Origin of the sequence: Falsiroseomonas oleicola, from assembly GCF_019029495.1 — a bacterium.
GTDB lineage: Bacteria > Pseudomonadota > Alphaproteobacteria > Acetobacterales > Acetobacteraceae > Falsiroseomonas > Falsiroseomonas oleicola.
The window spans coordinates 1-56,599 of record NZ_JAERQM010000004.1 but is presented as its reverse complement, the minus strand read 5'-3'; the positions used below and the strand labels follow the sequence as shown (position 1 = coordinate 56,599).

52 protein-coding genes (1 of these 52 cut by a window edge) are annotated in these 56,599 nt (G+C 69.6%); 28 read left to right on the top strand and 24 right to left on the bottom strand.

Annotation, left to right across the window (positions count from 1 at the left end; translation table 11 throughout):
* The 3 genes from JJQ90_RS14055 to JJQ90_RS14045 all read left to right on the top strand — a co-directional run.
* Positions 1-137: the 3' end of an ABC transporter substrate-binding protein gene (locus JJQ90_RS14055; RefSeq protein ID WP_230410683.1), read on the top strand. Its footprint begins 1,456 nt before the window's first position; the window shows 137 of its 1,593 coding nt (coding positions 1,457-1,593); the start codon falls outside the window, past its left edge; its stop codon occupies positions 135-137.
* A complete protein-coding gene (locus JJQ90_RS14050; RefSeq protein ID WP_216876443.1) occupies positions 134-1,192 on the top strand; it encodes a serine hydrolase domain-containing protein in 1,059 nt (352 codons plus the stop codon). Before JJQ90_RS14055 ends, JJQ90_RS14050 begins: the two co-directional genes overlap by 4 nt.
* Before the next feature lie 130 nt (positions 1,193-1,322).
* Positions 1,323-1,871 carry a GNAT family N-acetyltransferase gene (locus tag JJQ90_RS14045; protein WP_216876441.1) on the top strand — a complete coding sequence of 183 codons (549 nt, stop codon included), beginning with the start codon at positions 1,323-1,325 and terminating at the stop codon, positions 1,869-1,871.
* 72 nt (positions 1,872-1,943) lie between these two features.
* On the opposite strand, the gene JJQ90_RS14040 is transcribed toward JJQ90_RS14045, so the two are convergent.
* Entirely contained in the window at positions 1,944-2,879 is a 936-nt protein-coding gene (locus JJQ90_RS14040; RefSeq protein ID WP_216876439.1) for a GntR family transcriptional regulator, read from the bottom strand.
* An 86-nt stretch (positions 2,880-2,965) separates the two neighbouring features.
* Between JJQ90_RS14040 and acnA the strand changes: the two genes are divergently transcribed.
* Genes acnA through JJQ90_RS14020 form a run of 4 tightly spaced genes read left to right on the top strand, consistent with a single transcriptional unit; the run spans position 2,966 to position 8,341 of the window.
* Positions 2,966-5,581, top strand: a complete 2,616-nt coding sequence (gene acnA / locus JJQ90_RS14035) for an aconitate hydratase AcnA (RefSeq protein WP_329959443.1) — start codon at positions 2,966-2,968, stop codon at positions 5,579-5,581.
* Positions 5,575-6,555, top strand: a complete 981-nt coding sequence (locus JJQ90_RS14030; protein WP_216876435.1) for a tripartite tricarboxylate transporter substrate-binding protein — start codon at positions 5,575-5,577, stop codon at positions 6,553-6,555. The genes acnA and JJQ90_RS14030 overlap by 7 nt, the downstream gene beginning before the upstream one ends.
* A gap of 5 nt (positions 6,556-6,560) precedes the next feature.
* Complete coding sequence (locus JJQ90_RS14025) at positions 6,561-7,316, top strand: MBL fold metallo-hydrolase (protein WP_216876433.1); 756 nt, start codon at positions 6,561-6,563, stop codon at positions 7,314-7,316.
* A complete protein-coding gene (locus tag JJQ90_RS14020) occupies positions 7,313-8,341 on the top strand; it encodes an Ldh family oxidoreductase (protein ID WP_216876431.1) in 1,029 nt (342 codons plus the stop codon). The genes JJQ90_RS14025 and JJQ90_RS14020 overlap by 4 nt, the downstream gene beginning before the upstream one ends.
* A gap of 254 nt (positions 8,342-8,595) precedes the next feature.
* Here the strand turns inward: JJQ90_RS14020 and JJQ90_RS14015 are convergent, their stop codons facing one another.
* Positions 8,596-9,057 carry a DUF6525 family protein gene (locus JJQ90_RS14015; RefSeq protein ID WP_216876429.1) on the bottom strand — a complete coding sequence of 154 codons (462 nt, stop codon included), beginning with the start codon at positions 9,055-9,057 and terminating at the stop codon, positions 8,596-8,598.
* A 333-nt stretch (positions 9,058-9,390) separates the two neighbouring features.
* Here JJQ90_RS14015 and JJQ90_RS14010 point away from each other — a divergent pair, with 333 nt between their 5' ends.
* Both JJQ90_RS14010 and JJQ90_RS14005 read left to right on the top strand, forming a co-directional pair.
* A complete protein-coding gene (locus JJQ90_RS14010) occupies positions 9,391-10,587 on the top strand; it encodes a M20 aminoacylase family protein (protein ID WP_216876427.1) in 1,197 nt (398 codons plus the stop codon).
* 118 nt (positions 10,588-10,705) lie between these two features.
* Positions 10,706-11,683, top strand: a complete 978-nt coding sequence (locus JJQ90_RS14005; RefSeq protein ID WP_216876425.1) for a Bug family tripartite tricarboxylate transporter substrate binding protein — start codon at positions 10,706-10,708, stop codon at positions 11,681-11,683.
* An 81-nt stretch (positions 11,684-11,764) separates the two neighbouring features.
* Here the strand turns inward: JJQ90_RS14005 and JJQ90_RS14000 are convergent, their stop codons facing one another.
* From JJQ90_RS14000 to JJQ90_RS13960, 9 genes are all read right to left on the bottom strand, one after another.
* Complete coding sequence (locus JJQ90_RS14000; protein ID WP_216876423.1) at positions 11,765-13,009, bottom strand: NAD(P)/FAD-dependent oxidoreductase; 1,245 nt, start codon at positions 13,007-13,009, stop codon at positions 11,765-11,767.
* An 82-nt stretch (positions 13,010-13,091) separates the two neighbouring features.
* Positions 13,092-13,322: a hypothetical protein gene (locus JJQ90_RS13995; protein WP_216876421.1), complete on the bottom strand. Its 231-nt coding sequence runs from the start codon at positions 13,320-13,322 to the stop codon at positions 13,092-13,094.
* Positions 13,322-14,305 carry a tripartite tricarboxylate transporter substrate binding protein gene (locus JJQ90_RS13990; RefSeq protein WP_216876419.1) on the bottom strand — a complete coding sequence of 328 codons (984 nt, stop codon included), beginning with the start codon at positions 14,303-14,305 and terminating at the stop codon, positions 13,322-13,324. The genes JJQ90_RS13995 and JJQ90_RS13990 overlap by 1 nt, the downstream gene beginning before the upstream one ends.
* A 20-nt stretch (positions 14,306-14,325) precedes the next feature.
* Positions 14,326-15,222 (bottom strand): MBL fold metallo-hydrolase, encoded by an 897-nt coding sequence (locus JJQ90_RS13985; protein WP_216876417.1) that lies wholly within the window; start codon positions 15,220-15,222, stop codon positions 14,326-14,328.
* Positions 15,223-15,236: 14 nt separating this feature from the next.
* Positions 15,237-16,160: a BKACE family enzyme gene (locus JJQ90_RS13980; protein ID WP_216876415.1), complete on the bottom strand. Its 924-nt coding sequence runs from the start codon at positions 16,158-16,160 to the stop codon at positions 15,237-15,239.
* A 24-nt stretch (positions 16,161-16,184) separates the two neighbouring features.
* A complete protein-coding gene (locus tag JJQ90_RS13975; RefSeq protein ID WP_216876413.1) occupies positions 16,185-16,796 on the bottom strand; it encodes a glutathione S-transferase family protein in 612 nt (203 codons plus the stop codon).
* Between the two features lie 13 nt (positions 16,797-16,809).
* The gene (locus tag JJQ90_RS13970; RefSeq protein WP_216876411.1) at positions 16,810-17,781 is read right to left on the bottom strand and encodes a Bug family tripartite tricarboxylate transporter substrate binding protein; all 972 of its coding nucleotides are present in this window, start codon (positions 17,779-17,781) and stop codon (positions 16,810-16,812) included.
* Positions 17,782-17,788: 7 nt separating this feature from the next.
* Complete coding sequence (locus JJQ90_RS13965; protein WP_216876409.1) at positions 17,789-18,757, bottom strand: Bug family tripartite tricarboxylate transporter substrate binding protein; 969 nt, start codon at positions 18,755-18,757, stop codon at positions 17,789-17,791.
* Positions 18,758-18,881: 124 nt separating this feature from the next.
* A complete protein-coding gene (locus tag JJQ90_RS13960) occupies positions 18,882-19,739 on the bottom strand; it encodes an IclR family transcriptional regulator (protein ID WP_216876407.1) in 858 nt (285 codons plus the stop codon).
* Between the two features lie 148 nt (positions 19,740-19,887).
* Here JJQ90_RS13960 and JJQ90_RS13955 point away from each other — a divergent pair, with 148 nt between their 5' ends.
* Positions 19,888-20,820, top strand: a complete 933-nt coding sequence (locus JJQ90_RS13955) for a BKACE family enzyme (RefSeq protein ID WP_216876405.1) — start codon at positions 19,888-19,890, stop codon at positions 20,818-20,820.
* A gap of 105 nt (positions 20,821-20,925) precedes the next feature.
* Here JJQ90_RS13955 and JJQ90_RS13950 read toward each other — a convergent pair whose 3' ends face one another.
* Complete coding sequence (locus tag JJQ90_RS13950; protein ID WP_216876404.1) at positions 20,926-21,225, bottom strand: hypothetical protein; 300 nt, start codon at positions 21,223-21,225, stop codon at positions 20,926-20,928.
* Between JJQ90_RS13950 and JJQ90_RS13945 the strand changes: the two genes are divergently transcribed.
* On the top strand, positions 21,209-22,045 hold the full coding sequence (locus JJQ90_RS13945; RefSeq protein WP_216876403.1) for an alpha/beta fold hydrolase: 837 nt from the start codon (positions 21,209-21,211) through the stop codon (positions 22,043-22,045). The two genes, JJQ90_RS13950 and JJQ90_RS13945, sit on opposite strands and share 17 nt — an antisense overlap.
* A 126-nt stretch (positions 22,046-22,171) precedes the next feature.
* Complete coding sequence (locus JJQ90_RS13940) at positions 22,172-22,321, top strand: SDR family oxidoreductase (protein WP_230410682.1); 150 nt, start codon at positions 22,172-22,174, stop codon at positions 22,319-22,321.
* 30 nt (positions 22,322-22,351) lie between these two features.
* On the opposite strand, the gene JJQ90_RS13935 is transcribed toward JJQ90_RS13940, so the two are convergent.
* A complete protein-coding gene (locus JJQ90_RS13935; RefSeq protein WP_216876402.1) occupies positions 22,352-22,942 on the bottom strand; it encodes an AAA family ATPase in 591 nt (196 codons plus the stop codon).
* A gap of 18 nt (positions 22,943-22,960) precedes the next feature.
* On the opposite strand from JJQ90_RS13935, the gene JJQ90_RS13930 reads away from it, so the two are divergent.
* Complete coding sequence (locus tag JJQ90_RS13930; RefSeq protein ID WP_216876401.1) at positions 22,961-23,626, top strand: hypothetical protein; 666 nt, start codon at positions 22,961-22,963, stop codon at positions 23,624-23,626.
* 401 nt (positions 23,627-24,027) lie between these two features.
* On the opposite strand, the gene JJQ90_RS13925 is transcribed toward JJQ90_RS13930, so the two are convergent.
* The 9 genes from JJQ90_RS13925 to hisD all read right to left on the bottom strand — a co-directional run bounded on the left by JJQ90_RS13925 (position 24,028) and on the right by hisD (position 33,540).
* Complete coding sequence (locus JJQ90_RS13925; RefSeq protein ID WP_216876400.1) at positions 24,028-25,155, bottom strand: cobalamin-independent methionine synthase II family protein; 1,128 nt, start codon at positions 25,153-25,155, stop codon at positions 24,028-24,030.
* An 11-nt stretch (positions 25,156-25,166) separates the two neighbouring features.
* Entirely contained in the window at positions 25,167-26,165 is a 999-nt protein-coding gene (locus tag JJQ90_RS13920; protein ID WP_216876399.1) for a cupin domain-containing protein, read from the bottom strand.
* 5 nt (positions 26,166-26,170) lie between these two features.
* Positions 26,171-27,232: an ABC transporter ATP-binding protein gene (locus tag JJQ90_RS13915; RefSeq protein ID WP_216876398.1), complete on the bottom strand. Its 1,062-nt coding sequence runs from the start codon at positions 27,230-27,232 to the stop codon at positions 26,171-26,173.
* A gap of 6 nt (positions 27,233-27,238) precedes the next feature.
* A complete protein-coding gene (locus JJQ90_RS13910) occupies positions 27,239-28,084 on the bottom strand; it encodes a carbohydrate ABC transporter permease (RefSeq protein ID WP_216876397.1) in 846 nt (281 codons plus the stop codon).
* A complete protein-coding gene (locus JJQ90_RS13905) occupies positions 28,081-28,962 on the bottom strand; it encodes a carbohydrate ABC transporter permease (protein ID WP_216876395.1) in 882 nt (293 codons plus the stop codon). The genes JJQ90_RS13910 and JJQ90_RS13905 overlap by 4 nt, the downstream gene beginning before the upstream one ends.
* Positions 28,963-28,968: 6 nt before the next feature.
* Entirely contained in the window at positions 28,969-30,282 is a 1,314-nt protein-coding gene (locus JJQ90_RS13900) for an ABC transporter substrate-binding protein (protein ID WP_216876393.1), read from the bottom strand.
* Positions 30,283-30,396: 114 nt separating this feature from the next.
* Entirely contained in the window at positions 30,397-31,470 is a 1,074-nt protein-coding gene (locus JJQ90_RS13895) for a LacI family DNA-binding transcriptional regulator (protein ID WP_216876391.1), read from the bottom strand.
* On the bottom strand, positions 31,467-32,231 hold the full coding sequence (locus JJQ90_RS13890) for an SDR family NAD(P)-dependent oxidoreductase (protein WP_230410681.1): 765 nt from the start codon (positions 32,229-32,231) through the stop codon (positions 31,467-31,469). The genes JJQ90_RS13895 and JJQ90_RS13890 overlap by 4 nt, the downstream gene beginning before the upstream one ends.
* A 1-nt stretch (position 32,232) precedes the next feature.
* Positions 32,233-33,540 (bottom strand): histidinol dehydrogenase, encoded by a 1,308-nt coding sequence (hisD, locus tag JJQ90_RS13885; RefSeq protein ID WP_216876387.1) that lies wholly within the window; start codon positions 33,538-33,540, stop codon positions 32,233-32,235.
* A gap of 335 nt (positions 33,541-33,875) precedes the next feature.
* Between hisD and JJQ90_RS13880 the strand changes: the two genes are divergently transcribed.
* The 12 genes from JJQ90_RS13880 to JJQ90_RS13825 all read left to right on the top strand — a co-directional run bounded on the left by JJQ90_RS13880 (position 33,876) and on the right by JJQ90_RS13825 (position 50,807).
* On the top strand, positions 33,876-34,904 hold the full coding sequence (locus JJQ90_RS13880) for an ABC transporter substrate-binding protein (protein ID WP_216876385.1): 1,029 nt from the start codon (positions 33,876-33,878) through the stop codon (positions 34,902-34,904).
* Between the two features lie 61 nt (positions 34,905-34,965).
* On the top strand, positions 34,966-35,991 hold the full coding sequence (locus JJQ90_RS13875; RefSeq protein ID WP_216876383.1) for an ABC transporter substrate-binding protein: 1,026 nt from the start codon (positions 34,966-34,968) through the stop codon (positions 35,989-35,991).
* Between the two features lie 37 nt (positions 35,992-36,028).
* Positions 36,029-37,051: an ABC transporter substrate-binding protein gene (locus tag JJQ90_RS13870; protein ID WP_216876381.1), complete on the top strand. Its 1,023-nt coding sequence runs from the start codon at positions 36,029-36,031 to the stop codon at positions 37,049-37,051.
* A gap of 10 nt (positions 37,052-37,061) precedes the next feature.
* Complete coding sequence (locus JJQ90_RS13865; RefSeq protein ID WP_216876379.1) at positions 37,062-39,275, top strand: ABC transporter permease; 2,214 nt, start codon at positions 37,062-37,064, stop codon at positions 39,273-39,275.
* Positions 39,272-40,345 carry an ABC transporter ATP-binding protein gene (locus JJQ90_RS13860; protein WP_216876377.1) on the top strand — a complete coding sequence of 358 codons (1,074 nt, stop codon included), beginning with the start codon at positions 39,272-39,274 and terminating at the stop codon, positions 40,343-40,345. Before JJQ90_RS13865 ends, JJQ90_RS13860 begins: the two co-directional genes overlap by 4 nt.
* Positions 40,346-40,637: 292 nt before the next feature.
* Positions 40,638-41,597, top strand: coding sequence for an AroM family protein (locus JJQ90_RS27030; protein WP_230410680.1), 960 nt, complete (start codon positions 40,638-40,640; stop codon positions 41,595-41,597).
* Between the two features lie 159 nt (positions 41,598-41,756).
* Positions 41,757-45,560 (top strand): hydantoinase B/oxoprolinase family protein, encoded by a 3,804-nt coding sequence (locus JJQ90_RS13850; RefSeq protein ID WP_216876375.1) that lies wholly within the window; start codon positions 41,757-41,759, stop codon positions 45,558-45,560.
* Between the two features lie 10 nt (positions 45,561-45,570).
* Positions 45,571-47,154 (top strand): ABC transporter substrate-binding protein, encoded by a 1,584-nt coding sequence (locus JJQ90_RS13845; RefSeq protein WP_216876373.1) that lies wholly within the window; start codon positions 45,571-45,573, stop codon positions 47,152-47,154.
* Between the two features lie 2 nt (positions 47,155-47,156).
* On the top strand, positions 47,157-48,164 hold the full coding sequence (locus JJQ90_RS13840; RefSeq protein ID WP_216876371.1) for an ABC transporter permease: 1,008 nt from the start codon (positions 47,157-47,159) through the stop codon (positions 48,162-48,164).
* Positions 48,161-49,075 carry an ABC transporter permease gene (locus JJQ90_RS13835; protein ID WP_230410679.1) on the top strand — a complete coding sequence of 305 codons (915 nt, stop codon included), beginning with the start codon at positions 48,161-48,163 and terminating at the stop codon, positions 49,073-49,075. Before JJQ90_RS13840 ends, JJQ90_RS13835 begins: the two co-directional genes overlap by 4 nt.
* A complete protein-coding gene (locus tag JJQ90_RS13830) occupies positions 49,072-50,034 on the top strand; it encodes an ABC transporter ATP-binding protein (RefSeq protein WP_216876369.1) in 963 nt (320 codons plus the stop codon). Before JJQ90_RS13835 ends, JJQ90_RS13830 begins: the two co-directional genes overlap by 4 nt.
* Entirely contained in the window at positions 50,031-50,807 is a 777-nt protein-coding gene (locus tag JJQ90_RS13825; protein ID WP_216876367.1) for an ABC transporter ATP-binding protein, read from the top strand. The genes JJQ90_RS13830 and JJQ90_RS13825 overlap by 4 nt, the downstream gene beginning before the upstream one ends.
* 152 nt (positions 50,808-50,959) lie before the next feature.
* Here the strand turns inward: JJQ90_RS13825 and JJQ90_RS13815 are convergent, their stop codons facing one another.
* Positions 50,960-52,219: a CaiB/BaiF CoA transferase family protein gene (locus JJQ90_RS13815; protein WP_230410678.1), complete on the bottom strand. Its 1,260-nt coding sequence runs from the start codon at positions 52,217-52,219 to the stop codon at positions 50,960-50,962.
* Between the two features lie 11 nt (positions 52,220-52,230).
* The gene (locus JJQ90_RS13810) at positions 52,231-53,223 is read right to left on the bottom strand and encodes a Bug family tripartite tricarboxylate transporter substrate binding protein (RefSeq protein WP_216876365.1); all 993 of its coding nucleotides are present in this window, start codon (positions 53,221-53,223) and stop codon (positions 52,231-52,233) included.
* A gap of 126 nt (positions 53,224-53,349) precedes the next feature.
* On the opposite strand from JJQ90_RS13810, the gene JJQ90_RS13805 reads away from it, so the two are divergent.
* Genes JJQ90_RS13805 through leuD form a run of 3 tightly spaced genes read left to right on the top strand, consistent with a single transcriptional unit; the run spans position 53,350 to position 56,156 of the window.
* The gene (locus JJQ90_RS13805) at positions 53,350-54,072 is read left to right on the top strand and encodes an IclR family transcriptional regulator (RefSeq protein WP_216876363.1); all 723 of its coding nucleotides are present in this window, start codon (positions 53,350-53,352) and stop codon (positions 54,070-54,072) included.
* 39 nt (positions 54,073-54,111) lie between these two features.
* Entirely contained in the window at positions 54,112-55,500 is a 1,389-nt protein-coding gene (locus JJQ90_RS13800; protein ID WP_216876361.1) for a 3-isopropylmalate dehydratase large subunit, read from the top strand.
* A gap of 41 nt (positions 55,501-55,541) precedes the next feature.
* A complete protein-coding gene (gene leuD / locus JJQ90_RS13795; protein WP_216876359.1) occupies positions 55,542-56,156 on the top strand; it encodes a 3-isopropylmalate dehydratase small subunit in 615 nt (204 codons plus the stop codon).
* The last annotated feature ends 443 nt before the right edge of the window (positions 56,157-56,599 follow it).

The following is a 56,599-nucleotide window of genomic DNA, read 5'->3' as shown; positions in this document are numbered from 1 at the left end:
GCCTGGCCATCGCCGATGGCGCCATCATCCCGCTCTACCACCAGACCAATATCTGGGCGCTGCGCCGCGGCCTGGCCTATGAGCCGCGCCTGGACGAGCGGACGCTCGCCAAGGAAGTCAGGCGGACGGGGCAGTGAGCACCATCCAGGAAACGGGCGGAAGCACGATGGAACTGGCCTTTCCCAGCAACGGCTGGACGGATGTGGACCCGCGCGCAGCGGGATTCGACCCTGCCGCATTGGCGCGGTTCACGGAATCACTGGAGGCGCTGACGACGACGTCCTTCATGATCGTCGCGCGCGGCCGCGTGGCCTATCGCTACGGCGACGTGTCGGAAGTCAGCTACCTCGCCTCGACGCGCAAGAGCATCCTGGCGCTGCTCTACGGCCCGCATGTGGCCGCCGGCCGCATCGACCTCTCGCTGACGCTGGAACAGCTCGGCGTCGACGATGTGAAGGGTCTGTTGCCGCAGGAAAGGCAGGCGACGATCCGCGACATCCTGACCAGCCGCTCGGGCGTCTACTATCCGGCGGGCAGCCCAGGCGGCGACGATGCGGGCACGCCGCAACGCGGCAGTCACTTGCCCGGCACGCGCTTCCATTACAACAATTGGGATTTCAATGTCGCTGGCGCGATCTTCGAGCAGCTCACCGGCCTTGCCGTGCATGATGCGCTGCGCGACCAGCTCGCCGTCCCGCTCGGCTTCGAGGATTTCGACCGCGGTCGCCAACGCATGCTGGGCTATCCTGACCGCTCGCGCTTCCTTGCCTACCACATGTTTCTCTCCGGCCGCGACATGGCGCGGGTCGGGCTGCTGACGTTGCGTGGCGGGCGCTGGAACGGCAAGCAGGTCGTGCCGGAATCCTGGGTGCGGGAGAGCGTCACACCGCATGTCCGGCCAGAGGACATGCAGGGACGTTTCGCCGATCGCGGGCTGGGCTACGGCTATTATTGGTGGTTGCCGATGCAGTCCCGGGCGCCGGAATGGGAAGGCGCCTTCCTCGCTTCGGGCCACTACGGCCAGTTCATCCTGGGCCTGCCGCGGCTTGACCTGCTGCTGGTGCATCGCAGGGCGATCAGCGACGATCGCGCGATGCGGCGCAATGCCGGCATCGATCTCGGCGACCTGCCTTCCGTCTCCAGCACGCAGATGGTGGAACTCGGCCAGGCCGTGCTGGACGCCAGGGTGTGAAGCCGCGGATCGCCAGGTGTGAGCACCATGGCGGTGGGCTTCGGCATCCTGATCGTGCTTCTGATACTGGCCGCGCGCGGCCAGGACGCGACCGGCGTACCAGCACCCCCTGCATGCGCGAAAGCGATTGATGGACACCATTCAGACGGACCGTTTAATCCTGAGGAATTTCAGGACGACGGATGCCGCCGGTCTGCTGGCGTATCTCCACGAGCCAAGGGCGGGCTGCTTTCTGTCCGAGAAGCTTGAGGATCTGGCAGCCGCGGAAGCGGAAGCGGAGCGGCGGGCCGCAAGCGATCAGCATGTCGCCGTGTGCCTGAAAGGTACCGAGATTCCGGTCGGCGACATGTTCTGTTTCCTCGAGGAGCCCGATACCTTCAGCGTCGGCTGGCATTTCAATGCGGATTTCGGAGGCAGGGGATTTGCCGTCGAGGCCGCGCGTGCACTTTTCACGCATCTCTTCGACACGAGGGGGGCTCGGCGCCTGTATGCCTATGTGGAAGAGAGCAACGCACGGTCATGGCGGTTGTGCGAGAAGCTGGGCATGAGAAGGGAAGGCCTCTTCGTCGAGTTCATATCGTTCCGAACCGACGAGATGGGCGAGCCTGTCTACGAGAACACCTTACAATACGCGATCCTGCGCAAGGAGTGGCGTCGGCCACGGCCCGCCACCCGATGAGGGGATGCCGCGCGCTGAGCGGGCATCGCCATAGCGACCGTCAGGATTGCCGCGGAAGATGACGAAGCTTCCTCAGGGCGTATCCGTCGGCTCTGGACCGCGATTGCCCTGTTCCATCAGCGGCCGCATGGCTTCCAGACTCTCGACCACATGGCCGAGATGTTCGCGGAGCAGCGCCGCGGCCTCCGCCTGGCGCTTCTGCTGCAGCAGGTCGAGGATGGCCAGATGCTCCTCTGCCTGGCGCCAGAAGCGCCGGCGATCGACCAGCGAGCGGTAGACCAGAAGCCGGCGGATTCGATTCACCCGTTGCAGCGCCTCCAGGAAAAACGGGTTGCCGGAGGCGCCGACGATCGCCTCGTGGAAGCGCACGCCGCGCTCATACAGCGCATCGGCGGAGGCGGTCTCGATGCCGCCGGCCAGCATATGCTGCTCCACCAGGCGCAGCCGCGTGACCGTCGCCGGTTCCAGGTGATAGCCGGGTTCCATCAGGCTCGCCGGTTCGATCGCCTGACGCAGGCGATAGGTCTGGCCCATGGCGTCCGGCGTGGTCAGGACGGAGGAGAAGCGCCAGCCATAGCCGGGCCGCCGCTCGGCCCAGCCCTCGGCGGCGATCCGGTCCAGCAGCTGGGCCAGCGCACCCTTGCTCAGGCCGTAGCGTTCCCGCATCGCCGCTTCGGAAATGCTGTCGGGCAGGCGGCCTGAGAGGCGGTCCTCGGCGATCGCGAAATAGGTGGCGCTGAGGCCCGCCGGGGGCGGCGTGGTGCCCGCCAGCCGTGCCACGGCATCGGCGGCGACGAAGAAGCCGCGGCGCGGCTCCGCCACGACCACGCCCTGACTCGCCAGATGTCGCAGCGCCTGTGCGACCGGAAAGCGGGAGACGCCGTAGCGGTCCGCCAGGGGCTGCGCCGCCAGGTGCTGGCCGGGCGGCAGCGCGCCGGAGGCGATGTCGCCCGCAATGCTCGCGGCGAGCTCGGCGGCGGTGCCGCGCGGCGGGCTGGCATCGGGCATGGCAGGGCTCCAGCAAGGTGACAAGTATTGCATTTTGGTCGTGTATTATGCAATTCTCGGGGAAACAGCCCCTGGGAGGGAGCAGAGTGACCATAGCAGAAGCGCCCCTGGTGCGCCTGAGCGGCGCCTTCACGCCCTGCCTGCGGGTGGACCTGCCGGCCGCCGCCGGGGCGGTCCTGCCTCGCCTGCCCTGGTGCCACCGTGTGCTGCTGGAGAACCAGCTGCGCCAGCCCGATCCGGAGGTCGCCCGCGCCGGCCGCGCGGCGATCCTTGCCTGGCCCGCCACCGGTCGCAGCGAGGCCGAGATCCCCTTCGTGCCGCGCCGCATCCTGATGCACGACACCACCTGCGGCCCGGCGCTGGCCGATATCGCGGCGATGCGGGATGCGCTGGCGGAGGCCGGCGGCGATCCGTCCCGGCTCAACCCGCTCTGTCCCGTCGAGACCTCGGTCGATCACTCCGTGGCCATCGACGTTTCCGGCGTGCCGGATGCCCTGGCGCGGAACATGGCGCGCGAGTTCGAGCGCAATGGCGAGCGCTACCGCTTCATGAAATGGGCGGCCGGCGCGTTGCGCGGCTTTCGCGTCTTCCCGCCCGGCACCGGCATCCTGCACACCATCAACCTGGAACGGCTGGCGACGGTGGTCTCGGTCGAGGATGGCATCGCCATCCCGGACACGCTGGTCGGCACCGACAGCCACACGCCCATGGTCAACGGCCTCGGCGTGCTTGGCTGGGGCGTCGGCGGCATCGAGGCGGAGGGCGTGATGTTCGGCGTGCCGCTGTCGCTGCGCCTGCCGGATGTCTTCGGCGTGCGGCTGACGGGCGCGCTGCCGGAGGGCGTGCTGGCGACCGACCTGGCGCTCGTGGTGACGGAACGCCTGCGCCGTGCCGGCGTCGCCGGCCAGTTCGTGGAATTCCTCGGCCCTGGCATCGCCAGCCTCTCGGCCGGGGAACGCGCCGTGGTCGCCAATATGGCGCCCGAATATGGCGCGACCACCGGCTGCTTCCCGATCGATGCGCGCACCCTGGCCTATCTGCGCGACAATGGCCGCGACGCCGCGCAATGCGCGCTGATCGAGGCCTATGCCCGCGCCCAGGGCCTCTGGTACGCGCCGGACGCGACGCCGCGCTATACCGAGACCATCGAGATCGACCTCGCCAGCCTGCGCCCCAGCCTGGCCGGTCCGCGGCGGCCGCAGGACCGGCTGGAGGCCGGGGCGGTGGCGACGGCGCTGGCCGGCCTGCCAGCGGGCGATGGCAGCCTGCCGGCGGATGCGGTGGCGCTGGCCGCCATCACCTCCTGCACCAATACCACTGACCTCGGGCTGCTGATCGCGGCCGGGCTGCTGGCGCGCAAGGCGCGGACGCTCGGCCTGAAGCCGGCGCCCTGGGTGAAGACCTCGCTCGCGCCCGGATCGCCGGCGGCGGCGCTGCGCCTGCGCCGGGCCGGGCTGCTGGAGGATCTGGAGGCGCTGGGCTTCGGCATCGCCGCCTATGGCTGCACCACCTGCATCGGCAATGCCGGGCCGCTGCTGCCGGTGATGGCGGCGGCGGTGGAGGCCGGGCTGCGGCCCATTGCCGTGCTCTCCGGCAACCGCAATTTTCCCGGCCGCGTGCACGCGCAGATCGAACAGGCACTGCTGGCCTCGCCGCCCCTGGTCATCGCTTTCGCGCTCGCCGGCCGGACCGGGATCGACGTGACGCGGGATGCGCTCGGCACCGGGCCGGATGGCGTGCCGGTGCATCTGGCGCAGCTCTGGCCCGGCCAGGCGGAGGTGCAGGCTCTGCTCGCCATCGCCAACGACCCGGGCGATGCCGCCGTCGCGCATGCCGAGGCCGAGGCCTCCGGCCCCTGGGCGGCGCTGGAGGCGCCCGAGGGCGCGCGCTTTCCCTGGGACCCCGCCTCCACCTATCTGCGCCGGCCGCCCTTCGTGGATTTCGGCACGGAGGCGGAGCCGGAATACCTCGCGCATCCGCTGCTGGTTCTGGGCGATGACGTGACCACCGACCACATCTCCCCGGCCGGCGCGATTCCGCCGCGCAGCGATGCCGCCGCCTGGCTGCTGGAGCGGGGGGAGGATGCGCGGGACCTCAATGTCTATGCCGCCCGCCGCGGCAATTGGGAGGTGATGCTGCGCGGCCTTTTCACCAATCGCACCCTGGTGAACCACCTGGCCCCCGGCGCGCCGCCCGGCCATACGCGCTTCGGCGAGGACACGCTGCCGGTCTGGCAGGCCGCCGCGCGATACGCCGCCGCCGGCGATCCGGTGGTGGTGGTGGCCGGGGAACGCTACGGCGCCGGCTCCTCCCGCGACTGGGCGGCCAAGGGGCTGCGGCTGCTCGGCGTTCGCGCCGTGATCGCGGCGAGCTTCGAGCGCATCCACCGCGCCAACCTGATCGGCATGGGCATCCTGCCGCTGCGGCTGCCGCCGGGCTGGGATGCGGTGGGGCTGGGGCTGCGGCCGGGCGACCGCATCGAGGTGCTGGCGGACCCCGCGAGGCTCGCGCCCCGCGCGGCGGTGACGCTGCGGCTGCACCGCGCGAATGGCGCCACGGAAACCGGCCAGGCCGTCGCCTTGTTGGAAACCGCGCTGGACGTCGCCCTGATTCGGGGCGGCGGTATCATTCCGGAAATCCTGCGCAGGGCATTGCTGCCCATCAGCCAGGACAACAATCAAAGGGAAACCAAGAGATGCTGACACGCCGTCTTTTAGGGGCCGCCGCCGCTGGCCTGGTGGCTTCGGGATCCGCCCGCGCGCAGGGCGGCTTCCCTGACCGGGCCTTGCGCATTCTGGTCGGCTACCCGCCCGGCGGCGGCGTGGACATCTTCGCCCGGCTGATCGGCGAGCAGATGCGCCTCGCCCTCGGCCAGCCAGTCCTGGTGGAGAACCGTCCCGGCGCCAGCGCCATGATCGCGGCCAATGCGGTCGCCCGCGCCGCGCCGGATGGCTACACGCTGCTGATGGCGGCGGCCGGCGAGGTCGCCGTGAATCCCGCGCTCTACAAGGATCGCATGTCCTACGATCCGGCCCGCGAACTTGCCCCGATCGCGCTGGCCGGGACCATCCCCTGCCTGGTGGTGGTGCCGACCTCGCTTCCCGTGCGGACACCGGCCGAGTTGATCGCCTATTGCAAGGCCAATCGTGGCCAGCTCAGCTTCTCCTCCTCGGGCATCGGCAATCCGCAGCAGTTGGCTGGTGAGCTGATGAACTTCATGGCCGGTACCGATGTGCTGCATGTGCCGTATCGTGGCTCCGCCCCCGCCGTCACGGATGTGGCCGCCGGCCGCGTGACGATGAGCTTCAGCAGCCTCGGTGCCGCCCTGCCGCTGATCCAGGCCGGGCAGCTTCGCCCTGTCGCCGTCACATCGAAGGAGCGCATGCCGCAGCTGCCGGATGTGGCGGCGCTGGCCGAGGCGCCGGGCATGGCGGGCTATGAGCTGATCAACTGGTTCGGGATGTTCTGTTCGGCGGACGTCCCGGCGCCGATCCAGGCGCGGCTCGCCGGGGCCGCCTCGGCCGCGATCGCCGATCCCGCAATGGCGGCGAAGCTCTTCGAGCAGGGCGCCATTCCGCGGCAGTTGACGCAGGACGCCATGCGCAGCTTCGTCGCCGAGGAGACGCGCAAATTCGCCGAGATCATCACGCGGGCGAATATCTCGGTCGAAGGCTGACGCCGATGTACCGGATCGACATCCTGGTGCAGGGCTTCCCGGGAAAATCCGTCTGCCATGGCGGGTTGGGCTGGAGCACCATCGCCCTGCTGCGGTCGGAGACGCATACGATCCTGATCGACGTCGGCGCCTTCGGGGTGCGCAAGCACCTTGCGAAGCAGCTGGCCGATCACGGCGTGGCGCCGGAGGACGTCACCGACGTCGTGCTGACCCATGCGCATTACGACCACTCCGTGAACTTCACCCTGTTCCCGAAGGCGCGGCTGTGGATCGGCGCGGTCGAACTGGACTGGGCCGTGGCCCAGCCGCCGGGCTTCGACCCGCTGCCGGAGCTTTATGTGGAGGCGCTGGCGCGCGACCCGCGCCTGCGCCGTGTCGCGGCGGGCGAGGAATTCCTGCCGGGCCTGACGGCGCATCTGGCGCCCGGGCACACGCCCGGCTGCCTGGTCTTCCACCTGACCAGAAATCCGCTGCCGGTGATCTTCACCGGCGATGCGGCGAAGAACCGGGCGGAGCTGATCTCCGGCAAGACGGACATGACCTATGACGAGGCGGTCAGCGAAGCCTCCATCGCCATGATCTGGGAGCTGTGGCGCCGCGTACCCGGCACGCTGCTGATCCCGGGCCATGACCTCAGCCTGCGGCTGGATGAGGCGGGGCACCCGCAATTCGTGGGCGAGCGGCGCGCCGGCATTACCGCCTGGTTCGCCGAGGATCTGGAGCATCCGACCCAGTTCAAACTGATCTGTGAGGCGGTATGACCGAAACCACGATTCCGGAAGCCGAGCTTCTGGCGCTCGCGACGCAGGCCCTCACGCAAGGCGGGATGCGGCAGGACGACGCCGCCCTGACCGCGCGGGTGCTGGTGCTGGCCGATTTGTTTGGCGTGCGCACGCATGGCATCAGCCGGGTGCCGCAATATCTCGACCGCGTGCAGGTCGGTGGCATCGATGCCCGGGCGGAGATCCAGGTGGCGCGCATGGCGCCTGGCCTGTCCATGGTCGATGGCCGCAACGGCATCGGCCCGCTGATCGGCATGCGTGCGCTCGAGGCGGCGATGACCAGCGCGCGGGAGGTTGGCATCGGGGCCGCCTTCGCCCGCGGCAGCAACCATTTCGGGCCGATCCTGCCCTATGCGTATCTGGCCGCCGAGCAGGGCTTCGCCAGCATCATCGCCAGCAACGCCACCACCACCATCGCCCCCTGGGGCGGCAAGGATACGCGGGTTGGCAACAATCCGATGGGGATCGGCGTGCCGAATCCCGGCGGCGATCCGATCATCCTGGACATTGCGCTGAGCGTCGCGGCCCGCGCCAAGATCCGCAAGCTGCTGCAGCAGGGCGAGGCGATGCCGGAGGGCTGGGCCACCGATGCGGATGGCAACCCCACCACCGATCCGAAGAAGGGGCTGGAAGGCTTCCTGCTGCCGGTCGGCGGGCACAAGGGCTATGGCCTGGCGGTGATGGTGGACCTATTGGCCGGCCTGCTGTCCGGCGCTGCCTACCTGACCCATGTGCAGGCCTGGGACAAGAATCCGGGGGCGGCGCAGAACCTCGGCCATGTCTTCATCCTGATCGACACCAGCAAGCTCGCCGCGCCCGAACTGCTGCGGGAGCGTATGGCGGATTTCGCCGGCATCCTGCGCAGCACACCGGCCGCCCATCCGGCCGCACCGGTCATGGCGCCGGGCGATCGGGAGATGGCCTCCCTGCACCGCCAGCGGCGGGAGGGCGTGGTGGTCGCGACCGCGGAGCTGGAGCAGGTCCGGCAAAGGGCCGCAGCCTGAGGATCAACCCGGCCAGATCAGGCCTCGGGTGGGCAAGCGGCGCGGTGTGAGCGTGACCAACCTCGCGCAGCTTGCTCATGCTCCGCGGCGATGGAGACCCGGAGGGCCGGATCCGGGTGGCGAAGGTGCCGAGCACCCTGCCCCACCCCCGATATCGGCGCCTTCAACATGCTGGTCGCCGCCGGCATCGCGCCGGCCAGCGTCACCGTGCATGGCTCGACCGTGGCGACCGATGCGATCCTGGCGGCCCATGATCAGCGCCGGGCGCGGCGGCCCGCTTTGCGCTTTGCTGGTGCCTTGGACTGCTTAACCCTGGCCTTTGAAGGCTTGGCCGTGGCCCTGGGCTGTTTTATCGACGGGGTGGCGACGATGGGCTCGGCGGCGGGTATCCCCTCCCTCCCGACGTAGCGCTGGAGCGTCGCCTCGGCGGCGAGGTGCGGGTAGGCCTCGGGGCCTTTCGGCCAGGTCTTGGCGAAGGCGGCGACTTCGGCGTGGTCGTGCCGGCGGATCGTCTGCACGAGGAACGACGCCGCCTGAACGGGCCGCAACCGCTGCTCGCGCAGCAGGCGAAGATGCCATTCACGCGCCCGCAGTGAGCACCAGTCCACCAGGGCCTCCTGAAGAGCGCGACGCACCTCGACGGGCAGCTCGTCATAGGCTTGATAGGGATCGCCCTTCAGCTTGCTGAACGGCCTGGTGGCGATGCTGTTGTCCATCGCCGGCTTCTACCCAAGGGTGGGCATTCAGGAAGCCGTCGTGACAGGTGCCTGGTGCTCGGCGTCCATGCCCAGACGAGACCGGTCTCGGGGACCCTCAGAGGGATGGCGTCCAGCCAGGGGTATGGCTGCCCCGACGCTTCCCGGAACCGGTGGCCGGATATCCGGGTGAGATCCGAGCCCTGGTCCAGCATGGGCCGTTTCGGCTCAGGCTCCGGGACGGCAGGGCCAATCCATTGACCTGGTTTGATTTTCATCAAGGGTCGCGCGAATAATGACTCTCGGGCCAGGCCCGGCGGCAGCGCCATCAAGCATCGAAAGAGGAGAACCGATATGAAGCCCGACACGCAGGCGCGGATCGCCCGGCTGCTTCCCGACCTGGTCGTCCTGCGGCGCGACATCCATGCCCATCCCGAACTCGGCATGGAGGAGACGCGGACCGCCGCCCTGGTGGCGGAGCGCCTGCGGGCGATGGGCCTGGAGACGACGGAGGGCGTTGGCCGTTTCGGCGTCGTCGGCACGTTGCGCGGGCGGCGCCCCGGCCAGGGTGCCATCGGCCTGCGCGCCGACATGGATGCACTGGCACTGAGCGAGCAGACCGGCCTGCCCTATGCCTCCACCGCGCCGGGCCGCATGCATGCCTGCGGCCATGACGGGCACACGACCATGCTGCTGGGCGCGGCGCAGATGCTCGCCGAGGATCCCGACTTCGCCGGCACGGTCCACTTCCTGTTCCAACCGGCGGAGGAAGGCCGCGGCGGCGCGAAGGCCATGCTCGACGACCAGCTCTTCGAGCGCTTCCCCTGCGACGCCGTCTACGGGATGCACAACATGCCGGGCCTGCCGCTGGGGCAGTTCGCGCTCCGCGAGGGGCCGTTGATGGCCGGTTCCGGACGCTGGATCACCACCTTCCGCGGCAAGGGCGGGCATGGCGGCAATTCGCCGCATCTGGCGAATGACCTGGCGCTGGTGCAGGCCGTCTTCATCCAGATGCTGCAGGGCATCGTCAGCCGTAACGTGCCGGCGCTGGAGAGCGTGGTGGTCAGCGTCGGGCACATCGCCGGCGGCGCGCGGGAGGCGCTGAACGTCATGCCGGCGGAGCTCGTCGTCGGCGGGACCATGCGTGCCTTCAACCCGGCCATGCAGGAACTGGTCGAACGCCGCATCCGCGAGCTCGCCGAACTGGCGGCGGCCAGCCAGGGCGCGACGGTGGAGGTGACGCTCTGGTGGAACGCCATTCCGCTGGTCAACCACGCGCGCGAGACGGAGGTGATGGCCGCGGCGGCACGGGCCGTGGCGGGCGAGGACGGCGTCGATACCGCGACGCGCCCCGTCACGGGTGGCGAGGATTTCGCCTTCATGCTGAAGGCGAAGCCAGGTGCCTTCGTGTTTCTCGGCACCGGCGCCGGTGCCGATGGGACGGTTCACGCCCTGCACTCGGCGCTCTACGACTTCAACGATGCCGCGCTGCCCCACGGCGTGGCCTTCTGGGTCAGCCTGGTGCGGCAGGAGCTGGGCGCGACAGGCTGAGCGCCCTTCCCGGGGCGGCAACCCCTCGCCGAACGGCACTTCGGCAGCGGCACGGTTTCGCCGCCCTGCCCGTTCATGCGACAAGGGCGGCAATAACATTGCCAGGGAACGAAACGCCGTGACCGAGAACGCCTTCCGCCGCCGCAGCCTGCTTGCCGCCGCGGCCCTGCCGCTCGCTGCCCCCGCTTTGGCGCAGGAGGGTTTTCCCTCCCGTCCACTGCGCCTGATCGTCGGCTACACGCCGGGCGGCGCGACCGACATCTCGGCCCGTGCCATCGCCCCCAAGATGGGCGAGGTGCTGGGCCAGCCCGTGATCGTCGAGAACCGCCCCGGCGCGGGCAGCAATATCGCGACCGAGCTGGTGGCCCGCAGCCCCGCGGACGGTCACACGCTGCTGCTCGCGACGCTCGGTGCCCTCGTGGTCAGCCCGATGGTGATCCGCCTGCCATTCGACCCCGAGCGCGACCTGGTGCCTGTCTCGGTGGCGGTCGACCTGTTCAACATCCTGGTGCTGCCGACCGACCGGCCCTGGCGCAGCGTCGCCGAGCTGGTTGCCGCGGCGAAGGCGGCGCCTGGGCAGCTCTCCTACGGCACCAGCGGCATTGCCGGCGGGCCGCATCTCGCGGGTCTGCTGTTCGACCGCACCGCGGGGATCGAGACCACCGCGGTGCACTACCGCGGCGGCGGGCTCGTGGTGACCGATCTGCTGGGCGGCCGGGTCGACTTCTCCTTCGCCACCGCGGCGTCCGTGCTGCCGCAGGTGCGCGACGGAAAGCTGCGCGCCCTGGCCATTCCCCATCTCGAACGCTCGCGCCTGATGCCGGACATTCCGACCGTCGCGGAATCCGGCCTGCCAGGCTTCGACGTGCCGTCCTGGTATGCGGTGCTGGCGCCGCGCGGCACGCCGGACGCCGCTGTCGCGCGCCTGAATGCCGCGATGCGCGTGGCGCTGAGCGACCCGGACACGACCGCGGTGCTCAACCGCAACGGGCTCGAGCCGCGCTGGACGACGCCGGCACAGATGACCGAGGCGCTTGCCGTCGAACGCAGGAAGTGGACGCCGATCATCCAGCAGAGTGGCATCCGCGTCGAATAGGGGCGCGCTGCGCATGGGTCTGCCTATCGCGCGGCGAGTGCCGACACCTGCCGCAGACCCTTCATCAGCCTTCGTGGCCCGTCAGCGAAACCGCTCGGGCCGGTAGGGGTCTGGTGGCAGGAAGGGCACCTCGCTTGTCATCATGTCTGCCAGCAGCCGGCCGGTTGTCGGTCCCAGCGTCAGGCCCTGATGCGCATGGCCGAAGGCGCACCAGGCGCCGCCCTGGCCCGGCAGCCGGCCGATGACCGGCAGCATGTCCGGCATGCAGGGCCGCACGCCCATCCACGGTGCCGCATCGACACGCCCGGCCAGCGGCAGAAGCTCTCTCGCCACAGGCTCCGCGCGGGCGAGTTGCACGGGTGTCGGGGGTGCCTCGGTGGGTGCGAACTCCGCGCCGGTGGTCAGGCGGATGCCGGCCCGCATGGGCGCCAGCAGGAAGCCGCTCTGCGTGTCGAGGATCGGCCTGTTCAGCGTGGCGTTGCCCCGCAGCCCGTAATGCATGTGATAGCCGCGCTTGCCGAAAAGCGGCGGTGCGTAGCCAAGGCGCCGGGTCAAGGTGACCGCGGCGGCGCCCAGGGCGATCACGACCTCCGCGGCCTCGACCACACCCTGCTGCGTCGTGACGCGCCAGCCGCTGCCGCTGCGTTCCAGCGTCGTGGCGTCGCCCAGCGCCACCGCGCCGCCGGCCTGCGTGAACAGCGCCGCATAGGCCAGGGTCAAGGCCTGGGGGTCGCTGACGGATAGCGGGTCCGTCCAGTGGATCGCACCCTCCCGCCGGACCAGGAGATGCGGCTCGGCTTCCGCCAGCGCCCGGCCGTCCAGCACCGCGAAGTTAACCCCATGCTGGCGCCGCGCCTGGTCCGCCTGGGCGATCGCCTCCTCCATCTGTGCCGCCTGGCTGTAGAGGCGCATCCAGCCGATGGGTCGCAACAGCGCCATCGCCTCGGTGCCCTGCGCAAGCGCCAGATGCTCATCCAGGCAGGTGGCGATCAGACGGGCATGCGCCGCGGCGGCATGGGCGTAGCGATCCGGTGCCGATTGCCACCAGTAGCGCAGCAGCGGGGAGGCGAAGCCCGGCAGCGCCGCCGGGTGGTAGGCGACATCGACGGAGCGGTTCCGGGCAACCCGCAGGATCTCCGACATGCGTCGCGGGAAGGGATGCGGGAACACCGCCTCGCGCTGGATCAGGCCGCCATTGCCGAAGGACGCGCCTTCGCCCGGGCCCTGGCGGTCGACGAGCACCACGTCCCGCCCGCGCCGCTGGAGGTGCAGCGCCACCGAGACACCGACCATCCCGGCACCCAGCACAAGCACCGATCCCCGCATCCGCGTTACCCGTTCCGTTGCGTGCCGCAGCACCCGCGCCAGACCACCGCCGCCGGTCGTCCTGCTGTGCAACTTCGCCGCTTCAACCGCCTGGGGCAACAGTCCTATCGGCGAAAGCAGGCCTGGCAGGCAGGCCGGGGTCGTCGCACTGCCCCTCCCGGGTGAGGCTATCCGGGGCGGCGGCCAGGATGCGGTCGGGCAGATCGGGGGCGGCCACCGCCCGCGAAAGCGCCAGCGCGCCGACCATGGTGGACAGCACCGCCAGCGCCCGGTCCTTCGCCGGGCGCTCACCCTCCGCCGGCAATGGCGACATCACTCCAGCTTCGCGCCGGAAATGCGGATCACCTCGGCCCATTTCGTGGCCTCCCGCCGGATATGCGCGGCGAACTCCTCGGGCGAGTTGCCGATGAGGCGGCCGCCCTGCAGCAGCAGGGGTTGGCGCGTCGCGGGGTCCTGCAAGGCGTCCCGCACCGCGCGGTGCAGCACGGCGATACGGTCCGCCGGCATGCCCGATGGGCCGATCAGCCCATAATAGCTCTCCGATTCCACGCCGCTGACGCCCGCCTCCGCCATGGTCGGGACATCGGGCAGGGCGGGGGAGCGTTCGGCGGCGGTGACCGCCAATGCCCTGATGCTGCCGGACCGCACATGGGGCAGCATCACCGGCACGTCGCCGAACATCATCTGCACCTGGCCGGCAACAAGATCGGTCACCGCCGGCGCCGCGCCGCGATAGGGCACATGCAGCAGCTCGATTCCCCCCGCACGGGCGCGAAACAGCTCCGCCGCCAGATGCAGCGAATTGCCGCTGCCGGAGGAGGCGAAGGCGAGCGCCCCAGGCCGGCGTCGCGCCAGCGCCACCAGTTCCGCCACGCTGTTGGCCGGCACCGCGGGATGCACCGCCAGCACCTGCGGCACGGAGATGGCGAGCGAGATGGGCTGGATGTCGCGTTCGACCTGGTAGGGCATCTGCGGCATCAGGTTCGGCAGCACGGAAAGCGCGCCGCTGCTGCCGATGCCCAGCACCGTCCCATCCGGACGCGCCCGCGCCACCGCCTCCACCCCGATCACACCGCCAGCGCCGGCACGATTCTCGACGACGAAATTCTGGCCGAGCTGCGTGGCCAGGGCACGCGCGAGCAGCCGGCCGACGATGTCCGCCGGGCCGCCCGCGGGAAATGGCACGATGATGCGCACCGTCTGGTCGGAACCGCCCGGCTGCGACCATGCGCGCGGTGCGGCGAGCAGCGCCGCGAGTCCGGCCGTGGATGCGGTGAAACTCCGCCGTTTCAGCATGTTGTTTCCTCCCTTTGCATTCAGCGCGGCGCGTCGCCGTGCAGATCGAGTGACCAGGCGTCGGGCACCAGCCGGTATCCGTCGCCCTCGCGTGCCAGATGCGCCATCGCGGGAAAATGCAGATGCATCCCGGCGAAGGCCTGACGATCGGCTGCCAGGCGGTCGAACAGCCGGCGGCGCGTCTGCTGCGCCTGCGCGGGATCCACATCGACCATCATGGTGACCTCGGGCCGCGGCACCTGCAGCTCCTGCACATGCACGATGTCGCCCCAGATGAGCAGCGACTCACCGCCCGAGGCCAGCATGAATCCGCTATGGCCCGGCGTGTGGCCGGGCAGCGGCACGGCCGTGACACCGGGAAAGACCTCGCCGCCGGTGAAAAGCTGCGTCCGGTCACGATAGGGCGCGAGATGCGCGCGGGCGTCGCCGAAGAACATCTGGCGACGCGCCGGATCCGCCACGCGCATCATCGCGACATCGTCGTGCCAATAGGCATGTTCATCGGCATGCAGATGCAGCACGGCCCTGGGAAACAGCGCCCTGCCCTGCCTGTCCGACAAGCCGCCGACATGGTCGGGGTGCAGATGCGTCATCAGCACCGTGTCCACCTGGGCCGGCGCCACGCCGGCGGCGGCGAGGTTCGTGGCCAGGAAACCCACCGTGGGCTTCGCCGGCCCGCAGCCGGTATCGACCAGCGCGATGCGATCGCCGTTGCGGATCAGGAAGCCATTCACCGCGGTGCGCCGTGGCACCGGGCGGAAGGCGGCGCGCAGCATCGCCGCAGCCTCCTCCGCCGGAATCCCCAGCACGGTGCTCATCGCCACGTCCTGGTGCCCGTCATGCAGGGCGGTGACGCTGATATCGCCGACGCGGCGATGGTACACGCCTGCCACCTGTCGCATCGCCTCGCCGGTCATGGCCGCCGTCCCCGTTATGGCGTCGGCAGGCCGAGGCGCTGGCGCGCCTCCTGCGGCGTCGCGATGCCGATGTCGAACTCCTCCAGGATGCGGCGGATCTTATGCACCTGCTCGGCATTCGACTTGAAGAGCCGGCCCGGGCGTTCCGTGACGTTGTCCTCCTGCCCGATGCGCACATTGGTGCCCATCAGCGCGCCATAGGCCGCCGCCCGCATGTTGTCGGGGCCGGTGCCATGCGTGAAGATCACCGTCTCCTCCCCGAACAGCCGTTCCGTCGTGCGCTTCATGTGCAGCAGATGGTCGATGTCGGAGGGGATGCCGCCGAGGATGCCGGTGAGGAACTGCACGATGATCGGCCGCGGCAGCTTCTTTGTCTTCAGATGGTGTTCGAGGATATAGAGGTGCCCGACATCGTAGCACTCGAACTCCATCAGGAATCCCTGCTCCAGGAAGATGTCGATCAGGCGGTCGATCTTGGCGAAGGTGTTCTGGGTGACGATGTGGTGCGAGGCGGGGCCGTAGAATTCCCGTTCCCATTCATGCTGGAATTCCGTGGTGCCCTGGTCCTGCGCCTTCTTGAAGCGGCCGTAATTCATCGAGCCCACGATCACCGTGGCGATCTCCGGCCGCATCACCATGGCGGCGGAGGCGCGATCCTCCGCGGTGTTGCCCATCGAGCAGGACATGTTGATCACCGCGTCGCATTGCGCGCGGACCTGCGGGATGAAGCTCTGCCAGATGGCGGGGTCGTTGGTCGGGCGGCCGTCCTTCGGATCGCGCGCATGGAAATGCAGGATGGCGGCGCCGGCCTGCGCGGCCTCGACGGATTGGGTGATCATGTCCTCCGCCTTCACCGGCAGATGCGGCGACATGGAGGGGGTGAGCGTCGCGCCGGTGACGGCGCAGGTGATGATGACGTTCTTCTTCGGCTTGGCCACGTCGTGTTCCTTCTGAAGTCGGGCTCAGTGTTCGTCGCGATAGGCGGTGGCACGCATCGCGGGACGTTCGGAAAACCGGGCATGCCAGGCCGCCAGGGCGGGCCGCCCGTCGCGCCATGCCAGCGTGGCGTGGCGGAAATCGAGATGCGCCAGGGCGCAGCCGATGGCGATGCTGCCCGCGGTCACCGCCTCCAGCCCCGCCACCTCAGGCTCCAGCCGATCCAGCGCGGCGGCGATCTTGAGGCCATGGGCGGCGGCATGGGGCGCGGAGGCGAGCGGGCCACGCAGATTCTCGCCGAGCCGCCGGACGGAATTCTCCATGATGCCGTCGCCCAGCGCCTGCAGACGCAGCACCGCGAAGCGCGGCCCGACCTCCTCCGGCAGCAGGCGATGCGGGCCGTGATGGCGGTCCAGCCATTCGACGATGACGGCGGAATCGAAGAGCGCCGTGCCATCCGCCAAAAGCAGGGTCGGAATCTGGCTGAGCGGGTTATGCGCCATCACCTGCGCCTGGCAGGCGGTGGCGGAGACGACGACGCGGTCGAGCGCGATGCGTTCCGCGACGCCCAGCTCATGCGCCGCGACCATCACCTTCCGCGCGAAGGGGGAGCGGGAGGACCAGAACAGCCTCATCATGTTTCGCGGACCATCAATCCAGCCTCACCCCGGCGCGTTCGATGACCTGCCGCCACTTGGCGCGTCCTTCCTCGATCGCCGCCGCCAGCGCTTCCGGCGTGCCGCCCGCGGGAATGGTTCCCATGGCGCGGAAGCGCTCGCGGATGCGCGGCAGGCGCAGCACCTCGTTGAACACCGCGTTCAGCCGCGCCAGCACCGCCGGCGGCAGGCCGGCCGGCCCGGCGAGATAGAGCAGGGAGGAGGATTCGAAGCCGGGCAGCGTCTCCGCGATCGCCGGCACCTCCGGCATGTCCGCGGAGCGTTGCAGGGTGGAGATGCCGAGCACCCGGAGCTGGCCTTCCAGCACCGGCGGCATCATCAGCGTGGTGCCATCATTCGCCACCTGCACGCGGCCGGCGACCAGGTCGATCAGCCCCTGGGCGGAACTGCGATAGGGCACATGTTCCATGCGCAGCCCGGCCTGGCTCATGAACAGCTCCATGCCCAGATGGCTGGTGGAGCCGGGGCCGGTGCTGGCGAAGCTCAGCCGGTCCGGATTGGCCTTCGCATAGGCGATCAGCCCCGCGACGTCCCGCACCGGCAGCGAAGGATGCACCACCAGCACATTCGGGGCCTGCGCCAGCTGCACGATCAGGCTGAAGCCGTGGACCGGGTCGTAGGGCAGGCGGGAGAACAGGAAGGGGTTGGTCATCTGCACGCCCGGCGTGCCGATCAGGATGCTGTGGCCATCCGGCGCCGACTGCGCCACATGCGCCGCGCCGACGACGCCGGCCTGGCCCGGCCGGTTCTCGATCACGATGGGCTGGCCCAAGCGTGGCGCGGCCTCCTCGGCCAGCAGCCGGGCCATCACATCGGCGCCGCCACCGGCCCCGAAGGGCACCACCCAGCGGATCGGGCGGTTCGGGTAGGCGGCGGGCTGCGCCTGGGCGCCCATGGCCGCGCAACCCGCCAGGGCCGCGCCGGCCAGCAGCGATCGTCGCATCATCATCGGATCACCGTGTCGCCTGGGGTGCGGCCTCGGCGATCCAGCGGCGCCAGAGCAGCGACTGCGTGCGGATTTCCTCGGCCGATGCCACGCCGCCCAGATTGCCGCGGGTGCTGTAGGCCTGCCGCGCGGCCCGGGCGACTTCCGGCGAGGCCACCGCCTGGTCGATGGCGGCTTCCCAGGTCGCCCGGATTTCCGGCGGCAGGTTGCGCGGGCCGGCATACATGAAGAAGTTGCGCAGCGAGATGTCCACGCCCTGTTCGCGCAGCGTGCGGACATCCGGCGCATAGCCGTGGCGCTCGTCGGTGATCGCGCCGATCGAGCGGATGTCGCCCGACAGAACGGCCGGCACATGCACGCCGCCCGAGATCGTCACATCGGCATGGCCACCGAGCACGAGTTGCAGCGATTCCGCCGAACCCCTTGTCTGCACGGAGACGATCTCGATGCCGAACTGCCGCGCCATGCGACCGGCCACCAGTTCCTGCAGGCGCCCCGTCGCGCTCAGCGTGATGAAGCCGCGCGAACGCGCGGTGGCGACCATGCTGGCGATATCGGTGATCGGGCTCGCCCGGCCGGCGACCAGCGCATATTCGATGGAGCCGATGGTGCCGAGATAGTCGAAGTCATCCGGCATGTAGCGCGGATGGTCGGAGATATAGGGGTCGAGCCCGAAGACGGAGGTGGAGAACAGGCCGATGGTCATGCCGTCCGGCCGGATGTTGCGGATCTCCGTCGCGGCGATGGTGCCGCCGGCGCCGCCCTTGTTCTCTGTGATGACGGTCCAGCCGCGCTGGTTCTCGATCACCTTGGCGACGGCACGGCCGATGACGTCCGTGGTGCCACCGGCGCCGAAGCCGATGATGATGCGGACCGACCGCCGCGGGTCCCAGTTCGCCTGTGCGGCGGCCGGCAGGCTGTGCAGCGCAGCCAGCAGCACCGCGAACACCAATGTGGTGCGCGCCCAATTCCTCATGGTCCGTCCCCCTTGCGCCGCCCGGTCTTCGTGCCGGGCGTCCGGCGGCGCTCGCCACCGATTATGGATAACGTCGTTACCCTAATCTGTCGCGGAGGCCGGGGTCAACGGCTCATCAAGGCGCTCAGACGATCAGGCCATGCGGCATCAGGCTCTGGCTGGGGGCGAAGGATTCGGCCTCGGGCAGCGGCCAGGCATCGCCGAGCCGTGCCGCGCAGTCGCGGACCAGCCCGCCGAAGCGGTTGAAATCCTCCGGCGTGGCGCGGGAGATGGGGGCGGTGATGCTGACGAAGCCGACGCAGCGGCGGGCCTTGGCCTCCGCGGCGTCGGCGGCGGTCCAGATGGGCGTGGCGATGGCGGCGATCCCGGCCTCATTCTCCTGATTGCTCAAAGCGAGGCCGGAGCGGCGGATTTCCGCCAGTTGTGCCAGCAGTGCCTCCAGCGTCGTCACCGTATAGGGCGTCAGCGCCTCAAGCCGCCCATCGACGATCCGCGCCACCTGGTCATCCGGCAGGGTGGAGAGCCAGGCCTTGCCGGTGGCCGTGGCATGGGGCGCCATGGGCGTGACGGGATCGACCTGCAGCCGCTGGCGGCGGCCGACCGCGGCCATCACCCAGCGCGGCTCGCCCTGGTCGAGGACGGAGAACAGCACCAGCTCGCCGCAGTCATCCGCCAGTTGCCGCAGCACCGGCTGGCATTGGCCCAGCAGGCGGTTGCGCGACAGCACGCGCAGGCCGAGGTTACTGACCTTGAAGCCGACGAAGTAGAATTTACTCTCAACGTGGCGGTATAGGTAGTTTTCTTCCTCCAGTGTCATCAGGATGCGCAGGGCGATGTTCTTGTTCACATCGAGGCGCCGCGCGATGTCGGACAGGGACATGCCGGCGTCGGAATCCGCCAGCATCTCGATCACCGCCAGCGTCCGGCGCACCGTGACGAGGCTCAGGCCCAGCTCCCCCGATTCCTCCGCTTTCTTGGCCATGCCCACTCCGTTCAGGATCCCACCCACGCCATATAACGCGGCGCGTGCCGCTCTGCGAAACGCGGCCAGGGCTTGATGATGGCTTGTTTTAGGTAACGTCGTTATCTAAAAATACCTGGCACGCGCGGCTGCGTGCCGGAGAACGTCCATGTCCAAGAAGATCATCATCACCTGCGCCGTCACGGGCGCCTCGATGACCCCGTCCATGTCGCCCTACCTGCCGATCACCCCGGCCGAGATCGCCGAGCAGGCCGTGGCCGCCGCCGCTGCCGGCGCTGCCGTGCTGCACCTGCATGCCCGCGACCCGCAGGATGGGCAGCCTTCCAACGAGCCAGAGATCTGGGCCGGCGCCATCGACCCGATCCGCGCGCAATGCGACGCCATCGTCAACATGTCCGCCTCGCTGGGTGCGACGCCGGAGGAACGGGTGCGGGGCGTGATGGCCTGCATGCCGGAAATCGCGACGGTCATCGTCGGCTCGATGAACTACGGCAATTTCCGCAAGGCCGAGGAGCAGGGCATCGTCGACTACAAGCATGCCTGGGAGCGTGAGAGCTTCTTCGGCGCGAAGAGCTACGAGGTCGTCACCAACAACAACTTCGCCAAGATCGCCCGCACCATCGAGCTGCTGGATGAGCGCGGCATCGCCATCGAGTTCGAATGCTACGATGTCGGGCATCTCTACACCCTGGCCTACCATCTCGACCGGCACCCGCTGAAGGGGCCGGTCATCGTGCAGTTCCTGACCGGCATCCTGGGCGGCATCCCTTCCGACATCGACCATCTGCTGCACATGAAGCGCACGGCGGAACGGCTGTTCGGCGACCAGATGCAGCTGTTCATCCACGGCACCGGCATGGTGAACATCCGCACGGCGGCCCATGGCGCGCTGATGGGCACGCATCTGCGCGTGGGGCAGGAGGACAACCTGTTCGACAGGCCCGGCGTGCTCTTCAAGTCCAATGCCGAGCAGGTGACGCGCATCCGCACGGTGCTGGAGGCGCTGAATATCGAGATCGCCACACCTGCCGAGGCACGGGCGCAACTCGGCCTCGCGGCATTGGCATCCGCCGCGCACTGAAGCAGGGTCTTCCGCCTCGGGGAGGGCAGTGTTCCACGCGATGCGAATCGGCATGCGTTGGAACGCCGCCGCGGTGGTAGTTGCCGGACATGTTCGGCGCGTGTTTCAGATGAAATCAAGAACGCTGATCTTGTAGCCGACGCGTAACGGCGTGGGCATACTCAACGCATCATCTGTCGAGGAGATGATGCGCGTCCGATCCGTCTCAACACATCGAATGGCGCCTTCGCGTGGATGGGCGCTGCCAAAGGTCCTCGGCCTGTGGCCCGAAAGGCGCGCGCTGCTCGCCGGCGGCGCGGGCCTGCTTGTCGGGCTGCCCACCCGCATGCCGGCCGCGCTTGCCGGCATGACAACCACAACCACCTCCCCCACCGAAAGGATGACGAGCATGAACACCGTGGCCACCACTGATGGCGCCCAGATCTTCTTCAAGGACTGGGGGCCGAAGGATGCGCAGCCCATCGTCTTCCACCATGGCTGGCCGCTGTCGTCGGATGACTGGGATGCCCAGATGCTGTACTTCCTCGGTCAAGGCTACCGGGTGATCGCGCATGACCGTCGCGGGCATGGCCGTTCCTCCCAGGTCAGCGACGGCCACGACATGGATCACTACGCGGCCGATGCCGCCGCCGTGGTGCAACACCTGAACCTGCGCAATGCCGTCCATATCGGCCACTCCACGGGCGGCGGCGAGGCGACACGCTATGTCGCGCGGCATGGCCAGCCGCAGGGCCGCGTGGCCAAGCTGGTCATCATCGGCGCGGTACCGCCGATCATGGTGCAGAACGCGGCGAACCCCGGCGGCCTGCCGCTTTCGGTGTTCGACGGCTTTCGCGCGAGCCTCGCGGCCAATCGTTCGAAATTCTTCCACGATATCCCGGCCGGGCCCTTTTTTGGCTTCAATCGCCCTGGCGTGGAGACCATCCAGCCTGTGGTCGACAATTGGTGGCGCCAAGGCATGGCCGGCGGAGCGAAGGCCCATTACGACGGTATCAAGGCCTTCTCGGAGACCGACTTTACCGACGACCTCCGCGCCATCGATGTGCCGACGCTGGTCATGCACGGCGACGATGACCAGATCGTCCCGATCGACAACACGGCGTGCCTGGCCGTCCGTCTGCTGAAGCACGGCACGCTGAAGGTGTATGAGCGCTTCCCGCACGGCATGTGCACCACGCAGGCAGATGTCATCAATCCGGACCTCCTGGCCTTCATCAAGCGCTGACGCCTGATTGACGAGGGGCGCGATCCGCCATCGCGTCGGGGGTACGCCTGCCCCACAGGCCGAGTTCGCCCGAGGATCCCAGGGACGCGCTGCGGGTCGCGGCCGATCTCACCACCGCGGAAGGGTGTGCTGCTGGCGCTGGGTGGCATCCCGATCGGCCGTCCGGCGGCGCCCGGGGATGTCGCGGATCTCATCGCCTTCCTGGCCTTGGTCCGGGCCTCGGCCATTCATGGCGCGGACCATGTCATCGATGGTGGCACCGTCCCGACGGTGTAGGCCGGTTGTGCGCGGCAAGGCGCGCTTCCGTCACCTCGACCTCGCCGGCCGCGGCTCCAGCGCCGGAAGGCGCCAAACCTGCTCCCCGTCGATCCGCAACGTGTCGCGGCCGGTCATCAGCACCCGGATGCCGGCGCAGCGCGTGACGATGAGGTGCACGAGCCGCGCCGTCTCGGCCACGACATGCTCGCAGCCATCCAGCAGCAGCAGGGTCCTGTTCGTCAGCGCCTCCGCCAGCTGCTTCGCCTGCCAGACGCGGGGCTCACCGCCCGGCAGGAGGACCTCTGCCAGGGCGCCCGGTACCTGCCGCGGCTCGGCCACCGTGGTCAGGTCGACCAGGAATGCCGCGAGCCCTGCTTCCTGCGCGTAATGCCGCGCCGCCTCGATCGCCAGGCACGTCTTGCCGATGCCGGGTGAGCCGGTGAGCGTGACCAGCCGATGGCCGGCCAACAGCCGCACGACCTGGCCCAGCGCTTCCTCCCGCGCAACAAGTCGTGAGATGGGAAGCGGCAGGTTGGTCAGCGGCGCGGCTGGGCTGGCGGCGGCATTCGCGCCTTCAGCAGAAGCCGCCCAGTCGCCGAGCAGCCTGTAGCCGCGACCATAGGTCGTCTCCAGCAGCACGCGCTGCGAAGGGCGGCGATGTGGACCTGGAGCGTATTCTCGCTGACGGCCGCGCCGCCCCAGACGGCGGTCATGCCGCGCCCGCTGACCAGGCTGGTCGGCCGGGATGCCGACCTCGAACGGCTGGCGGCGCAGCTGCGGGAGGCGCGCCTGGTCACCGTGGTCGGCGCGGGCGGCGTGGGCAAGACACGGCTGGCACTCGCCACCGCCGACCGTGCCGCATGCCGGGCTGAGGAGGGCGTCTGGCTGGCCGATCTCGGCCCCCTAGAGGATCCGCGCCTGGTCGGGACGACCATTGCCACCGCGCTTGGCCTCGACACCGGCGGCGGCGATGCGCTGCGCACGGTGATGGCCTGTCTTGGCAGCCGGCGGGGGCTGCTCGTGCTCGATGGCTGCGAGCACCTGCTGCGGGCGGCGGCCGATGCCGCCGAGGCGATCCTGCGCAGCTGCCCATGGCCGAGAGCGCGATCTGCTCGCGGATCGTGCCGGGATACTGCGCGACGACGATCCGCTGGTCGGCGCACTGCGCTGGATCGACGGCACGCTTGCGGGCCTGCGCGACATAACCACACCCTCCTTGCTGGATCGGCTTCGTGCCTTGCAGGAGCAGCAGGAGTCGCTGGTCGAATCGACCAGGACCGCCAACTCGATCCTGCTTTCCGCGCCGGCGTCCGCCTCAACTGACGCTATGGTCCGCGCCAGACAAAGCGGGATGACCTGAGGTGGAATCACCGAAATGTCTGAATGCCCCGATCAGGCGAAGCTGGACCGTGATGCGTGCACGAAGGTGAACGCATCATGCGTCGGTCAGTGGACGCGGCGGGTCGGCATAGGTGGCGCGCGGGCGCAGCATCGTCGCGACGCCCGCCTCATCGATGGACATGTCGCGGCGCGGGCCCGCAGCGGGTCGATCAGCTCGGCGCAGACGGCATCCGCCCTCGCCGCATCCAGCGTGGCGCCCATCCGGCACTGGCGGATCTCGTCCGTGGCAAGGTGCGGCGGATCAGCCCTGACTTGCGTGGAGAGCGGGTGGGATGGATCAGGCGGCGGTCACATTTGCCTCGCAGACCGGTGCCACATCATCGCTACAGACGTGCCGAGGCGATCCGCACCCCCTCCGTCAGCGAGGCCAGCTTCGCCCAGGCGATATCGCCATGCACCGCGCCATAGCCGGCGAAGGTACCGAAGCCGCAATCGGTGCCGGCGATGACGCGCTCCGGCCCCACCATCCGGGCGAAGGTCTCGATGCGCTGGGCCACCAGCTCCGGATGCTCGACGAAGTTCGTCGTGCTGTCCAGGCAGCCGGGAATCAGCACCCAGTCCGGCGGCAGCGTCTGGTCACGCCAGACCGTCCACTCATGGGCATGCCGCGGGTTCGATGCCTCGAACAGCAGCCCGCCGATGCGCAGCTTGCGCAGCACCGGCAGCACACGGCCCAGCGCGATGTCACGGGTGTGCGGCCCCTCGTAATTGCCCCAGCAGATGTGCAGCCGGACATGCTCGGGCGCAATGTTGCGGAGCGCGTGGTTGATCACCTCCACATGCCGCTCGGCCCGCAGCAGGAATGCATCCTCCGTCAGCTCCGGATACAGCATGTGCCGACCGAGGCCGAGGTCCGGCGCATCGATCTGCAACGTGAGGCCGGCGGCGACAATGCCCTCATATTCATGCCGCATCCCCTCCGCCAGATCCGTCATGTAGCTGTCGAGGTCGGGGTGAATATCGGAGGGCTGGAACAGCGCGATGACGCCGGGCGAAGCGCTGTTCATGAAGCCCGTGGCGTAGCCTGCGCCGTCCAGGGCCTGGCGCATCAGCCGAAGGTCATGCGCCAACGGGTCCATCGACTTCACCCCAATCGGGCCCGTGCAGCGCGGCCGCCGATAGGTAGGCGTGCCGCCGCCGCGCGCGATCTTTTCAGCATAGGCCGGGAAGTCCCCGAGATCGGCCGGCATGCGGCGCGGGCTGTCGCCGGCGAAGCCCGTCAGCCGGTCCTTGATGTAGGTGGCATAGGAGATCTTGGAGGTTTCGCCATCCGAGGGGATGTCGATGCCGATCGCCTTCTGCCGGCGCAGCACCTCATGCGTCGCATGATCCATCGCGGCGTCATAGGCGGCGGGATCGGTCGGCTCCTCGCGTTCGCGCGCGAACAGGAAGTCGGCGACGATCTGGCTGCGCGGCAGGGAGCCGACATGGGTGGTGCGGATGTGGGTCATGCGGTGCGACCTCAGATGAAGCGCGGCGCGGCGGGGGCATCGCCACCGCGCACGACATAGGCAGCGACACCGTTGGAGGAGCTGGCGCGGAAGCCGCGCGGCAGGCCCTTGGGCGTGGTGAAGGTATCGCCCGGGCCGAGGATGACCTCGCCTTCCGGCGTGGTGATCTGCAGCACGCCGCGATGGACGAAGATCACCTCCTCCTCCTCCCGCACATGGCTCGGCACGCTGGCGCCGGATTCGAGGCGCAGCGCGCGCAGGTTGAAGCCATGCGGCCACCAGCCGATGAGCGGGCCGGGCTCGAAACCGTCGCCGGTGTTCGCCGGGCCGATGATCGGCAACTCCTCCACCCCTTCGCGCGCCAGCGGCGAGTTCGGGTTGGCGCGCAGGTCGCCGGCCTTGATGACGCAGCCCTGCAGACGCTCCGCCGGCGGGGTGGGCAGCGCCGCGATCTGCTCCGGCCCCGGCGGCTGCTGTCGCACCGCATTCGCAGGCACGCTTTCCCCGACCGTGGTGTCCACCAGCCGGCCGCCTTCCAGCAGCACCAGGCCGTATTGCTGCGCGAGCTCGAAGACGCGCGGTGCCCAGGTGACCTTGCCTGGGTTGTCGCGGCCGAGCACGGCGAACAGGAAGCCGGTCTCCGTGCCGATATTCTCGAAGCCGCGATACATATGGGTGGGGATGGAGATGGTGTCGCCTTCCTCCATCACCACGTCGCCTTCATCGGCATTCACGCCGAAGATCATGCGCCAGCGGCCCTTATGGGCAATGAAGACTTCCGCCGTCTCATGGCTGTGCTGGCTGTTCAGGCAGCCCGGCGGCTGGCGCGCACCGCCGATATTGAAGCCATGCGCTTCGGGGATATGCACATGCTGATTGGGATTCTCGCTGACGCCGGGACCAATGAGGGTGAAATTCTCCTTGGCGTCGGAGCCCGGCGTGCGGCTGTCGACGAAGGCGTTGCGGCAGGGGATGAGGTCCGCATAGCGGATCAGGCGGGTGCTCAGCATGGCGGTCATTCCGGTTGCAGGCGCTTGGTGGAAGCGGCGTCGAACAGATGCAGGCGGCTGGCATCGAGGCGCAGCGCCACGGTGCTGCCGATCTCGGCCCGCCAGGCACGGTCCGCCTTGGCGATGATTCGCGCGGCGCCAGCCTGCACGGTGACCAGCACCGCATCGCCGGTGAGCTCCACCGCATAGATGCTGGCGTCGAGATCGCCGCTGCCGGCAGGCCCCACGGTGACATCCTCGGGCCGCACGCCGAGCACCGCGCGGCCGCCATGGCGCGCGACGCCGGTCGTGGCGTGGAAGCCGCCGGCTGCGGTGAAACGGCCATCCGCATGATCGCCATCCACCAGGTTCATCGGCGGCGATCCGATGAAGCCGGCGACGAACAGATCGGCCGGGCGGTCATAGATCACCTCCGGCGTGTCGAGCTGGCGGATCTCGCCGCCCTGCATGACGGCGACGCGATGCGCCAGCGTCATCGCCTCGATCTGGTCGTGCGTGACATAGACGGTGGTGACGCCGAGCTCATGCTGCAGATGCTTGATCTCGGCGCGCGTCGAGACGCGGAGCTTGGCGTCGAGGTTCGACAGCGGCTCATCCATCAGGAAGACGGTCGGCCGCCGAACGATGGCGCGCGCCAGCGCCACGCGCTGTCGCTGGCCGCCGGAAAGCTCCTTCGGCCGGCGGTGCAGCAGCGGCTCCAGCTCCACCTTCGCTGCCGCGGCACGCACCTGCGCGGCGCGTTCCGCGCCCTTGATGCCGCGCAGCTTCAGGGGGTAGCCGATATTGTCCTCGACGGTCATGTGCGGATAGAGGCCGTAGGACTGGAACACCATGGCGATGTCGCGGTCGCGCGGCGGCAGGTCGTTCACCCGCTGGCCACCGATCAGGATGTCGCCCGCCGTCGGCTCCTCCAGCCCCGCGATCATCCGCATCGTCGTGGTCTTGCCGCAGCCGGAGGGGCCGAGCAGCACCATGAACTCCCCGTCGCGAATCTCCAGCGACTGGTCGCGCACGGCGGTGAAGCCGCCCCAGGCCTTGGTCAGGTTGCGCAGGCTTACGTCAGCCATGGGCCCTCACTTCACCGCGCCGCCCGTCATGCCGCGCACGAAGTGGCGCTGGATGACGGAGGACAGAAGGAACATCGGAATGGAGATCAGGATTCCCGCCGCGGCGATCAGCTCCCACAGGTCGCCGCGCTCCGTGCGGAAGCGGGTGATTCCGACCGGCAGGGTCACCGCGTTGTCACGCGTCAGGATCAGCGCGAACAGAAACTCGTTCCATGTCAGGATGAAGCAGAACACGGCGGTGACCAGCACACCTGGCCAGACCATCGGCACGACGATGTCGAGGATGACGCGCAGCCGCGTCGCGCCATCGACCAGCGCCGCTTCCTCCGACTCCGTGGGCACCGCGTCCAGAAAGCCCTTCAGCATCCAGACCGCGAAGGGCGTGACGATGGCGAGGTTGACGATGACCAGCGCCAGATGCGTGTCCAGCAGCCCGAGGTCGCGGAACAGCAGGTAGAAGGGCAGCACCACCACCACGGCGGGGATGAACTGCGTCGCCAGGATGGTGAAGAACAGCGCGCCCTTGAAGCGCATCTCGAAGCGGCTGAAGGCATAGGCCGCCAGGGTCGAGCAGGGGATGGAGATCAGCACCGTCAGACCCGCCACCACGGTGCTGTTCCACAGCGCCGCGCCGATGTTCCAGGGGGCTGCGAAGATGGTGCGGAAATTGTCCAGCGTCGGGGTGAACAGCAGCGTCAGTTCGAACAGATCGACCGGCCGCTTGAAGGCGGTCAGCGCCATCCAGACGATGGGGAACAGGATGAGGAACAGCGCCAGCAGAAGAATGGCGCTCTCCAGCCCCTTCATCACCAGCTTGCGGCGGCGTGCGGCCGTGGCGCGGGTCCCGTTCATGCGCCACCCGGCTTGCGCAGGATCAGCTTCATGTACCAGACCGCCAGGAAGACCAGCATCGCGGTGAGGATCCAGGCGACGGCGGAGGCATAGCCCATGTCGTACCAGCGGAAGGCGATGGAATAGACGAGATAGGCCAGGGTGACGGTGGATTGCCCAGGCCCCCCGCCGGTCAAGGTCACCACCTGGTCGAACATCTTCAGCGCGAAGACGGTCTTGAGGATGGCGACCACCGCCAGCACCGGCATCAGCGCCGGCAGCGTCACGTCGCGGAACACCTGCCATTCGCTGGCGCAGTCGATACGCGCCGCTTCCTCCGGCTCTTTCGGCAAGGCGGAGAGGCCACCGAGCACCACCAGAGTCATATAGGGCACCCAGCGCCAGGCATCGGAGAAGACCAGCACCAGCAGCGCGGCCACCGGGTCCGCCAACCAGACATAGCCCTGGAGCCAGGGCACCACCGCCCCGGCCAGCCAGGTGAAGACGCCCATCTCCGCATTGAACATGAAGCGGAAGGAAATACCGACCAAAGCGGGGGAGACGGCGAAGGGCAGGATCAGCACCGCGCGCGTCAGGCTGTGCAGCACGCCGGCGCGGCGCAGCAGCAACGCCAGGCCGAGCGCGCAGACAACGGTCAGCGCCACGTCGATGGCGACGAAGCTCGCCGTCACCTGAAGCGCATTGGCGAAATCCGGGTCGTCGGTCAGCGCGGTGACGTAGTGCTCCGGGCCGATGAAGGGTCCGGGCGTCAGCGACCGTGTCAGCCGCCAATCCCGGAAGCTGGTGACCAGCGACACGGCCAGCGGCCAGATCGTCGTGCCCAGCACCAGCAGGGCCGCCGGCAGGATCAACACATATTTGAGCCGGCGGTCCTGCATGCGCTGTCAGCCGCGGCGGATGATGCGGCGCACCTGCGCGGCGGCACCGTTGAAGGCTTCCGGCACTGTGCGGGTGCCCGTCGCCGCCTCGCTCATCGCCGTCTCCAGCGCCTCGCTGATCTGCGGCCATTCGGGGCCGTAGGTGATGCTCTGGGTGCGTGCCAGGCCCTCCGCGGCGAAGCGGTGCATCCCGCCGAAGCGCGCGTTCACCGCCTCATCCAGCAGGTTCGGCTGCATCACGGCGACCACGTCATTCTCGCGCGGGTCGAGCAGCACCTCGCGCTCCAGCGCCGGGTTGGCGATCCAGGTCAGCAGCTCCGCCGCTGCCTCCTTGCGCCGCGACCGGCGCGGGATGCCCCAGACCCAGGTGTTGGTGAAGGTGGTGCGCGGACGGCCTTCATAGGACGGCATCGGCGCGAAGCCGATCTGGCTTTCCGTCAGCCGGCTGGATTGCGGGTTCACCAAGGTGGAGCGCACCCACCACCACACCGGCAGCATCGCCGCATTGCCCTGGCCCATGCTGTTCACCGCGTCCTGTTCCGTGAAGGACAGGGCGCCGGCCGGCACCACGCGATGGCGGCGCAGCAGGTCCACATAGTCCTGCACGGATTGCAGGCCGGCGGTGCTGTTGAAGGCGGGCTGGCCGCGTTCATCGAACAGACTGGCGCCGCGGCCCCAGAGGAAATTGTACCAGACCATCAGGTTCTGGCCGTTGCCGCGGCCATAGGGCACGGAGACGCCGGCGATGCCGCTCTCCTTCTCCTGGACCGCCTTGGCAGTCTCGACCAGCGCATCCCAGGTCGCTGGGACCGTCAGATTGTGCTTCTCGAAAAGGTCGCGCCGGTAGAACAGCAGCTGCACATGGCCGCGGCTGGGCAGGCCGAGCAGCTTGCCGTCGTAGCGGCCCTGCCGCAGATGCGCCTCCGGCCAGCGATCCAGCGGGATGGATTTGGCGCGAACCAGGTCGTCGATCGGGTCGAACAGGTTGTTCAGGGACGCGACCCACTGGTCCATGGCGATGGCCAGGTCGTAGTCGCCGCCGCCGCCGACCATCTCGGCCGTCAGCGCCTCCCGCATGCTGGCGAAGGGCACGAAGGTGTATTTCGCGGTGATGCCGGTCTGCTCGGTGAAAGCGGCCAGCCGCGCCTCATGCGCCCGGAACTGCGAGGAGACCACGCAGAGCACCTTCAGCTCCTGCCCCGCAAAGGGCTTGCCGGGGCGCAGGCCCGGCGTCGCGGTGACGGAGGCACGGACCGGCATGGCCGCCGCGAGTGCGGCGCCTCCGGCAGCGGCCAAAACTTCACGACGGCGGATCGCCATGGTCGGTCCCTCCTCCCTTGGCGTCGGCTGGCTGCCGCGCCGATTTTTGTCCGGCTTGGCCGGCGCTTGCATACGCATGCAACCCTAACCGCGTGTTTCCCTTGCTGGCAAGCCTCAACCCGTGATGTCGTTCCGAACCGGCCGCCAGACCAGCTGTTCCGCCAGGCTGACGCAGCCCTCCGGCGGCATGCGGGCGGAGCCGCGCACCACCAGCTCGCCCCGCACCACCTCATGCCGCGTGGGCGTCGCGGGGTCCTCGATCATTTCGCAGACGAGGGCGACGGTGGCATCCACCATCGGCTGCACCGGCTGGGAGAAGGAGGTCAGGGAGAAGCTGGGCCAGCGCGCGGGCCCGGTATCGTCAAAGCCGACCAGCGACAGGTCGCGCGGAATCCGCAGCCCGAATTCGTGGCGCGCAACTTCTGCCACCGCGGTCGCCATATGATCGTTGCCGCAGAAGATCGCATCCGGCCGGTCCGGCCGCGCCAGCAGCCGACGCGCGGCCGCAGCGGCTTCTTCAAACTGGTACAGCCCGACTTCGCGCAGCGGAGGCGGATGGCCGTTCTCCTGGAGCCACCCGCAAAATCCGCTTTCGCGGTCCCGGCTGGTGGAGGAATTCTCGATGCCGGCGAGGAAGCCGAGCCGCCGGTGGCCACTGGCCACCAGGAATTCCGCGATCAACCGCCCGCCGCGCAGATTCTCGCCGGTAACGGAGGAAACGCTGGGCGCTCGGCTGGTGCGGTTGAACAGCAGCACGGGAATGCCCGCCGCCTGGCACTGATCCGCCAGGGCGGAGGACAGTGTGGTGGAGGCAAGGATCAGCGCATCCACGCGCCAGGCCAGCACCTCCTGCAATTGCGGATCCGCATGGCGGCCCGCATCGGGCATGAAGAGCAGCATCTGGTAGCCGCGCGCCTGCAATCCGCGCGACAGCGCCTCCAGCACATCCGGGTAGAAGTGGTTCTGCAGATAGCTGGCGGCGACGCCGATGATGCGGCTGCGCCGCGTGGTCAGCGACCGCGCGATGGCATTGGGGCGATAGCCGAGCTGGCGCGCCGCCTCCGCCACACGCGCGCGGGTTTCCTCCGCGATGGAGGCGCCCGGCGTGAAGGCGCGACTGACGGCGGATTGCGAGACGCCGGCGAGGCGGGCGACATCGGTCGCCGTGGCGTGCCGCTTCCGAGTCATCCCGCCGTCCAGCCGCCATCCACCAGGACGGAGGAGCCGGTCATCAGCGAGGCCGCATCGGAACACAGGAACAGGATGGCGCCCATCAGATCCTCCACCTGGCCGAGTCGGCCGAGTTTGATCTTCTGCATCACCTGGCTGCGGAAACCCTCATCCTGCAGGAAGGGCCGGGTCATCGGCGTCTCGATGAAGGTGGGGCACAGCGTGTTCACGCGGATGCCATGCGGCGCCAGGTCGATCGCCATGGCGCGCGCCACGCCCTCGATCGCCCATTTGGAGGCGCAGTAGACGCTGCGCCGCGCGCCGCCGACATGGCCCATCTGCGAGGAGACATGCAGGATGGCGCCGGGGATTTCCGCCGCGATCATGCCGCGCGCCACAGCCTGCGCCACGAAGAAGGCCGCGCGCAGGTTCAGCGCCATGACCGCGTCGAAATCCGCCGGAGTCACGTCCTGGAAGGCGGCGGGGCGGTTGGTGCCGGCATTGTTCACCAGCGCGTGGAAGGGTGGCTGTGCGGCGATCTGCGCCGCCGCACGCTCGATATCCGCGACATCCAGCACCAGCGCCTCCGCACTGCCGCCCTCGGCGCGAATCTCCGCGGCCGCCGCCTCGATCTCCTCGCGCGAGCGGGCGGCGAGCACGACATGCGCGCCGGCCTCCGCCAGCGCCGCGGCGGCGGCCAGGCCGATTCCACGGCCAGCGCCCGTCACCAGGGCGCGGCGGCCATCGAGGCGAAAGGAGGGGGTGCGGGGCAGCGCCATGTCAGTCGGCCGCCGCGCCATAGGGCACGTTGCGGCCGCCATAGCGGCGCAGCCGGATATTGGCCTGCTCGGCATGACCCACGAAACCCTCCAGCATGCACAGCCGGGAACAATAGGCGCCGATCATCGCACTGGCCTCATCTGTGAGAACCCGCTGGTAGGTCACGGTCTTCAGGAACTTGCCGACCCAGAGCCCGCCCGTATAGCGCGCCGCGCCCATGGTGGGCAGCGTGTGGTTGGTGCCAATGACCTTGTCGCCATAGCTGACATTGGTGCGCGGGCCGAGGAACAGCGCGCCGTAATTGGTCATGTTGTTCAGGAAGAAGTCATCATCCGCCGTCATCACCTGCACATGCTCGGAGGCGATGCGATCGGCCTCCCGCAGCATCTCCGCGCGACCCTGGCAGAGGATCACCTCGCCATAATCGGCCCAGGCCTTGGCCGCCACGGCGGCGGTCGGCAGGATGGTGAGCAGGCGCTCGACCTCCGCCATCGTCGCGCGCGCCAGTTTTTCCGATGTGGTCAGCAGGATCGCGGGACTGGTCGGGCCGTGCTCGGCCTGGCCAAGCAGGTCGGTCGCGCAGATTTCCGCATCCACGGTCTCGTCGCAGATGATCAGCGTCTCGGTCGGGCCGGCAAAAAGGTCGATGCCGACACGGCCGAACAGCTGCCGCTTGGCCTCCGCGACATAGGCATTGCCGGGCCCCACCAGCATGTCCACCGCCCCGATGGTCTCCGTGCCCAGCGCCATGGCGCCCACCGCCTGCACGCCGCCGAGGCAATGGATCTCATCCGCCCCCGCCAGGTGCTGCGCGGCGACGATGGCCGGCGCCGGGCGGCCCTGATAGGGCGGCGCGCAGGTGACGATGCGCGGCACGCCCGCCACCTTCGCCGTCACCACCGACATATGGGCCGAGGCCAGCAGCGGGTATTTGCCGCCCGGCACGTAGCAGCCCACCGAGTTCATCGGGATGTTCTTGTGGCCGAGCACCACGCCCGGCAGCGTCTCCACCTCGATGTCCTGCAAAGCGGCGCGCTGGTGCTGGGCGAAGTTGCGGACCTGTTCCTGGGCGAAACGGATATCGTCCAGTGCGCGCGCCGGCAGTTCCGCCAGGCAGGCGCGGATCTCCGCATCGGTCAGGCGCGAATCGGGGCGTTCCAGGCCGTCGAAGCGGGCCGACATCTCCCGCACCGCCGCGTCCCCGCGCGCGGCGATATCCGCCAGCAGGCGCTCGACCGTGGCGCGCACCTCGGTCTGCGCGGCCTCCTTGTCGGCAGCGCCGATGGAGCGCTTGAGCCAGGTCGCCATGTCGTTTTTCCCCTACCTATAGGCAGGACATTGCCCGCAAGCTGCATGCGCATGCAAGATGGGGGCTCCGCCCGGCGGCCGTGAGCCTCCATTCTGCCGTCCGCAGGGCCCGCGAGCGGGAGATGCTCCCCCGCGCTTGCTTGAATGACGTTTGTATTGCAGTTTTATGACCGCACGCGCGAAACGCGCCTGTGCGACGCCATGTCGTCCGGAGGGGGGAGGCTGCAGGCTGCGCGCGCGTCCAGGCAGAAAGACCTGGCGGCACGCACCGCTTCACGCCTTGCGCATCCGGGCTCCGTCCGCGCCGCGAAGACGAGCCGAAAAGGAAACGCCCGATGCAACGCCGCCTTCTGCTCCCGATCCTGCTGATCGGCCCAGCTGGATTCACCGCGCCGGCCGCGGCGCAGGGCAGCCTCAACCTCTACTGCTCGGTGCAGAATGAGTGGTGCCAGGCGGTAGCTACAAACTTCCAGCGCGACACTGGCATCCGCGTGAGCATGACGCAGCGCGGCAGCGGCGAGACGCTCGCCGCGATCCGCGCCGAAAGCCAGAATCCGCGCGGCGACGTCTGGTTCGGCGGCACCGGCGACCCGCATCTGGCCGCCGGCGAGGAGAACCTGACCCAGGCCTATGAGAGCGCCAACAATGGCGGGCTGCATCCCTGGGCGCTGACCCAGTGGCGGCAATCCGAACGGCGCGCCATCGGCGTCTATGCCGGCGCGGTCGGCTTCGGCATCAACACGGAACTGCTCGCCCGCAAGAACATCGCGCCCCCCGCCTGCTGGGCCGACCTGCTGGATGCGCGCTTCCGCGGCGAGATCCAGATCGCCAATCCGAATTCCTCCGGCACTGCCTATGTGGTCATCGCGACGCTGGTGCAGCTGATGGGGGAAGAACCCGCCTTCACCTATCTGCGCGGGCTGCATCCCAACGTGAATTCCTACACCCGCTCCGGCACCGCGCCGATCAAGGCGGTGGCGCGCGGCGAGACGGGTGTCTCGATCAGCTTCGTGCATGATGCGGTGACGGAGGCCAATGCCGGCTTCCCCGTGACCTACGCCACGCCCTGCGAGGGCACCGGCTATGAGATCGGCTCCATGTCGATCATCCGCGGCGCGCGCAACCTGACCCAGGCGCGGCGCTTCTACGACTGGGCGCTGACCGAGCCCGCCCAACGGCTGGGCTTCGAGGCCGGTGGCCAGTTGCAGCAGCCCTCCAACACCGCCGCGCCGCTGCCGCCGAATGCGCCTGACCTCTCGCGCATCCGCCTCATCGAATATGATTTCGCCAAGTACGGCCGGGCGGCGGAACGCCGCCGGCTGATCCAGCGCTGGGACCGGGAGGTCGGCTCCGCGCCGCGCTGATGCCGAACCCTGCCGGCGCGGAGCCCCGCGCCGGCTGCTGCCTCGCTCCAGGATATCCGCCATGTCCCTCCGCCTGATCGCCGCCACCGCGGTCGTCGCCTGTACCGCCCTGCCGCTTCCGGCCGCGGCGCAGGGCAGCCTCAACATGCTCTGCGCGCCGGCCGCCGATTGGTGCGAGGCGATCGCCGCCGCCTTCCAGCGCGACACCGGCGTGCGCGTCGCCATGGCGCGCAAATCGGCCGGCGAGATCCTCGCCCAGATCCGGGCGGAGGCGCAGAACCCGCGCACCGACATCTGGTTCGGCGCTTCCTCCGAGACGCATATCTCGGCCGCCGAGGCGAATCTGCTGCAGCCCTATACCTCGCCCAACATGGCCAACCTGCATCCCTGGGCGCAGCGCGTGCATGCCATGTCCGGCGAGCGTTGCGTCGGCGTCTCCTCCGGCGCCATCGGCCTGGCCTGGAACCGGGAGTTGATGGCGCGCAAGAACCTGCCGCTGCCGACCAGCTGGGCCGATATGCTGAACCCGGCCTATCGCAACGAGATCCAGCTGCCGAATCCGAATTCCTCCGGCACCGCCTACACCATCATCGCCGGACTGGTGCAGCTATGGGACGAGGATCGCGCCTTCGCCTATCTGGCGCGGCTGCATGCCAATGTGAACGCCTATACCCGTTCCGGCGCCGCGCCGATGCAGGCGGTATCGCGGGGCGAGACGGCGCTGGCGGCCGCCTTCAACATGGAGGTGATCTCCATGCAGCAGGCCGGCTTCCCGATTGAGATCGCCTATCCCAGCGAGGGCACCAGCTATGAGGTGGCCTGCATGTCGATCATCCGCGGCGCCCGCAACCTGGCGCAGGCGCGGCGCTTCTACGACTGGTACCTGACGCCGGCGGCGATGGATATCGGCCCGAAGGTCAACCAGTTCCACGCCCCGGCGCATCGTGGCGCGACGCCCGATGCGCGCATCCCCGACATCTCCGCCATCCGGCTGGTGGACTACGATTTCGCCGCATTCGGCCAGGCCGAAACCCGCCGGCGCATCCTGCAGCGCTGGGACCGTGAGATCGGCGCCCTGCCCCGCTGAGCCCCGCCCGGCGCGCTGAATGAACAGAGAGAACAGCATGAACCACCGTCACCTCGCGCTCGCCGCGGCCTTCCTCCTGCCGGCGCTGCCCGCCGCTGCGCAGGGCCAGCTCAACCTGTACTGCTCTGCCACGCTGGAGTGGTGCCAGCCGATCGCGCGCGGTTTCGAGCGCGAGACCGGCATCCGCGTGAACCTGACCCAGAAGTCCACAGGCGAGATGCTGGCGCAGATCCGCAGTGAGGCGCGCAACCCGCGCGGCGATGTCTGGTGGGGCGGCACCGGCGACCCGCATGTGGCAGCCGGCGAGGAGAATCTGACCCAACTGCATGAAAGCCCGCGCATCGCGGAGCTGCATGACTGGGCGCAGGCGCAGTGGCGCCAGACCCAGGGCCGCACGGTGGGCGTCTATGCCAGCGTGCTCGGCTTCGGCTTCAACACGGAACTCATCGCGCGCCGCAACCTGCCGGCGCCGCGCTGCTGGGCGGATCTGCTGAATCCCGCCTATCGCGGCGAGATCCAGATGGCCAATCCGAACAGCTCCGGCACCGCCTATATCATCATCGCCACCCTGGTGCAGATGATGGGGGAGGAGCCGGCCTTCGACTACCTGAAGCGCCTGCACGGCAGCATCAACGCCTATCCGCGCTCCGGCACCGCGCCGATCACGGCGGTGGCGCGCGGCGAGACGGCGCTGTCGCTGTCCTTCGTGCACAATGCGGCGGAGGAGGCCGCGGCTGGTTTCCCCGTCGGCCATGCCGTGCCCTGCGAGGGCACGGGCTATGAGATCGGCTCCATGTCGATCATCCGCGGCGCGCGCAACCTGCCGGCGGCGCAGCAATTCTACCATTGGGCGCTCTCCGCCCCCGCGCAGATCATCGCCAGCCAGGAAGCGAAGAAGCTGCAAACCATGGCCAATCGCGGCGTGCCGCTGACCGATGGCGCGCCCAACATGGCGACCGCGCGGATCATCGACTACGACAATGCCCGCTTCGGCGCGAGCGCCGAGCGCCGCCGCCTGCTGGCGCGCTGGGACAGGGAGGTCGGCGCACTGCCGCGCTGACGTAACGCCCATGTTCTTCGGCACCTCCTTCTTCTTCTGGCTGATCGCGGCGCTCGGCACGCTGGTCCTGCCCTGGCACATGCAGCAGGACGGGCTGACCCTCGCCGGGTTGTTCGCGCTCGGCCGTGGGGAGGCGGAGGCCGCCTCCGCGCTGTCGCAGGCCACGCAGTTCGGGCGCTTCTGGTTCTGGCCGGTGATCGCCGGCCTGCTGCTCGCGCTGCCCGGCGCGCTGCCGACGGGTGAGCGGGCGCGCCGCGCGCGCTTCCTGGTCTGGGGCGGCGGGCTGGGCCTCGCTGCGCTGGTGCTACAGGGCCTGGCGGTGGGCATCCAGGGCTGGAACTGGCCGGTGCTGGCGCGGCTGTTCGGGGAGCTGGAGGACCGGCAATTCGGTATCGGCCTCGGCGGCGCCCTGGCCTTCGCGGGCTTCCTGATCCTGCTGACCGATGGCCTCGCGCTGCGCGGCTATTTAAAGGGCGACCGCTTCGTCTCCGGCGCCGTCGGCCTGCTGGTCGCCTCCATCGTGGTCTTCACCGCCTGGCCGGTCGGCACCGTGCTGTCCGAGATGTTCACGCCGCGCGCCGATCTCACCCTCGGCGCCGCGATGGCGGAACGGCTGTTCGACAGCAAGATCTGGGGCCTCGGCTGCGTCACCGGCCGGGTGAATTGCGGCGTGTTCTGGAATACGCTGCTGCTGGCGGTGTCCACCGCGACGGCGGCGACCACCCTCGGCCTGTGCTTCGCACTGATCGTCACCCGCAGCGGCTTCCGCGCCAAGAAACTGCTGCGGCTGCTGACGGTGCTGCCGATCATCACGCCGCCCTTCGTCATCGGCCTCGGCCTGATCCTGATCTTCGGCCGCTCCGGCGTGTTCAACCAGATCGCCGAATCCCTGTTCGGGCTGGAACTCGGCCGCTGGATCTACGGCTTCAACGGCGTGATGCTGGCGCAGGTCTTTTCCTTCACGCCGATCGCCTTCCTGGTGCTGATCGGCGTGGTGGAGGGTGTGTCCCCGGCCATGGAGGAAGCCTCGCAGACGCTGCGCGCCAGCCAGATGCGCACCTTCCGCGCGGTGACCCTGCCGCTGATGCTGCCGGGGCTGGCCAATGCCTGGCTGGTGGTCTTCGTCGAGAGCCTTGCCGACTTCGGCAATCCGATCGTGCTCGGCGGGTCCTTCGGCGTGCTGTCCACCGAGATCTTCTTCGCCGTCGTCGGCGCGCAGCAGGATTTCGGCCGCGCGGCGGTGCTGGCGGCGGTTATGCTGGTGGTGGCACTGACGGCCTTCATCATCCAGCGCAGCGTGGTGGGCAAGCGCAGCTATGTCTCGATGACCGGCAAGGGCGATGTCGGCCTGCCGACGAAGCTGCCGCCGCCGGTGCGGCGCGTCGCCTTCGCCATTGCCATCCCCTGGGCCATACTGACCGTCATCGTCTACGTCATGGCGCTGGCCGGCGCCTTCGTGCGGGTCTGGGGGCGCGACTGGACGCCGACCTTCAGCCATTTCGAACGCGCCTTCGCGCTGGAATGGTCGCCAGCGGGCGCGCTGATCTTCTCCGGCGGCGCCTGGCATTCGCTGTTCACCACCATCCAGCTGGCCGCCATCGCCGCGCCCATCACGGCCGGGCTTGGCCTGCTCGCCTCCTGGGTGCTGACGCGGCAGCGCTTCGCGGGCCGCACGGCGCTGGAATTCGCGCTGATGCTGACCTTCGCCGTGCCCGGCACGGTGATCGGCGTGGCCTATATCCTGACCTACAACCTGCCGCCGCTGGAGATCACCGGCACCGCGGTGATCCTTGTCGCCTGCTTCGTCTTCCGGAACCTGCCGGTCGGCGTGCGCTCCGGCGTCGCGGCGATGAGCCAGCTCGACAAGTCGCTGGACGAGGCGGCGGTGACGCTGCGCGCCTCCACCTTCCGCACGCTGCGGACGGTGGTGCTGCCCCTGCTGAAGCCGGCCATCGTCACCGCGCTGGTCTATTCCTTCGTGCGCGCCATGACGACGGTCTCGGCCGTCATCTTCCTGGTCTCGGCGGAATATGAGATGGCCACGGTCTTCATCATCAACCGCGTCATCAACGGCGACTACGGCCTGGCCATCGCCTATTGCGCCGTGCTGATCGTGCTGATGATGGCGGCGATCGGGCTGATCAACCTGCTGGTCGGGCGCCGCAACCTCGGACGCCGCGCGGCCGCCATCCCCACACCTGCTCCAGTCGGAGGCCGTGCGTGAGCATCCCCATCAAGACGACCGGCGCGGAAGTCCGCCTCACCGGTCTCGGCAAGCGATACGGCCAGGTGCAGGCGGTGAAGCCGCTCGACCTGGTGATCGAGGGCGGCACGCTGGTGACGCTTCTCGGCCCCTCCGGCTGCGGCAAGACCACGCTGTTGCGCATGATCGCCGGACTGGAACAGGCGACGGAGGGCCGCATCTTCATCGGCGGCCGCGACGTCACCCTGCTGTCCGCCGGTGAGCGCAACGTCTCCATGGTCTTCCAGTCCTATGCGCTCTTCCCGCATATGTCGGTGCTGGAGAACGTCGCCTATGGCCTGATCTCCTCCGGCGAGAAGAAGCGCGATGCGCATGCCAAGGCGGAGGCGGTGCTGGAGACCGTGGGGCTGAAAGGCTTTGGCGGGCGGCTACCCTCCGAGATGTCCGGCGGCCAGCAGCAGCGCGTGGCGGTCGCCCGCGCTTTGGTGCTGGAGCCCGATGTGCTGCTGTTCGACGAGCCGCTGTCCAATCTCGACACCCGCCTGCGCCGCACCATGCGGGAGGAGATCCGCGCGCTGCAGCAGCGCCTCGGCCTGACCGTGGTCTATGTCACGCATGACCAGGCGGAGGCGCTGGCCGTCTCCGACAAGATCGTGGTGATGCGCAATGCCGGCATCGCCCAGGCCGGCGCGCCGGAGGTGCTCTATGCCAGCCCGGATTCCGTCTTCGTCGCCACCTTCATGGGCGAGGCGAACCATGTGCGCGGCGTCATCGAGAGCGTTTCGGGCGAGCATTGCGTGCTGGCGCTGGACGGGGCCCGGCTGACCCTGCCGGGTCGTGGCCTGCCGCCCGGGCCGGTGGATGCGGTGATCCGGCCGGAGGCAATCCGCATCGCCGCCCCCGATGCACCAAACGGGCTGGAGGCGACGGTCGCCCGCGCCACCTATATGGGCTCCCACACCGAGTATTACTTCAGCACCGCCGTGGGCGAGCTGTTCGCCCAGGGCGCCGACCGCCTGCGCCGGCGCCAGCCGGGGGAGAAGGTCCGGCTGCTGCTGGATGAGGAGGGCGTGGTGGTGGTGCGGCCCTAGGGCCGACAAGGCCGTCGGCTTCGCCCGCGCATCGTGCCCAGCGCGCTGTGATGGCAGGTCCTCCCCGCGCTGCCGCCATGATGCCGCGGCGCGCCGGACAGGCCGTGCGCGCTCTCCTGATCCACCCTGACGCGCCTGGCGCCGGTGCGCCGGCCTGGGTCTGGATAGTCTGAGCGGCCGGGTGCCCGCCGTGGCCTGTGACAGCATCGGGCAGGCCACGCCTTGGCACTGGCCAGTGGACAGGACCCCTGGCCACTGAAATACGCTTGGGCCCCGCCGCCCGGAACGCTCCATGGCCCGTCCACGCCTCGCCTTCGTCAGCATCGGCCACTCCCCGCGCGAGGACATGGTGCCGGAGGTGCTTGCTTTGGCCGGCGCGGCGCCAGGCGAGGTGGAGCTGCAGGAATTCGGCGCACTGGACGGGCTGGACGCGGCCGGCATCGCCGCCGGCGCACCGCGGGAGCGGGAGCCGGTGCTGTTCACCCGGCTGGGCGGGGGCCAGCGCGTGCGGCTCGGCGCCGGCTTCCTGGCCCGCCGCCTGGCGCCGCTGCTGCACCGGCTGGACGGTGCGGGCCACGACCTGATCGTGCTGGCCAGCACGAGCCTGTTCCAGCCGTATCGCCTGCGCACGCCCTTCGTGCATGCCCAGCAGGTGGTGGATGCCTGGATCGGCGCGCTGGTGATGGGGGAGGCGCGGATCGGCGTGATGCATTCGCTGGAGGAACAGCATCGCGGCTCCGCCCATGGCGCCCTGATCCAGAGCGCCCGCGCCGTGGCGCGGGAGGATGACATCGCCGATTTCAACGAGGCGGCGCACCGGCTGGAGGCGGCCAACCTCATCCTCATGCACTCCGTCGGCTATACGGAGGCGATGGCCGAACAACTCGCCGCCCGCACCGGCAAGCCGGTGGTCACCGCGCGGCGCATCCTGGCCGGTGCGATCCGGCTGCACCTGGTGGCGCTGGCCGCGCGGCCGCCGCCCGGGCATCCGGCGGAGCCGGGATCGGGCCACGAGACAGAGCCCCTGCAGGCGCTGATGGACCGCCTGCCGGGCCAGACCGAAACCCTGACGCCGCGGGAGCGCGACGTGCTGAAGGCGCTGCTGCAGGGCGAGGGCAACAAGGAGATCGGCCGCCGCCTCGGCATCAGCCACCGCACCGTGGAAATCCATCGCGCCCGGGTCATGGCCAAGCTGAATGCCGGCTCCGCCATCGAGCTGTTCCGGCGGCTGATGCTTGTGCGCGACCAGTAGCCTGCCTGAATTCCGCAGCGATTGCCCGCTTTCGCGGCAGTGGCGGCAGCGCGGATAAGGAGCCGCCCTTATTCAGCTCAGGCGGGGCGATCTGCAAAGCTGCGGGGGAGACAATGTCGGCGCGCTCCGCGTGCCGCCCCACGGACAGGTGCTGGCCAGATGGCAGACGCGGCGACCCGCTACCGGATCGGATTCGACATCGGCGGCACCTTCACCGACTTCATCCTGCTCGACCGCGCCACCGCCACCATCCGCCTGCACAAATGCCTGACCACGCCGCAGGACCCCTCGGAGGGCGCGCTCGCGGGCCTGGCGGCGCTGGTCGCCGAGGCCGGGCTGGCGCTGTCCGACATCTCGGAGATCGTGCACGGCACCACGCTGATCACCAATGCGCTGATCGAGCGCAAGGGCGCCTCGCTCGGCATGATCACCACCGCCGGCTTCCGCGACGTGATCGAGATGGGCACGGAGCAGCGCTACGACATCTACGACCTGTTCCTGCAATACCCGGACCCGCTGGTGCCGCGCCGCAACCGCCTGGAAGTGCCGGAGCGGCTGGATCGCGACGGCCAGGTGGTGACGCCGCTGGACCTCGCCGCGGTGACGCAGGCGGCGCGTCAGTTGGTGGCCGCGGGCGCGGAGGCGATCGCCATCTGCTTCCTGCACGCCTATCGCAACCCGATGCATGAGAAGGCGGCCGCCGCCGCGATCCGGGCGGAATTCCCGGACCTCGCCCTGTCGCTGTCGTCGGAGGTCGTGGCCGAGCTGTGGGAGTACCAGCGCTTCGTCACCACCTGCGCCAATGCCTATGTGCAGCCGCTGATGGACCGCTACCTGGCGCGGCTGGAACGCGAGTTGTGGGGCCGCGGCTTCCGCGGCGCACTGCGGCTGATGCAATCAGCGGGCGGCCTGGTCGGGCCGGAGGCGGCGCGCACTTTCCCGATCCGCCTGCTGGAGAGCGGCCCCGCGGGCGGCGGCCTCGCCACCGCCTTCTTCGGCGGGTTGGTCGGCAAGAAGGACGTGATCTCCTTCGACATGGGCGGCACCACCGCCAAGGCCTGCATGATCGCGGATGGCGCCTGCGAGGTCGCGCCGATGATGGAAGTGGCGCGGCTGCACCGCTTCAAGAAGGGCTCCGGCCTGCCGATCAAGGCGCCCGTCATCGACATGATCGAGATCGGCGCCGGCGGCGGCTCCATCGCCAGCATCGACGAGGTGGGTCTGCTGAAGGTCGGGCCGCATTCCGCGGGCGCCGATCCGGGCCCGGCCTGCTACGGCCGCGGCGGCACGCAGGCGACGGTGACCGATGCGAACCTGATGCTCGGCTATTACGACCCGGGCTTCTTCCTCGGCGGCCGCATGGCGCTGGACAAGCCGGCGGCGGAGGCCGCGCTGGCGGCGGTCGGCGCGCAGCTCGGCCTTTCGGCGGTGCAGACGGCCTGGGGCATCCATCGCACGGTGACGGAAAGCATGGCCGCCGCCGCGCGCATCCATATCGTGGAGAAGGGCAAGGACCCGCGTCGCTACGCCATGGTCGGCTTCGGCGGCGCCGGCCCCGCCCATGCGGTGGAGGTGGCGCGCATCCTGGGCGTGGAGGAGGTGCTGATCCCGCCCGCCTCCGGCGCTGCCTCCGCGCTCGGCTTCCTCGCCGCGCCGCTGGCCTTCGAGAGCGTGCGGTCGCTGCCCGTGGCGCTGGACGATCCGGCGGCCCCGGCGGTGATGCAGCAGGTGCTGTCGGAACTCGCGGCGGAGACGGCAGCGATGCTGACTTCGTCGGGCATGGACCAGGCCGAGCTCACCATCGAGCGCAGCGCCGACATGCGCCTCGCCGGCCAGATCCATGAGATCAACGTGCCGCTGCCGGATGGCGCGATCACGGCCCAAAACCTGCCCGCGGTGATGGAGGCGTTCCGGCGCGTCTACTCCGCGCGCTTCACCTCGGTTTACAAGGGTGTCGCCGCCGAGATCGTCTCCTTCCGCGTGCGTGCCGCGGGCCCCGCCCCGGCGCTGACCGTGGCGCAGGCGGATGCGCCGGCGGGGGGCGTGGCGTTGAAGGGCCGCCGCATGGCCTGGTTCGGCGACCGCTTCCACGACACGCCGGTCTATGACCGCTACGCGCTCGCCTCCGAAGGCACGATCCACGGCCCCGCCATCATCGAGGAGCGCGAGGCCACGACCATCCTCGGGCCGCAGGACAGCGTTACGGTCGGCGCCGCCGGCACGCTGCGCATCCGCGTCGGCGTCGCCGCACCGATCGCCGCGCGCATCACCCCCGCCACGCCGATGGCCGAGGCCTGCGCACTGATCGAGGCGGACCCCGTCTCGCTCGAGATCATGTGGAGCCGGCTGGTGACCATCGTGGAGGAGATGTGGCAGGCCATCTGCCGCACCGCCTTCAGCCTGATCGTCTCCGAGGCGCAGGATTTCGCCTGCGACATCCTGGATGCCGATGGCGAATCCCTCGCCCATTCGCCGCGCGCCATGCCGGTGTTCAACCTGACCCTGCCGCGCGCCGTGAAGGCGATGCTGCAGAAATACCCGGCGGAGACGCTGCGGCAGGGCGATGTGCTGATCACCAACGATCCCTGGCTCTGCGCCGGGCACCTGTATGACATCGCCATCGTCACGCCGGTGTTCCTCGACGGGCGGCTGGTGGCGCTGATGGGCACGGTCGGCCATGTCGGCGATATCGGCGGCATCAAGGACGGGCTGAAGGCCACCGAGATCTTCGACGAGGGCCTGCAGATTCCGCCCGCCAAGCTGTATCGCGCCGGCGAGCCCAACGACACGCTGTTCGACATGATCGGCGAGAATGTCCGCAAGTCGGAGGAGGTGCTGGGCGACCTGCATTCCTTCATCGCGGCCAATGCGCAGGGCGGCGAGCGGCTGCTCGGCTTCATGCGCGACTATGGCATGCAGGACCTGCGCGCGCTCGCTGCCGTGGTGCAGGGCCGTGCGGAGCGCGCCATGCGGGATGCGATCCGCGCGCTGCCGGATGGCGTCTACCACTCCACCGTCAGCAATGCCGCGCTGGGCCGCACGCTGCATTATCCGCTGAAGCTGACGGTGGCGGGCGACGAGATCGAGCTGGATTTCGAGGGCGTGCCGGACCAGCTGCCGCTGGGCGGGCTGAACTGCACCTTCAGCTACACCATCGCGCATGGGTCCTACCCGCTGAAATGCATGCTCAGCCCGCAGGTGCGCGGCAATGCCGGCTGCTACCGGCCCATCACGGTGAAGGCGCCGGAGGGTTCGGTGCTGAACTGCACGCGCCCCGCCGCTGTGGCGCTGCGCACCCGCACCGGCTGGTACCTGGCGCCCAACATTTTCCGCGCGCTGTCGGATGCGGCGCCGGACCGAGTGCAGGCGCATACCGGGCTGCCGGTCTCCGTAAAAGTGCATGGGCTGGATGCGAAGGGGCGGCTCTATGCCGACCACTTCTTCATGGGCGGCGGCCAGGGCGCGAGCGCGGCGCAGGACGGAAAATCCGCGCTGCTCTGGCCGACCTCGGCCGCCAATACCTCGATCGAATTGTTCGAGACGCGGTCGCCGGTCCTGGTGGTGGAGAAGTCGCTGGTGGCGGATTCCGGCGGCGCCGGCCAGCATCGCGGCGGCCTCGGCACGCGGACGCGGATGCGCAAGCTGCATGATGACGGGCTGCCGACCCAGGCCTCGGTCGCGGCGGAAGGCGTGGGCGTGGACTCGCCCGGCCTGTTCGGCGGGTTGCAGGGCGGTGCGGCGCGCGGCGCGGTGCTGGACCGCGACGGCAACCTCATCCGCGACTGCGGCACCGGCGAGTTGGTGACGCTGACTGATACCAGCCGGATGATCGAGGTGCGCCTGTGTGGCGGGTCCGGCTTCGGCGACCCCGCTTCGCGCAGCGCCGCATTGGTGGAACGGGATTTGCTTGAAGGCTACGTCAGCACGGCGACGGCACAAGCCGCCGCCCAGGCTGCGGAATAGGAGACGACGCATGAATCGCCGCGAACTCCTCCTCGGTGCGGGTGGCCTGGTCGCCGCCTCCTCGCTCAGCCCGGCCTACGGGTTCGAGCGGGAGGGCAATCGCCGCATCCTGGTCTTCTCCGGCAATCAGCCGGTGCCGATCCTGGACCCGCACCAGCGCTACGACTGGTCCACGCGCATGATGCAGCGCTGCCTGTACGACCCGCTGGTGCGCTACGAAGGCACGCCCGCGCGCGTCATCCCCTGGCTGGCCGAGAGTTGGGAGACCAGCGCGGATGGCCTGACCTGGACCTTCCGCCTGGTCGGCAACGCCAAGTTCAACAATGGCGATGCGCTGGATGCGGAAGCCGTGCGCTTTTCCTTCCAGCGCGGGCTGCGGCTGAACAAGGGCATCTCCTGGATGCTGTCGCGCCACCTGAAGCCGGAGAATATCGCGGCGGTGGATGCGCGCACCGTGCGCTTCACCCTGGAACGCGCCTATCCGGACTTCATTTCCTTCCTGCCGCTGTGGTTCGTGGTGAACCCGAAGCAGGTGATGGCGAATGTCGAGGACGATGATGACGGCCAGAAGTGGCTGACCACCAACGCCGCCGGCTCCGGCCCCTTCACCATCCGCCGCTGGGATGGCCAGACCGTGATGGCGCTGGCGGCGGTGCCGGAGTACTGGAAGGGCTGGCCGATGTCGGATGCCGACCGCCCCGCCGGCGTCATCTACCGCGTCATGCGTGAATCCGCGCCCCGCAAGGCGGCCCTGCAACGCGGCGAGGTGGATATCGCCGCCGGGCTGACGCCGGACGACCTGGAACAACTCGCGCGCATGCCGAACATGGTGGTGACGAACGACACGGGCGCCGCGCCCTTCGCGATCATGATGAACACGCAGAAGGGCCCGACCGCCGACATCAACCTGCGCAAGGCGATCGCCTATGCCTTCGACTACGACGCGCTGATCGCCATCCACAAGGGCGACGCCAAGCTGATGGACGGGCCCTTCCCCTTCGTCACCGAGGGCCGCATCACGCTCGACATGCCGCGCCGCGACCTCGATCGCGCGAAGCAGTACATGGCGCGCACCGCCACGCCGAATGGCGGGATCGAGCTGGAATACCTGCAGGTGGCGGGACATGAGGTGCAGCGGCAGATCGGCCTGGTGCTGCTGAATGCGCTGCAACCCCTCGGCATCCGCGTGAACATCGTGGGCCAGCCTTGGCCCACGCTGATCGGCCGCGGCGCGAACCCGGAGACGGCGGCGGCGATGACGGCGGTCTATGTCACACCCGTCACCACCTCGCCGGATACCGTCGCCTCGCAATATGCATCCTCCGCCGCCGGGCAGTTCTGGGGCATCCACCATCTGCGCGATGCGGAGATCGACCGCATGGTGGCGGAGGGGGCGGTGGAGCTGGATGCGGCGAAGCGCATGGCGCTCTACGCCCGCATCCAGCGCCGCGTGCTGGAATTGCAGCCGGTGGTGTTCTGCATGACCGCCAACCAGCAATGGGCCATGCGCAGCTATGTGCGCGGCTTCCAGCACCAGGCGCTGAACCTGACCGGCGAGGTGGACCTTTTCCCTCTGTTCGCCGCGCGCGGATGAGCATGGCGCGCTACCTGGCCGGGCGGCTGGTGCATGTCGCGCTGATGCTGCTCGGGCTGGTGGTGATCACCTTCGTGATCGCCAATGTCACGCCCGCGGACCCCGCCGCGCTGGCCGCCGGGCCGGATGCGACGCCGGACATGGTGGCGACGATCCGCGCCGAATATGGGCTGGACCGGCCGCTGCCGGAACAGTTCTGGCGCTATGTCACGGACCTCGCCCAGGGCCGCTTCGGCCGATCGCTGACCAGCGGCAATACGGTGGGCGAGGATCTTCTGCGGTATGTGCCGGCGACCTTCCAGCTGGTGATCCTGGCCATGGCGTTTGCCTGTGCGGTGGGGATTCCGCTCGGCATCCTCGCCGCCGTCTGGCGCGGTTCCTGGCTCGACCATGGCATCCGGGTGCTGGCGGTTTCCGGCATCGCGCTGCCGGCCTTCTGGATCGCGCTGCTGCTGCAGATGGTGGTGGGCGTCTGGTGGGGTCTGCTGCCGACCGGCGGGCTGATGTCCATCGCCGCCGATCCGCCGCCCTCCATCACCGGCATGGTGCTGTTCGATTCCCTGCTGGCCGGGCAATGGGACAGCCTGCGCGATGCCGCCGCGCATGCGGTGCTGCCGGCCTTCGTGCTGTCCCTGCCCTGCCTCGCCTCCGTGCTGCGGGTAAACCGCGCGGAGATGATCGAGGTGCTGGGCTCGGACCATGTCACCGCCGCCCGCGCGCACGGCGTGATGCCATCGCGCGTGATCGGGCTGCTGGCGCTGAAGAATGCGATGCTGCCGACGCTGGCGATGATCGGGCTGCGCTTCGGCTGGATGCTTGGCGGCACGGTGCTGGTGGAGACGGTCTTCGACTGGCCCGGCATCGGCCTCTATGCCGTGAATTCGGCCATCGCCGCGGACTTCAAGCCGGTGATGGGGGTGACGCTGGTGATCGGGCTGATGTTCATGCTGGCCAATCTCCTCGTCGACCTCGCCTATGGCTGGCTCGATCCGCGGACGCGCGGCGCATGAGCGAGGCGAGCCTTCCCGCCTCGCGCCTCGCGCGCTTCGGCATGGAACATGCGGGCAGCATCCGCCAGGCGCGTTTCTTCGTCTGGACCTTTTCGCGCAGTCCCTCGGCCATGCTGGGCCTGCTGCTGGTGCTGGCCTTCCTGGTGCTGACGCTGATCGGGCCGTGGATCGTGCCCTATCCCGAACATGCGCGCGGCGCGGTGGATCTCGCCAATCGCCTGCAACCGCCTTCCGCCGCGCACTGGTTCGGTACGGATGAGATGGGCGGCGATATCCTGACCCGCGTCATCATCGGCACCCGCACCAGCTTCTGGATCGGCGTGACCATCACCGGCATCGCGGCGCTGGTCGGCGTGCCGCTCGGCATCGCAGCGGGCTATTTCGGCGGCCGCATCCGCAGCGTCATCATGCGGATCACCGATGTGTTCCTCGCCGTGCCGGGATTGGTTCTGGCGCTGGCCATCGTCGCCGCGCTCGGCCCCGGCATCCTGCACGGCGTGCTGGCGCTCGCCATCGTCTGGTGGCCCGGCTATGTCCGGCTGATCGAGGCGAAGGCGCTGACCTTGCGGAGCGAATCCTATGTGGAAGCCGCACGCACCATGGGCGCCTCCCATGCGCATATCCTCTGGCGCCACATCCTGCCCAATTGCGTCAGCCCGCTGGTGGTGAAGGCCAGCATGGACATGGGCATGGCGATCCTGGCCGCGGCCTCGCTCGGCTTCATCGGCCTCGGCGCCAAGCCGCCGGCGCCGGAATGGGGCGCGATGATCGCCATCGGCCGCACCTACATGCCCGACTGGTGGTGGTATTCCGCCTTTCCGGGCCTGTTCATCTTCCTCACCGTGCTCGGCTTCAACCTGTTCGGCGACGGGCTGCGCGATACGCTCGACCCGCGGAGTTCGCGCGGGTGAGTCTGATCCGGATTGAGGATTATCGGCTGGCCTTCGATGGCTTCGAAGGCCGGGTGCATGTGCTGGATGGCATCGACCTCGCCATCGAGGCCGGCGAGTCCGTCGGCATCGTCGGTGAGACCGGCTGCGGCAAATCCGTGCTGGCGCGCAGCCTGCTGCGGCTGAACCCCTCGCCGCCGGCGCGCGTCGTCTCCGGCGCCATCCGCTACGAGGGCGAGGACATCCTGGCCATGGGCGGCGGCGCGCTGCGCCGGCTGCGCGGCGGCATCATCGGCATGGTCTTCCAGGACCCCGTCACCTATCTGAACCCCGTCTTCACCATCGGGCAGCAGATGCAGGAAGTGCTGCGCGCGCATGAGCCAGGGCTCTCCCGAGCCCAGCGCCGCGCCCGCTGCATCGAACTGCTGGAGGCGGTGCGCCTGCCGGAGGCCGCGGCGCTGCTCGACCGCTACCCGCATGAATTGTCGGGCGGCATGCGCCAGCGCGTGCTGATCGCGGAGGCGTTGGCCGGCAATCCGCGCGTTCTGGTGGCGGATGAGCCGACCACGGCGCTGGACGTCACCATCCAGCGCCAGATCCTGGCGCTGATCGCGGATCTCGTGGCGCGGCTGGGGCTGACGCTGATGCTGATCAGCCACGACCTCGGCGTGATCGGCGCCGCCTGCCGGCGCATCGTGGTGATGTATGCCGGCACCATCGTGGAGGATGCACCGGCCGAGCTGCTGTTCGGCTCGCCGCTGCACCCCTATACGCGCGGCCTGCTCGCCGCCATGCCGGATCTGCGGCAGCCGGGCCACATGCCTTCCGGCATTCCCGGCAGCATCCCGAACCTGCGCGACCCGCCGCAAGGCTGCCGCTATCACCCGCGCTGCCCGCTGGCCATGCCGATCTGCTGCACCACCAAGCCGGTGCTGCGCGGCGCGCCGCATGCGGTGGCCTGCCATGCGGTGGCACCATGATCCCGCTGCTGGAGCTGCGCGACGTCACCGTGCGCTTCGGCGCCCATGCGGCGGTGCGCGAGGCCAGCCTGGCGCTGCAGCCGGGCGCCGCGCTGGGGCTGGTGGGCGAATCCGGCTCCGGCAAGTCCACCCTGCTGCGGGTGCTGCTGCGCCTGCAGGACGTGGCCGCGGGCCAGGTGCTGATGGATGGCGCGGAGATCACCACCGCCCGCAACGCCGCGCTGCGCGCCCTGCGCCGCGACGTGCAGGTGGTGTTCCAGAACCCGCATTCCGCGCTGAACCCACGCCTGAGCGTGCATGACGCGGTGGCGGAGCCCCTGCTCATCCAGGGCGGGCTGAGCCGCACGAAACTGCGCGCGCGGATCGATGGGCTGCTGGACGATGTGGGCCTCGGCCCGGAATTCCTGTGGCGCTATCCGCATGAACTCTCGGGCGGCCAGAAGCAGCGCGTCTGCATCGCCCGCGCACTGGCGCCCGGGCCGCGCGCGCTGCTGCTGGATGAGCCGACCTCGGCGCTGGATGTCTCGGTCCAGGCGCAGATCATCGACCTGCTGCGCCGCCTGCGCGCACGCCACCAACTCGCCTTCCTGTTCATCTCGCACAACCTCGCCGTGGTGCAGCTGCTGTGCGAGGAGATCGCGGTGCTGCGCCAGGGCGAGGTGGTGGAGCGCGGCCCGGTGGCAGCGGTGCTGCACGCGCCGGCGCATGACTACACAAGGGCGCTGCTCGCCTCCGTCCTGCCGCCCGGCATCAACCGGCTCGCCGCGCCATGAGCATCGTGCGGAACCTGAGGATGGTGAAGGGTTTCGTGCCGAAGCCCGGCCGCTGTTGGCGCAGGCGTGACGGGTCCTGGCGGGTTGGGCCGCCGCGTCATGCTGTCAGGGCGGACAGGGGGTGTTGCTGACGGCGCCGATGGCTTTCAGCGTCACACAGCGGCCGGCGATGCCGCCAGGATATCTGCCCTGACCAACTGCGAGACCTCGGCCGGTGAAAACCCTGCCTCGGTCAGGGTCTCCGCATTATGCTCGCCGAGGCGCGGAGGCTGGCGCAGCAGCCCCGGGCGGGTCCGCGCGCCGCCGAATTCGACGGGCAAGGCAGGCAGCAGCGTTTCGGCCGGGCCGCCGCCCAGCGCCGAGATGGCGGTGGCCAGCAGCCCGCCGCCCGCCAGCAGATGCGGGTCGGTGAACAGATCGGCCGGCTGCCCCACCGGCGCCCAGGAAATCGCGGCGGCCTCGCAGCGCGCCACCACCTCCGCGCGCGGCAGTGCGCCCAGGGTCTCGCGCAGCCGGGGGATCAGCCAGGGGCGCGCCTGGGCGCGGTCGGCGTTGCGGCGCAGACGGTCATCGGCGGCGAGGTCGGCCAGGCCGAAGGCGGCGCAGAAGCGGACCCATTGCGCATCGCTGGTGACGCCGACGAAGACCTGGTCGCCCTCCGCCGTGGTGAAGGTCTCATAGACGCCCCAGGCGCCGCGCCGCGCCGGCATGGGCGGCACCGGCTGCCCGGTCGCGGCCGCGCCGGCCATATGGGAGCCCATCAGGAAGACCGCGGATTCGAACAGCGAACTGCCAACCCGCTGGCCCTGGCCGGTGCGGTCGCGTTCCCGCAGCGCGGCGAGCGTCGCCGTGACGCCGAATACCGCGCCCATGATGTCGATGATGGAGGCGCCGGCGCGCAACGGCTGGCCCGGCGGGCCGGTCATGTAGGCGAGGCCGGATTGGAACTGCACCACCTCGTCGAGTGCCGGCCGGTTCTCATAGGGGCCGGCAAGAAAGCCCTTCAGCGCCAGGTAGATCAGCCGCGGGTTCACCGCGGCCAGATGCTCCCAGCCGCAGCCCAGCCGCTCCATGGTGCCCGGGCCGTAATTCTCCAGCACGATGTCGGCCTGGGCGGCCAGGCGGTGGATGGCGGCCACCCCCTCCGGCCGTTTCAGGTCGATGGCGAGGGAGCGCTTGTTGCGGTTGAAGGTGGCGAAGAAGCCGGCGGCGAAGCCCGACAGCCGGCGCGTATGGTCGCCATCCGGCGTCGGCTCCACCTTCACGACCTCGGCGCCGAGATCCGCCAGGATCAGCCCGGCGCAGGGACCCATGATGGTGTGCGAGAACTCCAGCACCCGCAGCCCCTCGAGCGGCCGCGCGCCGGCTCCGGTCTGGCTGGTGCCGGCGTTCGGGTCGGGCAGATCCATCATGGCAGTATCCGTCAGCTTGCTTGCAGTCCGGCGCGGCGTACCACGGCACCGAAGGTCTGCCGATCGCGCGCCACCTGGGCGGTGAAATCGGCGGGTCCGCTCGGCGATGCCTCGAATCCGGCGGCGCCGAGGCGCCGCGCCGTGGCCGGATCGCTCGCCGCGGCCTGCAGCGCCATGGCGACCTTCTCCGTGATCGCGGGCGGCAATCCGGCGGGCCCGAACAGGCCAAGCCAGCTGGTGATGTCGAAGCCGGATACGCCACCCTCCGCCAAAGTGGGGATTTGCGGATGGCTGGAGGCCCGCTCGGCGCCGGTGACGCCGAGCAGACGGGCGCGCCCGGATTCGGCGACTGGCGTGGCGGAGGACAAGGTGATGCAGGCAGCATCGAGGTCGCCGGCGGCCATGGCATTGGCCGCTTCGGCCCCGCCGCGATAGGGGACGTGCTCGAAGCGCAGCCCGGCGGCTTGCGCGAAGGCCTCCGCGGCGATGTTGCCGCTGCTGCCAATGCCGGGCGTGCCATAGGTCACGGGCTGCTGCCGCGCGCGCGCCGCGGCGATGAACTCCTGCGTCGTCCTCGCCGGGAAGCGCTCGGCGACCATCCAGACATAGGGCTGCACCGTGGCGCGCCCGATATAGGAAAATGCGGTCTGGTAGTCGACCGGCAGGCTCCGGAACAGCAGATGCGCCACGACATGGGCGGCCGAATCGAACAGCAGCGTGTAGCCGTCGGCTGCTGCGCGCGCGACGGCGGCGGCGCCAATGGTGCCGCCGGCGCCGGGCCGGTTCTCGACCACCACGGGCTGGCCCAGCGCCTCCTGCATGCCGGGCTGGAGCAGGCGGGTGATGGTGTCGGCGGCGCCGCCTGCGGTGTAGTTCACCACGATGCGCACCGGGCGTTCCGGCCAGGCCTGGGCACGCGCCGCGCGGGGTGCCAGCAGCAGTGCGGGCAGGGCCAGCACCGTCCGACGTTTCGCAACCGGCAAGGCGATCGTCTTGTCCTTCATCGCTTCCTCCACTGTGGCCGGCCGGCTTGGGCACCGGGCTTGACGGCCTGTTGACGGCCTATTGACGGCTGGTCGTTCACCAGGACAGAATGGACGTTCTATTTCTTGAGGATGAAGGCGCCAGCGATGAACGTCAAGCGGCTGGACGAAGCCCTGGTCGAACCCGCCGCGGCGAGCTGGGCCGCAGCCGGCGTTTCCGCGCTGGAGCGCGGCCTGGCGGTGCTGGACATGCTGGGGGAGGCAGGCGCGCCGATCACGCTGGCCGATCTGTCGCGCCGGACCGGCTTCCACAAAAGCACGCTGCTGCGCATCCTGGCCTCGCTGGAGCGCTGCCGCTACGCCGCGCGGCTGGCCGATGGCCGCTACCGGCTGGGTCCGGCGCTGCTCTCGCAGGGTCAGGCCTATACGCGCGCCTTCGACCTGCATGGCGCGTTGCAGCCTGTGCTGGTCCGCCTGGCCGCTGCGACGCGGGAGGCCGCCAGCTTCTTCATCCGCGAAGGCGAGGGCCGCGTCTGCCTGGCCCGCGCCGAGGGCCGGCAGGAGGTGCGCGACGTCGTCCCCCTCGGCGCCGTGCTGTCGATGAAGGGTGCCGCCGGCCATGTGCTGCGTCTGTTCGCGGAGGGGCCGCGCCAGGACATCCCGCAGGTCCAGGGTTCCTTCGGCGAACGCGCCGCCGAGGTGGGTGCGCTCAGCGTGCCGGTGTTCCGCAACGGCGGCATCCTCGCCGGCGCACTGACCCTGAGCGGCACCTGCACGCGCTTCCGTGACGATGCGCATCGCGTCGCCATGGAAGCGGCGCTGCTGCGCGAGGCGGCGCTGCTGACGCGGGAGCTGGATGGTCGCGCCTGACTTGGCTGAACCAGGGGGCGTGAACGAGGGGGGGAAAGAATGCCAAGGACATTGCTGGACAAGCTCTGGGACGCGCATGTCGTGGACAGCCTGGCGCCTGGCGTGGATCTGATGAATGTCGACCGGCACTATCTGCTGGAGATGCGGGCCGGCGCCCTCAATGTCCTGGAGTCGCGCGGATTGCCGGTGCGCGACCCGCATCGCACGATCGGCGTCGTCGACCATGTCATCTCCACCGCGCCGGGCCGCCTCGGCGGCGCCTCCTGGACGGCGCGGCATCTTGCGACGATGCGGGCCGGCTGCGCCCGGCACGGGATCGTGCTGCTCGACGAGGATCACCCGGACCAGGGCATCGCCCATGTCGTCGGGCCGGAGCTTGGCCTGACCCATCCGGGCATGCTGGTGGTCTGCCCGGACAGCCATACCAGTACCCATGGCGCGCTCGGCGCGCTGGCCTGGGGGATCGGCTTCTCCGAAGTGGCGCATGTGCTCGGCACCTCCACCATCGTGCAGCGCCGCCCGGCCCGCATGCGCATCCACTTCGAGGGCACGCCACCGCCCGGCATCGTCGCCAAGGACCTGGCGCTGGCAGCCATCGCCGTGGTCGGGGCGGGCGGCGGCGTCGGCCACGCCATCGAGTTCACCGGCCCGGCGATCTCCGCCCTCGGGGTCGAGGGGCGGATGACGCTGTGCAACATGGCGGTGGAGCTCGGCGCCAAGATCGGGCTGGTGGCACCGGATGACCGCGTCATCGCATGGATGTGCGGCCGGCGCCACGCGCCGTCCGGCCCGCATTGGGAGCCTGCCGTCGCCGCCTGGCGCGGCCTGTTCAGCGATCCCGGCGCGACCTTCGAGCGCGATGTGGTGGTTCCGGTCGGCGAGCTGGCGCCGCAGATCACCTGGGGTACCAGCCCCGAGCATGTGCTGTCGGTGACCGGGCATGTCCCCGATCCGGCCTCGGCGCCGGATCCCGGGCGTGCGAAGGCCTGGGCGGCGGCGCTGGACTATATGGGCCTGCGTCCGGGCCAGGCGCTGGTCGGGCTCGCGGTGGACCAGGTCTTCATCGGCTCCTGCACCAATGCCCGGCTTTCCGACCTTCGCGAGGCCGCGGCTGCCATCGATGGCGGCAAGGTCGCCCCGGGCGTCACCGCCTGGGTCGTCGCCGGGTCGCAGGCCGTCAAGCGGGCAGCGGAGACGGAGGGGCTCGACCAGCGATTCCGCGCCGCCGGCTTCGACTGGCGCGAGCCGGGCTGCTCGCTTTGCGTCGGCGCCAATGGCGAGACGGTGCCATCGGGCGCGCGCTGCGTCTCGACCTCGAACCGCAATTTCGTCGGCCGGCAGGGGCCGGGGGCGCGCACGCACCTGGCGAGCCCGGCGCTGGCGGCACGCGCCGCCATCGCAGGCTGCATCACCGACCCGCGAGGCTGAGATGTCGCAGCAACCTCGATTCCTGCAGGAGCCCTGAGCCGATGGAGCGCTTCACCACCCTGACCGGTCCTGCCGCCCCGGTGCCGCTGGCCAATCTCGATACGGACATGATCATCCGCGTCGAGCATTCCGCCGGCCTGCCGCGCGACCAGCTCGGCCCGCACGCGCTGGCGTCCTGGCGGCTTCGCGCCGATGGCGCGCCGGACCCAGACTGCGTGCTGAACCGGCCACCCTACGACGGCGCCCGCATCCTGGTCGGCGGCGAGAATTTCGGCTGCGGCTCGGCGCGGGAGACCGCGGTCTGGGCGCTGCATGGCTTCGGTATTCGCGCGGTCATCGCGCCATCCTTCGGCGGCGCCTTCCACGAGAACCTGTTCGAGAACGGCATGCTGCCGATCCGCCTGCCACCGGCGCAGGTCGCCGCGCTGCAGGCGCTGGTGCTGACCGCGCCAATGCTGACCATCGACCTGACGGCGCAAGAGATCCATGCCGAGGGCCTGACCCTTCCCTTCACCGTCGAGCCATTGCGGAGGAGCATGCTGCTGGAGGGGCTGGATCCAATCGGCCTGACGCTGACGCGGGATGCAGCGATCCGAGCCTTCCAGACCGCCGATGCCCGTCGTCGGCCCTGGCTGAGTGCAGCCGGAGATCGATGAGGGTTTGACATGGTGCAGCCCGATGGCCGGCTGTGGCTCTCGGCGCCCACAAAGACGGAGCGCATGAAGGTGTGAACCGTCCCGAGTTTGCCGGAGGCTCCAACCGCTGAGAGGATGGAGTGATGACGGCGAAGACGACGGCGGCGAACGACTTGCCTGAGGTTCGGGAGCGGACGGTGCGGCTGGCGCTGGGGAGCACGGCCCGCAATGGGCGGCGAGCCTTCGGCGTGGGACGCAGTGCGTCCAACCGGTACACCGAGCGCCTGGCCGAGGCCGGGATCGAACCCTCGGCAGCGTCGAGGATAGCGACGACACGGCGCTCGCCGAGGGCGTCAAGTTCGCCACTTGCGCTTCATTGCTGCCGCTGTGGCTTCGAGCCGGCTCGGCGCGACATGGGTTCCGCTGGGATGATGCGCGCGAGAATGACGGCGTGGCGCGCAGAG

Excerpts from the sequence above, each read along its gene's own strand:
- JJQ90_RS13900 (WP_216876393.1), bottom strand. The coding sequence starts at position 30,282 with ATGGCGATCCGCCGTCGTGAAGTTTTGGCCGCTGCCGGAGGCGCCGCA.
- JJQ90_RS13945 (WP_216876403.1), top strand. The coding sequence starts at position 21,209 with ATGAACACCGTGGCCACCACTGATGGCGCCCAGATCTTCTTCAAGGAC.
- JJQ90_RS13845 (WP_216876373.1), top strand. The coding sequence starts at position 45,571 with ATGAATCGCCGCGAACTCCTCCTCGGTGCGGGTGGCCTGGTCGCCGCC.
- hisD (WP_216876387.1), bottom strand. The coding sequence starts at position 33,540 with ATGGCGACCTGGCTCAAGCGCTCCATCGGCGCTGCCGACAAGGAGGCC.
- JJQ90_RS13850 (WP_216876375.1), top strand. The coding sequence starts at position 41,757 with ATGGCAGACGCGGCGACCCGCTACCGGATCGGATTCGACATCGGCGGC.
- JJQ90_RS13955 (WP_216876405.1), top strand. The coding sequence starts at position 19,888 with ATGTCCAAGAAGATCATCATCACCTGCGCCGTCACGGGCGCCTCGATG.
- JJQ90_RS14040 (WP_216876439.1), bottom strand. The coding sequence starts at position 2,879 with ATGCCCGATGCCAGCCCGCCGCGCGGCACCGCCGCCGAGCTCGCCGCG.
- JJQ90_RS13865 (WP_216876379.1), top strand. The coding sequence starts at position 37,062 with ATGTTCTTCGGCACCTCCTTCTTCTTCTGGCTGATCGCGGCGCTCGGC.
- JJQ90_RS13840 (WP_216876371.1), top strand. The coding sequence starts at position 47,157 with ATGGCGCGCTACCTGGCCGGGCGGCTGGTGCATGTCGCGCTGATGCTG.
- JJQ90_RS13835 (WP_230410679.1), top strand. The coding sequence starts at position 48,161 with ATGAGCGAGGCGAGCCTTCCCGCCTCGCGCCTCGCGCGCTTCGGCATG.
- JJQ90_RS13825 (WP_216876367.1), top strand. The coding sequence starts at position 50,031 with ATGATCCCGCTGCTGGAGCTGCGCGACGTCACCGTGCGCTTCGGCGCC.
- JJQ90_RS13905 (WP_216876395.1), bottom strand. The coding sequence starts at position 28,962 with ATGCAGGACCGCCGGCTCAAATATGTGTTGATCCTGCCGGCGGCCCTG.
- JJQ90_RS14015 (WP_216876429.1), bottom strand. The coding sequence starts at position 9,057 with ATGGACAACAGCATCGCCACCAGGCCGTTCAGCAAGCTGAAGGGCGAT.
- JJQ90_RS13800 (WP_216876361.1), top strand. The coding sequence starts at position 54,112 with ATGCCAAGGACATTGCTGGACAAGCTCTGGGACGCGCATGTCGTGGAC.
- JJQ90_RS13995 (WP_216876421.1), bottom strand. The coding sequence starts at position 13,322 with ATGTCGCCATTGCCGGCGGAGGGTGAGCGCCCGGCGAAGGACCGGGCG.
- JJQ90_RS13810 (WP_216876365.1), bottom strand. The coding sequence starts at position 53,223 with ATGAAGGACAAGACGATCGCCTTGCCGGTTGCGAAACGTCGGACGGTG.
- JJQ90_RS13880 (WP_216876385.1), top strand. The coding sequence starts at position 33,876 with ATGCAACGCCGCCTTCTGCTCCCGATCCTGCTGATCGGCCCAGCTGGA.
- JJQ90_RS14020 (WP_216876431.1), top strand. The coding sequence starts at position 7,313 with ATGACCGAAACCACGATTCCGGAAGCCGAGCTTCTGGCGCTCGCGACG.
- JJQ90_RS14025 (WP_216876433.1), top strand. The coding sequence starts at position 6,561 with ATGTACCGGATCGACATCCTGGTGCAGGGCTTCCCGGGAAAATCCGTC.
- JJQ90_RS13930 (WP_216876401.1), top strand. The coding sequence starts at position 22,961 with ATGTGGACCTGGAGCGTATTCTCGCTGACGGCCGCGCCGCCCCAGACG.
- JJQ90_RS13915 (WP_216876398.1), bottom strand. The coding sequence starts at position 27,232 with ATGGCTGACGTAAGCCTGCGCAACCTGACCAAGGCCTGGGGCGGCTTC.
- JJQ90_RS13970 (WP_216876411.1), bottom strand. The coding sequence starts at position 17,781 with ATGATGCGACGATCGCTGCTGGCCGGCGCGGCCCTGGCGGGTTGCGCG.
- JJQ90_RS13870 (WP_216876381.1), top strand. The coding sequence starts at position 36,029 with ATGAACCACCGTCACCTCGCGCTCGCCGCGGCCTTCCTCCTGCCGGCG.
- JJQ90_RS13975 (WP_216876413.1), bottom strand. The coding sequence starts at position 16,796 with ATGATGAGGCTGTTCTGGTCCTCCCGCTCCCCCTTCGCGCGGAAGGTG.
- JJQ90_RS13815 (WP_230410678.1), bottom strand. The coding sequence starts at position 52,219 with ATGATGGATCTGCCCGACCCGAACGCCGGCACCAGCCAGACCGGAGCC.
- JJQ90_RS13910 (WP_216876397.1), bottom strand. The coding sequence starts at position 28,084 with ATGAACGGGACCCGCGCCACGGCCGCACGCCGCCGCAAGCTGGTGATG.
- JJQ90_RS13965 (WP_216876409.1), bottom strand. The coding sequence starts at position 18,757 with ATGAGGAATTGGGCGCGCACCACATTGGTGTTCGCGGTGCTGCTGGCT.
- JJQ90_RS13895 (WP_216876391.1), bottom strand. The coding sequence starts at position 31,470 with ATGACTCGGAAGCGGCACGCCACGGCGACCGATGTCGCCCGCCTCGCC.
- JJQ90_RS14010 (WP_216876427.1), top strand. The coding sequence starts at position 9,391 with ATGAAGCCCGACACGCAGGCGCGGATCGCCCGGCTGCTTCCCGACCTG.
- JJQ90_RS13925 (WP_216876400.1), bottom strand. The coding sequence starts at position 25,155 with ATGACCCACATCCGCACCACCCATGTCGGCTCCCTGCCGCGCAGCCAG.
- JJQ90_RS14000 (WP_216876423.1), bottom strand. The coding sequence starts at position 13,009 with ATGCGGGGATCGGTGCTTGTGCTGGGTGCCGGGATGGTCGGTGTCTCG.
- JJQ90_RS27030 (WP_230410680.1), top strand. The coding sequence starts at position 40,638 with ATGGCCCGTCCACGCCTCGCCTTCGTCAGCATCGGCCACTCCCCGCGC.
- JJQ90_RS13985 (WP_216876417.1), bottom strand. The coding sequence starts at position 15,222 with ATGACCGGCGAGGCGATGCGACAGGTGGCAGGCGTGTACCATCGCCGC.
- leuD (WP_216876359.1), top strand. The coding sequence starts at position 55,542 with ATGGAGCGCTTCACCACCCTGACCGGTCCTGCCGCCCCGGTGCCGCTG.
- JJQ90_RS13875 (WP_216876383.1), top strand. The coding sequence starts at position 34,966 with ATGTCCCTCCGCCTGATCGCCGCCACCGCGGTCGTCGCCTGTACCGCC.
- JJQ90_RS13960 (WP_216876407.1), bottom strand. The coding sequence starts at position 19,739 with ATGGCCAAGAAAGCGGAGGAATCGGGGGAGCTGGGCCTGAGCCTCGTC.
- JJQ90_RS13990 (WP_216876419.1), bottom strand. The coding sequence starts at position 14,305 with ATGCTGAAACGGCGGAGTTTCACCGCATCCACGGCCGGACTCGCGGCG.
- JJQ90_RS13890 (WP_230410681.1), bottom strand. The coding sequence starts at position 32,231 with ATGGCGCTGCCCCGCACCCCCTCCTTTCGCCTCGATGGCCGCCGCGCC.
- JJQ90_RS13920 (WP_216876399.1), bottom strand. The coding sequence starts at position 26,165 with ATGCTGAGCACCCGCCTGATCCGCTATGCGGACCTCATCCCCTGCCGC.
- JJQ90_RS14030 (WP_216876435.1), top strand. The coding sequence starts at position 5,575 with ATGCTGACACGCCGTCTTTTAGGGGCCGCCGCCGCTGGCCTGGTGGCT.
- JJQ90_RS13805 (WP_216876363.1), top strand. The coding sequence starts at position 53,350 with ATGAACGTCAAGCGGCTGGACGAAGCCCTGGTCGAACCCGCCGCGGCG.
- JJQ90_RS14045 (WP_216876441.1), top strand. The coding sequence starts at position 1,323 with ATGGACACCATTCAGACGGACCGTTTAATCCTGAGGAATTTCAGGACG.